54 protein-coding genes and 2 pseudogenes (2 of these 56 cut by a window edge) are annotated in these 55834 nt (G+C 64.7%); 15 read left to right on the forward strand and 41 right to left on the reverse strand.

The window, feature by feature from the left end; translation table 11 throughout:
- Positions 1–308, forward strand: partial view of an FAD-dependent oxidoreductase gene (locus ALTAJ2_RS13845; RefSeq protein WP_007109393.1) — the 3' end only. 1261 nt of this gene lie to the left of the window's left edge; only the last 308 of its 1569 coding nucleotides appear in the window; its start codon lies off the left edge, out of view; it ends in the stop codon at positions 306–308.
- 33 nt (positions 309–341) lie between these two features.
- Here ALTAJ2_RS13845 and ALTAJ2_RS13850 read toward each other — a convergent pair whose 3' ends face one another.
- From ALTAJ2_RS13850 to grpE, 5 genes are all read right to left on the reverse strand, one after another.
- Entirely contained in the window at positions 342–1085 is a 744-nt protein-coding gene (locus tag ALTAJ2_RS13850) for a hypothetical protein (RefSeq protein ID WP_007109394.1), read from the reverse strand.
- An 82-nt stretch (positions 1086–1167) separates the two neighbouring features.
- Positions 1168–1761 (reverse strand): DJ-1/PfpI family protein, encoded by a 594-nt coding sequence (locus ALTAJ2_RS13855; protein WP_007109395.1) that lies wholly within the window; start codon positions 1759–1761, stop codon positions 1168–1170.
- Between the two features lie 119 nt (positions 1762–1880).
- The gene (gene dnaJ, locus ALTAJ2_RS13860; RefSeq protein ID WP_007109396.1) at positions 1881–3053 is read right to left on the reverse strand and encodes a molecular chaperone DnaJ; all 1173 of its coding nucleotides are present in this window, start codon (positions 3051–3053) and stop codon (positions 1881–1883) included.
- An 816-nt stretch (positions 3054–3869) separates the two neighbouring features.
- Positions 3870–5798 (reverse strand): molecular chaperone DnaK, encoded by a 1929-nt coding sequence (dnaK, locus tag ALTAJ2_RS13870; RefSeq protein ID WP_050031474.1) that lies wholly within the window; start codon positions 5796–5798, stop codon positions 3870–3872.
- 171 nt (positions 5799–5969) lie between these two features.
- The gene (grpE, locus tag ALTAJ2_RS13875; RefSeq protein ID WP_050031475.1) at positions 5970–7043 is read right to left on the reverse strand and encodes a nucleotide exchange factor GrpE; all 1074 of its coding nucleotides are present in this window, start codon (positions 7041–7043) and stop codon (positions 5970–5972) included.
- 178 nt (positions 7044–7221) lie between these two features.
- On the opposite strand from grpE, the gene ALTAJ2_RS13880 reads away from it, so the two are divergent.
- Positions 7222–7596, forward strand: a complete 375-nt coding sequence (locus ALTAJ2_RS13880) for a CBS domain-containing protein (RefSeq protein ID WP_049900376.1) — start codon at positions 7222–7224, stop codon at positions 7594–7596.
- Positions 7597–7692: 96 nt separating this feature from the next.
- Positions 7693–9129, forward strand: a complete 1437-nt coding sequence (locus tag ALTAJ2_RS13885; RefSeq protein WP_007109402.1) for a DEAD/DEAH box helicase family protein — start codon at positions 7693–7695, stop codon at positions 9127–9129.
- A gap of 200 nt (positions 9130–9329) precedes the next feature.
- Here ALTAJ2_RS13885 and ALTAJ2_RS19465 read toward each other — a convergent pair whose 3' ends face one another.
- Positions 9330–9491: a hypothetical protein gene (locus tag ALTAJ2_RS19465; protein ID WP_160163691.1), complete on the reverse strand. Its 162-nt coding sequence runs from the start codon at positions 9489–9491 to the stop codon at positions 9330–9332.
- A gap of 280 nt (positions 9492–9771) precedes the next feature.
- Here ALTAJ2_RS19465 and ALTAJ2_RS13895 point away from each other — a divergent pair, with 280 nt between their 5' ends.
- From ALTAJ2_RS13895 to ALTAJ2_RS13905, 3 genes are all read left to right on the forward strand, one after another.
- Complete coding sequence (locus tag ALTAJ2_RS13895; protein WP_007109404.1) at positions 9772–10332, forward strand: uracil-DNA glycosylase; 561 nt, start codon at positions 9772–9774, stop codon at positions 10330–10332.
- A gap of 116 nt (positions 10333–10448) precedes the next feature.
- Positions 10449–10736: a DUF3006 family protein gene (locus tag ALTAJ2_RS13900; RefSeq protein ID WP_007109405.1), complete on the forward strand. Its 288-nt coding sequence runs from the start codon at positions 10449–10451 to the stop codon at positions 10734–10736.
- Positions 10737–11018: 282 nt separating this feature from the next.
- Entirely contained in the window at positions 11019–11519 is a 501-nt protein-coding gene (locus ALTAJ2_RS13905) for a gamma carbonic anhydrase family protein (protein WP_007109406.1), read from the forward strand.
- An 18-nt stretch (positions 11520–11537) separates the two neighbouring features.
- Here the strand turns inward: ALTAJ2_RS13905 and ALTAJ2_RS13910 are convergent, their stop codons facing one another.
- The 15 genes and pseudogenes from ALTAJ2_RS13910 to ALTAJ2_RS13970 all read right to left on the reverse strand — a co-directional run bounded on the left by ALTAJ2_RS13910 (position 11538) and on the right by ALTAJ2_RS13970 (position 26314).
- Positions 11538–12581 (reverse strand): amidohydrolase family protein, encoded by a 1044-nt coding sequence (locus ALTAJ2_RS13910; RefSeq protein WP_007109407.1) that lies wholly within the window; start codon positions 12579–12581, stop codon positions 11538–11540.
- A 167-nt stretch (positions 12582–12748) separates the two neighbouring features.
- The gene (locus tag ALTAJ2_RS13915) at positions 12749–13981 is read right to left on the reverse strand and encodes an HD domain-containing protein (protein WP_007109408.1); all 1233 of its coding nucleotides are present in this window, start codon (positions 13979–13981) and stop codon (positions 12749–12751) included.
- Positions 13982–14069: 88 nt separating this feature from the next.
- A pseudogene (locus tag ALTAJ2_RS13920) lies at positions 14070–15192 on the reverse strand (Gfo/Idh/MocA family protein).
- 153 nt (positions 15193–15345) lie between these two features.
- Positions 15346–15963 (reverse strand): nitroreductase family protein, encoded by a 618-nt coding sequence (locus tag ALTAJ2_RS13925; protein WP_007109410.1) that lies wholly within the window; start codon positions 15961–15963, stop codon positions 15346–15348.
- A 196-nt stretch (positions 15964–16159) separates the two neighbouring features.
- A complete protein-coding gene (locus ALTAJ2_RS13930; protein ID WP_007109411.1) occupies positions 16160–17233 on the reverse strand; it encodes a methionine synthase in 1074 nt (357 codons plus the stop codon).
- Entirely contained in the window at positions 17230–18234 is a 1005-nt protein-coding gene (locus ALTAJ2_RS13935) for a hypothetical protein (protein WP_007109412.1), read from the reverse strand. Before ALTAJ2_RS13935 ends, ALTAJ2_RS13930 begins: the two co-directional genes overlap by 4 nt.
- A gap of 145 nt (positions 18235–18379) precedes the next feature.
- Positions 18380–19075: pseudogene (locus ALTAJ2_RS20130) on the reverse strand (IS6 family transposase).
- Positions 19076–19369: 294 nt separating this feature from the next.
- Positions 19370–20383 carry a hypothetical protein gene (locus ALTAJ2_RS19230; RefSeq protein WP_144240253.1) on the reverse strand — a complete coding sequence of 338 codons (1014 nt, stop codon included), beginning with the start codon at positions 20381–20383 and terminating at the stop codon, positions 19370–19372.
- A 190-nt stretch (positions 20384–20573) separates the two neighbouring features.
- Entirely contained in the window at positions 20574–21143 is a 570-nt protein-coding gene (locus ALTAJ2_RS13940; protein WP_007109414.1) for a HemK2/MTQ2 family protein methyltransferase, read from the reverse strand.
- A complete protein-coding gene (locus tag ALTAJ2_RS13945; RefSeq protein WP_007109415.1) occupies positions 21140–22300 on the reverse strand; it encodes a mechanosensitive ion channel family protein in 1161 nt (386 codons plus the stop codon). Before ALTAJ2_RS13945 ends, ALTAJ2_RS13940 begins: the two co-directional genes overlap by 4 nt.
- 106 nt (positions 22301–22406) lie before the next feature.
- Positions 22407–23246, reverse strand: a complete 840-nt coding sequence (locus tag ALTAJ2_RS13950; protein WP_007109416.1) for a 16S ribosomal RNA methyltransferase A — start codon at positions 23244–23246, stop codon at positions 22407–22409.
- A gap of 168 nt (positions 23247–23414) precedes the next feature.
- Positions 23415–24011, reverse strand: coding sequence for a DUF655 domain-containing protein (locus tag ALTAJ2_RS13955; protein ID WP_007109417.1), 597 nt, complete (start codon positions 24009–24011; stop codon positions 23415–23417).
- Positions 24012–24130: 119 nt separating this feature from the next.
- On the reverse strand, positions 24131–24487 hold the full coding sequence (locus ALTAJ2_RS13960; protein ID WP_007109418.1) for an RNA polymerase Rpb4 family protein: 357 nt from the start codon (positions 24485–24487) through the stop codon (positions 24131–24133).
- A 7-nt stretch (positions 24488–24494) separates the two neighbouring features.
- Positions 24495–24803 (reverse strand): 50S ribosomal protein L21e, encoded by a 309-nt coding sequence (locus tag ALTAJ2_RS13965; protein ID WP_007109419.1) that lies wholly within the window; start codon positions 24801–24803, stop codon positions 24495–24497.
- 149 nt (positions 24804–24952) lie between these two features.
- Positions 24953–26314, reverse strand: a complete 1362-nt coding sequence (locus ALTAJ2_RS13970; RefSeq protein ID WP_007109420.1) for an MBL fold metallo-hydrolase — start codon at positions 26312–26314, stop codon at positions 24953–24955.
- Positions 26315–26477: 163 nt separating this feature from the next.
- Here ALTAJ2_RS13970 and ALTAJ2_RS13975 point away from each other — a divergent pair, with 163 nt between their 5' ends.
- Together ALTAJ2_RS13975 and ALTAJ2_RS13980 are read left to right on the forward strand one after the other, a co-directional pair.
- On the forward strand, positions 26478–27644 hold the full coding sequence (locus tag ALTAJ2_RS13975) for a cystathionine gamma-synthase (RefSeq protein WP_007109421.1): 1167 nt from the start codon (positions 26478–26480) through the stop codon (positions 27642–27644).
- Between the two features lie 107 nt (positions 27645–27751).
- Complete coding sequence (locus tag ALTAJ2_RS13980; RefSeq protein ID WP_007109422.1) at positions 27752–29494, forward strand: sensor histidine kinase; 1743 nt, start codon at positions 27752–27754, stop codon at positions 29492–29494.
- Positions 29495–29541: 47 nt separating this feature from the next.
- Here ALTAJ2_RS13980 and ALTAJ2_RS13985 read toward each other — a convergent pair whose 3' ends face one another.
- Positions 29542–30681 (reverse strand): RNA ligase, encoded by a 1140-nt coding sequence (locus ALTAJ2_RS13985; protein ID WP_007109423.1) that lies wholly within the window; start codon positions 30679–30681, stop codon positions 29542–29544.
- Between the two features lie 134 nt (positions 30682–30815).
- On the opposite strand from ALTAJ2_RS13985, the gene ALTAJ2_RS13990 reads away from it, so the two are divergent.
- Positions 30816–31502, forward strand: coding sequence for an RNA ligase partner protein (locus tag ALTAJ2_RS13990; protein ID WP_007109424.1), 687 nt, complete (start codon positions 30816–30818; stop codon positions 31500–31502).
- Positions 31503–31816: 314 nt separating this feature from the next.
- Here ALTAJ2_RS13990 and ALTAJ2_RS19235 read toward each other — a convergent pair whose 3' ends face one another.
- The 8 genes from ALTAJ2_RS19235 to ALTAJ2_RS14025 all read right to left on the reverse strand — a co-directional run bounded on the left by ALTAJ2_RS19235 (position 31817) and on the right by ALTAJ2_RS14025 (position 37607).
- The gene (locus ALTAJ2_RS19235; RefSeq protein WP_144240254.1) at positions 31817–32263 is read right to left on the reverse strand and encodes a hypothetical protein; all 447 of its coding nucleotides are present in this window, start codon (positions 32261–32263) and stop codon (positions 31817–31819) included.
- Positions 32264–32559: 296 nt separating this feature from the next.
- A complete protein-coding gene (gene sod, locus ALTAJ2_RS13995; protein ID WP_007109425.1) occupies positions 32560–33162 on the reverse strand; it encodes a superoxide dismutase in 603 nt (200 codons plus the stop codon).
- 207 nt (positions 33163–33369) lie between these two features.
- Entirely contained in the window at positions 33370–33777 is a 408-nt protein-coding gene (locus ALTAJ2_RS14000; RefSeq protein ID WP_007109426.1) for a DUF7344 domain-containing protein, read from the reverse strand.
- A gap of 513 nt (positions 33778–34290) precedes the next feature.
- On the reverse strand, positions 34291–34755 hold the full coding sequence (gene ndk / locus ALTAJ2_RS14005; protein WP_006184656.1) for a nucleoside-diphosphate kinase: 465 nt from the start codon (positions 34753–34755) through the stop codon (positions 34291–34293).
- Positions 34752–35087 (reverse strand): 50S ribosomal protein L24e, encoded by a 336-nt coding sequence (locus tag ALTAJ2_RS14010; RefSeq protein WP_007109427.1) that lies wholly within the window; start codon positions 35085–35087, stop codon positions 34752–34754. Before ALTAJ2_RS14010 ends, ndk begins: the two co-directional genes overlap by 4 nt.
- Complete coding sequence (locus ALTAJ2_RS14015) at positions 35087–35311, reverse strand: 30S ribosomal protein S28e (protein WP_006184658.1); 225 nt, start codon at positions 35309–35311, stop codon at positions 35087–35089. The genes ALTAJ2_RS14010 and ALTAJ2_RS14015 overlap by 1 nt, the downstream gene beginning before the upstream one ends.
- 11 nt (positions 35312–35322) lie before the next feature.
- Entirely contained in the window at positions 35323–35685 is a 363-nt protein-coding gene (gene rpl7ae, locus ALTAJ2_RS14020) for a 50S ribosomal protein L7Ae (RefSeq protein ID WP_006184659.1), read from the reverse strand.
- Between the two features lie 323 nt (positions 35686–36008).
- On the reverse strand, positions 36009–37607 hold the full coding sequence (locus ALTAJ2_RS14025; RefSeq protein WP_007109428.1) for an oleate hydratase: 1599 nt from the start codon (positions 37605–37607) through the stop codon (positions 36009–36011).
- Positions 37608–37912: 305 nt separating this feature from the next.
- Between ALTAJ2_RS14025 and tmcA the strand changes: the two genes are divergently transcribed.
- Positions 37913–40201, forward strand: a complete 2289-nt coding sequence (gene tmcA, locus ALTAJ2_RS14030; RefSeq protein ID WP_050031476.1) for a tRNA(Met) cytidine acetyltransferase TmcA — start codon at positions 37913–37915, stop codon at positions 40199–40201.
- 86 nt (positions 40202–40287) lie between these two features.
- Here the strand turns inward: tmcA and ALTAJ2_RS14035 are convergent, their stop codons facing one another.
- Entirely contained in the window at positions 40288–41028 is a 741-nt protein-coding gene (locus ALTAJ2_RS14035) for an SDR family NAD(P)-dependent oxidoreductase (RefSeq protein WP_007109430.1), read from the reverse strand.
- Positions 41029–41104: 76 nt separating this feature from the next.
- Between ALTAJ2_RS14035 and ALTAJ2_RS14040 the strand changes: the two genes are divergently transcribed.
- Entirely contained in the window at positions 41105–41590 is a 486-nt protein-coding gene (locus ALTAJ2_RS14040) for a DUF456 domain-containing protein (RefSeq protein ID WP_007109431.1), read from the forward strand.
- A 43-nt stretch (positions 41591–41633) separates the two neighbouring features.
- Positions 41634–41798, forward strand: a complete 165-nt coding sequence (locus tag ALTAJ2_RS19800; RefSeq protein WP_007109432.1) for a hypothetical protein — start codon at positions 41634–41636, stop codon at positions 41796–41798.
- Positions 41799–41818: 20 nt separating this feature from the next.
- Here the strand turns inward: ALTAJ2_RS19800 and ALTAJ2_RS14045 are convergent, their stop codons facing one another.
- The 4 genes from ALTAJ2_RS14045 to ALTAJ2_RS14060 form a co-directional block, all read right to left on the reverse strand.
- Complete coding sequence (locus tag ALTAJ2_RS14045; RefSeq protein WP_239647737.1) at positions 41819–42814, reverse strand: lysylphosphatidylglycerol synthase transmembrane domain-containing protein; 996 nt, start codon at positions 42812–42814, stop codon at positions 41819–41821.
- A 258-nt stretch (positions 42815–43072) separates the two neighbouring features.
- Complete coding sequence (locus ALTAJ2_RS14050; protein ID WP_007109434.1) at positions 43073–44812, reverse strand: glutamate--tRNA ligase; 1740 nt, start codon at positions 44810–44812, stop codon at positions 43073–43075.
- Positions 44813–45021: 209 nt separating this feature from the next.
- Positions 45022–46074 carry a geranylfarnesyl diphosphate synthase gene (gene idsA3, locus ALTAJ2_RS14055; protein WP_007109435.1) on the reverse strand — a complete coding sequence of 351 codons (1053 nt, stop codon included), beginning with the start codon at positions 46072–46074 and terminating at the stop codon, positions 45022–45024.
- A 1-nt stretch (position 46075) separates the two neighbouring features.
- The gene (locus ALTAJ2_RS14060) at positions 46076–47428 is read right to left on the reverse strand and encodes a ribonuclease J (protein ID WP_007109436.1); all 1353 of its coding nucleotides are present in this window, start codon (positions 47426–47428) and stop codon (positions 46076–46078) included.
- Positions 47429–47794: 366 nt separating this feature from the next.
- Here ALTAJ2_RS14060 and trkA point away from each other — a divergent pair, with 366 nt between their 5' ends.
- The gene (trkA, locus tag ALTAJ2_RS14065; protein ID WP_007109437.1) at positions 47795–49126 is read left to right on the forward strand and encodes a Trk system potassium transporter TrkA; all 1332 of its coding nucleotides are present in this window, start codon (positions 47795–47797) and stop codon (positions 49124–49126) included.
- A 55-nt stretch (positions 49127–49181) separates the two neighbouring features.
- On the opposite strand, the gene ALTAJ2_RS14070 is transcribed toward trkA, so the two are convergent.
- The 4 genes from ALTAJ2_RS14070 to ALTAJ2_RS14085 all read right to left on the reverse strand — a co-directional run bounded on the left by ALTAJ2_RS14070 (position 49182) and on the right by ALTAJ2_RS14085 (position 52117).
- Entirely contained in the window at positions 49182–49385 is a 204-nt protein-coding gene (locus ALTAJ2_RS14070) for a hypothetical protein (RefSeq protein ID WP_007109438.1), read from the reverse strand.
- Entirely contained in the window at positions 49382–50932 is a 1551-nt protein-coding gene (locus ALTAJ2_RS14075; protein WP_007109439.1) for a TrkH family potassium uptake protein, read from the reverse strand. The genes ALTAJ2_RS14070 and ALTAJ2_RS14075 overlap by 4 nt, the downstream gene beginning before the upstream one ends.
- A 112-nt stretch (positions 50933–51044) precedes the next feature.
- Positions 51045–51731, reverse strand: coding sequence for a potassium channel family protein (locus tag ALTAJ2_RS14080; protein ID WP_007109440.1), 687 nt, complete (start codon positions 51729–51731; stop codon positions 51045–51047).
- Positions 51732–51871: 140 nt separating this feature from the next.
- Complete coding sequence (locus ALTAJ2_RS14085) at positions 51872–52117, reverse strand: hypothetical protein (protein ID WP_007109441.1); 246 nt, start codon at positions 52115–52117, stop codon at positions 51872–51874.
- A 215-nt stretch (positions 52118–52332) separates the two neighbouring features.
- Here ALTAJ2_RS14085 and ALTAJ2_RS14090 point away from each other — a divergent pair, with 215 nt between their 5' ends.
- Entirely contained in the window at positions 52333–53877 is a 1545-nt protein-coding gene (locus ALTAJ2_RS14090; protein WP_007109442.1) for a TrkH family potassium uptake protein, read from the forward strand.
- 42 nt (positions 53878–53919) lie between these two features.
- On the opposite strand, the gene ALTAJ2_RS14095 is transcribed toward ALTAJ2_RS14090, so the two are convergent.
- Both ALTAJ2_RS14095 and mvk read right to left on the reverse strand, forming a co-directional pair.
- The gene (locus tag ALTAJ2_RS14095; RefSeq protein ID WP_007109443.1) at positions 53920–54660 is read right to left on the reverse strand and encodes an isopentenyl phosphate kinase; all 741 of its coding nucleotides are present in this window, start codon (positions 54658–54660) and stop codon (positions 53920–53922) included.
- On the reverse strand, positions 54657–55643 hold the full coding sequence (gene mvk, locus ALTAJ2_RS14100; RefSeq protein WP_007109444.1) for a mevalonate kinase: 987 nt from the start codon (positions 55641–55643) through the stop codon (positions 54657–54659). The genes ALTAJ2_RS14095 and mvk overlap by 4 nt, the downstream gene beginning before the upstream one ends.
- Before the next feature lie 117 nt (positions 55644–55760).
- On the opposite strand from mvk, the gene ALTAJ2_RS14105 reads away from it, so the two are divergent.
- A protein-coding gene (locus tag ALTAJ2_RS14105) for a thiamine-phosphate synthase family protein (protein WP_007109445.1) crosses the window boundary here: on the forward strand, positions 55761–55834 show its start. It continues 853 nt past the right edge of the window; 74 of the gene's 927 nt are visible here — the first part of the coding sequence; its start codon is at positions 55761–55763; its stop codon lies off the right edge, out of view.

A 55834-nucleotide genomic window follows, 5' to 3' on the forward strand; every position in this document is an offset into this window, starting at 1 on the left:
GGGGCAGCTTCGTCGGCGACCGGATCAAGTCCCTTCTTGCGTCGCTCGAGGCGCGCGGGTCGGGCGGCATCCCCGATACCGGAGAGGCTCGCGTCGTTCGGCGAACGGATCAGCCGCTCGGGATCTATCGGGACGAGGAGGAGACGGTTCACGCCGTCTCGGCGACCTGTCCGCACATGGGCTGTCTCGTCCGGTGGAACGACGCCGAAGCGACCTGGGACTGTCCCTGTCACGGCTCGCGGTTCACCCACGAGGGCGAGGTTCTGTCGGGACCCGCCGTCGAGGGGCTGCTGTACCGAGAGCTCTGATCGGGTCCGACGATCGGCGGGACTCGCCCGCCGTCAGGGGAGCGACACCGCGTCGAGGTCGATCCGGTTCGGCTCGGGGACCGACTCGGCGGATGCGCTCGAGACGGCGTAGCTCGCCCGCTCGCTCGCGGTATCGTCGCCCGGAAGGACGATCACGGCCTTGGCTAACAGCGGCGCGATCACGCCCGCCGCGATCGTCCGGGGATCGGACAGGGGCGTGCGAACGACGACACGGTCGTCGGCTTCGAGACCGGTTTCCGTGACGACCTCGCGTGCGGCCTCGAGCAGTCCCTCGTGCGTAACCGGCCGCTCGCCGTCGGTCAGGATGACCGTTTCGGCATCGATCGACAACGGCGGGAACGAGGGGTTCTCGCTCCAGAGGCCCGCGTCGAAGTGATGGATGTCCGGCGCGTCGGGCTTGTCACCGTAGCCGACTCGTTGCGCGCCGCGGGGTAACTCGTAGTCCGTGAACCGGTCGACGGGTGCGACGAGAGTCCGGAAGTCGTCCTCGTCGGTGAGATCCGCCGGCGGGTCGAATCGGGTCGTTCCCTCGAGTAGCGTCGTCCCGAAAAAGGCCAGCAGTGCGAGGGGGCCGTCGCCGACGACCCCGACGGTGACGCCGTTGCGAACGCCCGCGTGCCGCAGGAAGTTGCCGGCTTTCCACGAGGTCGTACATATCCAGTGGTAGTCGTACTCCCGCCCCGTCGCGTCGACGAGCGCGATCCGATCGTCGCGGAGTTCGCGGGTCAGCAGACCGTCGACCGTCCCAGCGTTCATACTGAACACTCCGTCCCGGGGCCGAAAAAGCACGCCGACTCGCCGTGACGGGCTGCGCTTATGCGTCCCTCATACGACGGGCTCAGTCGTCCGCGGCCACCGGCTCGGCGTGATCGATATCGGTCCCGAGACACTCGAGGAACGTAGCGAGCCACTCGGGATGGTCGGGCCACGCCTGTCCGGTCACGAGGTTCCCGTCGCGCGTAACGCCCTCCGCCCAGTCACCGCCGGCCGTTCGGACGTCCGTCTCGAGCGCCGGATAGCCGGTACAGGTTCGGCCGTCCAGGACGTCCGCGGCGGCGAGGAGTTGGACGCCGTGACACAGGCACGCGACGGGTTTGTCTTCCGCGAAGAAGTGCCGAACGTGCTCGAGAACTGCGTCGTAGGTGCGGAGGTACTCGGGTGCGCGGCCGCCCGGAACGACCAGCGCGTCGTACTCGGCCGGATCGACGGCGTCGAAGTCGTGGGTCAGTTCGAACTGGTGCCCGGGCTTTTCGGTGTATGTCTGGTCGCCCTCGAAGTCGTGGATCGCCGTCGGGCAGGTCTCACCGGCTTCCTTCTCCGGACACACGGCGTGAACGTCGTGTCCCACCATCTCGAGGGCCTGATACGGAACCATGACTTCGTAGTCCTCGACGTAGTCGCCGGCGAGGAGCAGGAGTTGTTGTGCTGGCATTGTAATCCATGCGGTGGTTCGATCGCAACGCCCATAACGTGTGGTGAACGGTACCGTGACACTCAGGTCGCCGGAGCAAACCCGTTCGGTTCGGCAGGGCGGCGGGGACGAAACGCGACTCAGAACGCCCGCTTGATCTTCTCGAAGAAGCCTTCGGTCACTTCGATCTCGTCGCCGCCGGCTTCCGCGAAGGCCTCGAGCGCCTCGCGCTGGTCCTCGTTCAAGCTCTCCGGAGTGACGACTTGGACCTGCACGTAGAGGTCACCCTGCCCGCGACCGCGGAGACGCGGCATGCCCTTTCCTTCGAGGCGGAAGGTCTCGCCGCTCTGGGTCCCCGCTGGGATCTCGAACTCGGCAGCACCCTCGAGCGTCGGGACTTCGACGGTGTCGCCGAAGGTCGCCTGCGGGAACGAGATCGGCAGCCGGTACTGGAGGTCGTCGCCCTCGCGTTCGAACTCGTCGTGTTCGCGGATCGAGACGTCGATCAGCAGGTCGCCGTGGGGACCGTTCTCTGGGCTGGGCGCGCCCTCGCCTTCCATTCGAAGGGTCTGGCCCTCCTGAATGCCCGCCGGGACTTCGACGGTCAGCGTCGCCTCGGTGCGGACGTAGCCCTCGCCGCGACACTCGCCGCAGGTCTCGGAGTACAGCGTCCCCTCGCCCTCACAGCGGGGACAGGCCGTCGTCTGTTGGACCCGACCGAGCGGCGTCTGCTGGACCTGCGTCACCTGCCCGCGACCCTGACATTGCGGACAGGTTTCGGCGTCGGCCTCCGGCGGATGACCCTCGCCCGCACAGCTCCCACACTCCTCTGGTCGTTCGACGGTGAACTGCTTTTCAGCCCCCTCGTAGGCCTCCTCGAGATCGATCTCGAGTTCGGTCCGCAGGTCCCGTCCTTTGCGCGGCTGCCGGCGGCCGCGTCCGCCGCCACCGCCACCGCCGAAGACCTGTTCGAAGAGGTCGCCGAGACCGCCACCGCCACCCATACCGCCACCGCCCATGCCGCCGAACGGGCCGCCACCCATGCCGCCGGCACCGCCGCCCTCGCTGGCGTCGAAGCCGTGTTTTTCGGCCTGTTCGTAGCGGTCGTGGCCCATCCGGTCGTAGGCCTCGCGCTTCTCCTCGTCGGTTAGGACCTGCTTTGCCTTCTGGATCTTCTTGAATTTCTCCTCGGCATCGGGGTCGTCGCTGACGTCCGGGTGATACTCGGTGGCCTTCGACCGATACGCCTGTTTGATCTCCTCGGCAGACGCGTCGGGGCTCACGCCGAGAACGTCGTAGAAGTCCTCGCTCATTCGTTGTGCAACCGATACTCGGTTGAGCCACTTGAAACGAACGTTCCATGGAGCATGCGACCCAGTGCGCTCGTGTCCTATCAGGAGCGACCCCAACCACCGCTGCAGTTCACTGCCGTCCGGTTGCAACAGTGGCGAGGACTCGTTCGCCGTGACACGATCCCTCAGATCGAACTTGTAAAGAGGGACTCGTCGTAGTCATCCGTCACATCAACGGCCGCCCGTGATACGAGATGTTTGACAATCTCGATTCGGACGCGTACCGGTCGCCATACCGGACTGCCCTGTTCTAACGTCGGGAACGAAAGACCGCAGCGGCTGAACGCGATCAGGACGGTGACCGATACAATGACTCTCAAACGAAAACGGGGGTTAGCCGTCGATCCATACATACCAGATGACTGTTGCGAAGACGGCGGCGAATACGAACGAGGTCCCGATCGCGTCCGCTACGGATCGGCCTGTGTAAATTCCAGTTATGAACGACGCGGAAAAAGTAACGGAAAAATAGACTATCGTCTTTCTGACTCGAATCGAATCGAACCCGTCGTTTGGCTGCTGATCCGACATCGGTAGTTGGCTCACTGGTGGATTCGTTGGTGGTTCTACACGTCGTGTGGCAATCAATCATGCGGTCGAAAACGAGAGCCGATTAGCAGTACCCTCTTTCTTTCCGAGGGTTGTCGTGGGTATGGCCGCCCATTCGAGAGGCTGGCTCGACGAACGCAAATCAACAGCGGGCCAACGCGACTCGGCGGCCGGATTACAGTCAGCACTCGTCCGCCGGTTTCGAAACTACAAGTGAGAAGTAGCTCGTTACTCCTCGTCGTCCTCGTCGAAGTCGACGTCCTCGAAGTCGGCGTCGACGAACTCCTCGTCCTCGCCGCCGGCAGCGCCGGCGTCGGGACCGGGGTTCGGACCGCCGCCCATGCCGCCGGGGCCTGCACCGGCACCGGCCGCACCGCCAGCACCCGCAGCACCGCCGGCAGCGCCGGCACCGGCCTCCTGCTGGTAGATCTGCTTGCCGATCTCCTGCAGTTCCTCGCTCAGGGCCTCGGTCGCGGACTCGATGTCGTCGGCGTCGGCATCGTCGTCGTCGATCGTCTCCTCCAAGTCCTCGATCGCGGCCTCGATATCGGCACGGAGGTCGTCGTCGACCTGCTCGTCGTTCTCCTCGAGCAGCGTTTCCGCGCGCTGGATCGTCGCCTCGGCGGCGTTACGCGCTTCGATGCGCTCGCGCTTTTGCTGGTCTTCCTCGGCGTGTTTCTCGGCCTCTTCCTGCATTTTCTCGATCTGCTCGTCGGAGAGACCGGCACCGCCCTCGATGGTGATCTCCTCGGTGGTGCCGCTGCCTTTGTCCTCCGCCGAGACGTTGACGATGCCGTTTTCGTCGATCGAGAAGGACACCTCGATCTGTGGCGTACCGGCGGGGGCCGGCGGGATGCCGGTCAGGTGGAACTCGCCGAGCAGTTCGTTCTCTTCGGCCAGTTCGCGCTCGCCCTGGAAGACACGGACCTGTACCGTGGTCTGGTTGTCCGCTGCGGTGGTGAACACCTTCGACTCCTCGGTCGGAATCGTCGTGTTCTTCTCGATAAGTCGTTCGAAGAGCCCTCCTTTGACCTCGATCCCGAGCGAAAGCGGCGTGACGTCGAGCAGGACGATGTCGTCGACCTCGCCGCCCAGGACGCCGCCCTGAATCGCCGCGCCCAGCGCGACGGCCTCGTCGGGATTGACGTTCTTCTGGGGCTCTTCGCCGATGAGTTCCTCGACCTTCTCGGAGACCTGCGGCATTCGGGTCGAGCCACCGACCAGGAGGACCTCGTCGATGTCGTCCTTGCTGTAGTCGGCGTCCTCGAGTGCCTGCTCGGTCGGCTCGACCGTGCGGTCGATGAGGTCGCTGGTGAGCGATTCGAACTTCGCGCGGGTCAGCGACTCCTCCAGGTGGATCGGGCCGTCGTCGGTCGCCGTGATGAACGGCAGGTTGATCTCGGTCTCCTTGCGCGAGGAGAGTTCGATCTTGGCCTCCTCGGCGGCGTCTTTCAGCCGCTGGAGTGCCTGCCGGTCCTCGTGGAGGTCGATCCCGTGTTCGGCCTCGAACTGGTCGGCGAGGTAGTCGATGATTGCCTCGTCCCAGTCGTCGCCGCCGAGATCGTTGTCACCGTTGGTCGCGACGACCTCGTAGACGCCGCCGCCGAGATCGAGAATCGAGACGTCGAAGGTGCCGCCGCCGAGGTCGTAGACGAGCACGGTCTGGTCGGAATCGTCGTCGAGGCCGTAGGCCATCGACGCGGCGGTCGGCTCGTTGATGATGCGCTCGACCTCGAAGCCGGCGATCTCGCCGGCGTCTTTGGTCGCCTGGCGCTGTCGGTCGGAGAAGTACGCCGGGACCGTGATGACGGCTTTCTCGACCTCGTCGCCGAGATAGTCCTCGGCGTCGCGTTTGATCTTCTGGAGGATCATCGCCGAGATCTCCTCGGGCGTATACTCCTCGCCCTCGATCTCGACGGTGTAGTCCTCCTCGCCGATGTGGCGCTTGATCGACGCGATCGTCTTTTCGGGGTTCTGGATCGCCTGGTTCTTCGCCGGTTTCCCAACGAGTCGCTCGTCGTCGGTAAAGGCGACGACGGAGGGCGTCGTCCGTTCGCCTTCGGCGTTGACGATGATCTCCGGATCGCCGCCTTCCATCACCGCGAACGCACTGTTCGTCGTCCCCAGGTCGATTCCGAGAATTTTGTTGCTCGCCATCGTGGACGGGTATTGTGCGCACTTTGTTTTAAAGGTTACTAGCTGAACGACGAAGCCGAATAAAATACGACTCTGCCGGCGTACAGCCTCGCTCGCGACAGTTGGCTCGCAGTAAAAATCAGCGTCGATCCGGCGTTCGCTCGAGCGGTCGGTACTCGACGAACCCGGGCGTTACTCGTCCGCTTCGTCGGCGGAAGCGTCCGTCCCGTCGGCGGTGACTTCGCCGCCGAGTTCGATTGCGTCGTCCTCGGCGTCCGTCGAATCGCCCTCGGCCGTCGCGTCGTCGTCCTCGCCGTCCCCGTCGGTCGACTCGGCGGCGTTCTCGGCGGCTTCGTCACTGTCGCCGTCGGCGAGGTCGCCGTTCGAGACGGTCACCTGGGCGTTCTGAATGACCTTGCCGCCCATCTCGTAGCCGGGCGTGTAGACGTCGGCGACGGTTCCCTCGGGCTGGTCGCTGTCGACCTGCATCATGACCTCGTGGCGCTGTGGGTCGGTCTCGGTCCCGGGGTCGGGATCGATCTCGGAGACGTTCTCGTCCTCGAGAATCCGATCGAACTCGCGCAGCGTCATCTCGACGCCGTCCCGGAGGCTCTCGGCGTCGCCGCTATCTTCCTCGAGAGCGCGCTTGAGGTTGTCGCGGACGCCGATGAGTCGCTCGACGAGGTCCTCGGTGGCGCGATCTTTGATCTGTTGTTGGCGCTTTTTCGCGCGTTTCTTGTAGTTCTGGAAATCCGCCTGCTTGCGCTTGAGCCGGCTTTCGAGGTCCTCGATCTCCTCGCTGTACTCCTCGAGTCGCTCGTCGCGCTCGTCGACGGCCTGCTCGTACTCATCCAGTTCGTCCTGAAGGTCGCCGATGGTTTCGGCCTGTGACTCGATGCGCTCCGTGAGGTCCTCGAGTTCCTCGCGCTGGTGTTTGACGGTCCCGTTGAGATCACGGGCCTCCTCGACGATGGAGCCGACCTTGCGGGCGAGTTCGTCGTCGTACTCCGTGACCCGATCGAGCACGTGCTGGATGTCCTCGCTCGTTTCGGGCGCGTCGTCGGCGTCGCCGCTCGTCTCGGTATCCTGTTCCGCGTCGGCGTCCGCGCCCGTGGCTGCCGATTCCGCGTCGGCCGCCTCGGGAGTCGGTTCCGATTCCCCATCCGTCGACGCCGCGGGGCCCACGTCGGTCGTCTCGCCGTCGTCGGTGTTCTCCGCGGACGGGACACCCTGGGCTGACGTGTCCGTGCCCTCGTCTTCGCTCATATGCCAGTCAACGAACAGCGGTAATAAAAGGGTTGAGGTAGCCGGATCACGGTGGCCGAGCGGGACCACGGCGTTGCCGTGCAGGGGTGATGACCGTGCTCACCGGTTCGACGGCCGGTACCGATGGGGCCGCTGCGTCGACGGAAAGCATCATAACAATTGTGTCCGTTCTAGAAGTATGAGTCAAGATAACAGGGAAACCGTCGCGGACGTAATGTCAACGCCGCTGGAGACGATTTCGGGAGATGCGACGGTCATGGAGGCCACGAAACGGATGCGCGAGACGGAGATCAACGCGTTGGTCGTTCGAACCTCGCCGCGGGCGATCATCAGCAGTACGGACGTCCTCGACGCCGTCGCTGCCGGCCGAGACGTTTCGGAGTTGACCGTGTCCGACGTGATGACGACCGACGTCGAGACCGCCACCCCGGACCTCTACATGGAAGAGGTCGCCGCGATGATGACCACCTACGGTATCAAACACCTCCCGGTCGTCGACGACGACTACGTCGGGATGGTCTCCTCGACCGACGTCACCGCCCATCTCTCGTAAGGTCGACCCCGGAGGTAGTTCGCGGTCCTCGAGCGCGCTGCTCTCGAGACTACCGACACCGGACAGTATTTGTATGCCCTGCCCCGACTGTGGCCCGTGACGAGGGCAGCGAGCGGCACCGAGACCGCGATCGAACTCCGGTACGAGGACGGGACGATCCGAATCGACGGCCTCAGTGAGTCGTCGGTCCCGCCGTCGACGCTCCGACCGTCGGTCCCCGCTCTCGAGGCCGACTCCCGAACGAACGGTTGGCGGGTTCCCGCCGGCAGCTACGCCGATTTGCGGGCCGCCATCGCGGAGACCGACCTCGCGGTCGACGATCGCGTCCTCGACCTCGCGTCCGTTCCGGCGCTCCGGTCGGCGTACGAACTCCGCGACTATCAGGCGACGGCGCTCGAGACCTGGCTTGCGACCGACCGCTGGGCCGACGGCCCCGCTCTCGAGTCCGTCGGGCGAGCGCCCGCCGGGGTCCTCGAACTCCCGACCGGCAGCGGGAAGACGGTCATCGCGCTGCAGGCGATCGAGCGGCTCTCGGTCCCGACGCTCGTCGTCGTCCCGACGATCGACCTCCTCGAGCAGTGGGAGCGCGAACTCGACCGCGAGTTCGACGTTCCGATCGGGCGCTTCGGCGGCGGGGAGCAGCGCCTCGAGCCGATCACCGTCTCGACGTACGATTCGGCGTATCTCAAGGCGGATTCTGTCGGCGACCGATTCGGTTGCGTCGTCTTCGACGAGGTCCACCACCTCGGCGGCGAGGGGTATCGCGAGATCGCCCGGCTGCTCGCCGCGCCGGCGCGCCTCGGGCTGACCGCGACGTTCGAGCGGCCCGACGGGGCCCACGAGGTCATCGAGGAGATCGTCGGCCCGCTGGTCCATCGGGTCGACGTGGACGAACTCGCGGGGGACCACCTCGCGAACTACGACGTCAAGCGGCTCGCGGTCTCGCTCACCCCCGAAGAACGTGCGGAGTACGACCGCACGCAGGGAATTTTCACGGAGTACCTCGCGAAGTCGGGCATCGACATGCGGAGCGGTTCGGACTATCAGGAACTCGTCAAGCGATCCGGCACCGATCCCGAGGCTCGCGAGGCGCTGCTCGCCCGCCAGCGCGCGCGGGAACTCATGCTCGGCAGCGAGAACAAACTCGAGGCGCTGGCGGGGATTCTCGACGACCACCGCGGCGAGCGGACGATCGTCTTTACCGCCCACAACGACCTCGCGTACGACGTCAGCGAGCGGTTTCTGATCCCGACGATCACCCACCAGACCGGTGCCGCGGAGCGCCGGGAGATCCTGGAGCGCTTTCGCGAGGGGACCTATACCCGGATCGCGACCTCGAACGTGCTCGACGAGGGCGTCGACGTGCCCGATGCAACCGTCGCCGTCGTGCTCTCCGGCAGCGGCAGCGAGCGCGAGTTCACGCAGCGACTCGGGCGAATCCTGCGGCCGACCGCCGACGGCGGACGCGCGCTGCTCTACGAGGTCGTCAGCGAGGAGACAGGGGAGGTACGCGTCGCCGATAGACGGCGGTAACGATCCCCTCACCGGCTTCCGGGAGCCGGTCGGCCGACGGTTCGGTCGGCATCGATCGGTCCCCGTCGATGCGGGCGGTCGTCCCGCGGCCGACTGCAGCGCTGCTCGGGTTGCTGGACACCGATCGCACTCGAGACGGCGTCGCTGGCGGCGACGGGAGCGAAACGCGATCGGGTATCCGCGGTCGTCCGTCCGGAGTCTCAGTCCGAGACCGGCTGCACCTCGGCTTGATCGGAGCGGGAGGCGACGTAGCGGGCGACTTCGATGTGGGTATGGGTTTCGACGAGGTGATCCTCGAGCGTCCGGTCGAGTTCGAGCACGTCGCGGCAGATCGGACACTCGACCGGCGGTTTGAATACCATCTGTTCGTCACTCTCCGCCCGGTCGAGGGAAATCGATACAGCATGCATATGCCCGCGGATCCGTAATCGCGGCCGGTCGGGACGGACTCGAGCACCGCCGCGGTCGACGCGTCGTGGACGTCCTGCTGCCGGACTGTCGGTTAGTACCGTACGCCGGCCGGGCCGATGGACATCACTGAGACGGCGCGAAACGTCAACCGCCAGGACAGCGGTGGTTCGGCCGGGACGGTGGGAGACGCAGCGCAAAGGCGTTTCCTCGAGCGGGTCGTACTCCGGCGGGATGACTGAGGACCCGCCGACCGACTGGCAGTTCGAGACGGTGTTTGCAGACGCGCTCGAGGCGGTTCCGGACGAGCAGTTCGACCGCGACCGATTCGTTCCGGGCGTCGGGCCGCTGTCGGCGGCCGTCACGCTCGTCGGCGAGGCACCGGGGAAGCAGGAGGTCACGCAGGGCGAGCCCTTCGTCGGACGGGCGGGGCAGCAACTGGACCGCGCGCTCGAGGCGATCGGCTCCGACCGACGGGATCTGTACGTGACCAACCTGGTGAAGGTGCGACCGCCGGAGAACCGCGACCCCCGCGCCGACGAGATCGAGGCCTGGCGGCCGGTGCTCGAAGCCGAACTCGAGCGCGTCGATCCGGCCGTGCTCGTCCCGCTGGGGAGTTTCGCGACGGGCGAACTCCTCGAGACCGACGCGACGATCACCGACCTGCACGGGCGGGCGTTCGAGCGTGAGGGGCGGACCGTCGTGCCGGCGTTCCACCCGGCCGCGGCGCTGTACGATCGCAGCAAGGTCGACGCCGTCGAGTCGGATCTCGAGACCGCTCTCGAGGCAGTATAGTGTCCCGGCGTTCGGTCCACCGGCGGTGGGCGCTTTCGTCCCTGCCTCAACTCCGCGCCGGGTCGCTCGTTGCGTCCATTGATGACGTTCCCGCACGTACTGTCCCCCGATGACCGATGCGTAAGTCCCATATCGCGGTTCTCGACCGTCTCGTCGACGGGGAGACGGCCGTCCTCCTGCTCGAGGCCGAGGGAGACGTAGTCGGCGAGCGAACCGTCGCCGTCGAGACGCTGCCCGAAACCGGCCGCCACGAGGGTGCCGTCTTCGAGGTGATCGTCGCGGAGGACGCGCTGCTCGAGGCCACGTACCGGGCGGATATCGAACGCGAGCGTCGGGAGTCGACGCGGGAGCGGTTCGATCGGCTGTCGGAACGGCTGTCGGACGCCGATCGCGGCGAGGAGTAGCACCGCTCGGCCGGAAGCGGAATCGAACGGGAGGGGAGGCCGAACCGGGATGGTTCGGGGGGATGACAGGCGGCGACTACGTCCGTGTGGACCGCAGTGTGCCGCCAGTGCCATCTTTCACGGGGAGTGCATTAGCAATGGTGCCAAACTGTATCGGTGGGTGACTCGTTCGTCTCCGTCCGGTTCGATCCCTTCTTCCCTCGACCGCGGTACGGACCGGCTGGACGCGATCGGGATGGTCCAATGGATAGCTTCAAGACGGTTCTCGAGCCAGGAACGGCTATGCTACGATCGTTCGACGGGACGGAACCGCAGGTAGCCGACTCCGCGTACGTCGACGACGCCGCGGTCGTCATCGGCGATGTCGTCATCGAGGCGGACGCCAGCGTCTGGCCGAACACGACGCTGCGCGGCGATCACGGGACGATCGTCGTCGGCGAGGGGGCCAACGTTCAGGACAACGCCGTCCTCCACGAGGCGACCGAACTCGCACCCTACTCGACGGTGGGCCACAGCGCCATCGTCCACGACGCCACCGTCGCCGAACGCGCACTGGTCGGGATGAACGCGGTCGTCCTCGACGGCGCGCACATCGGCGAGGGGGCCGTCGTCGCCGCCGGCAGCGTCGTCACCGAAGGCACCGAGATCCCGGCATCGACGCTCGTCGCCGGGACGCCCGCAGAACCGAAAACGGAGATCGAAGATGCCCACCTGCAGGCGACGGCCGACCGGTACGTCGACCTCTCGACGGAGCACGCTGAGACGTCCGAACGGCTCGACTGACGCCGGTCGAAGCCGACGTTAGCGCGTGCGCTCGTCGTCGCCCACACCGGAGACGACCTCGCGAACGTCGTCGACGCCCGCCCGGCGAACCACGGCCCGGGCCGGATCGCGCGCGCCGGCGAGGTTGTCCGAGTCGCCGTCGAGGACCAGCAAACGGGCCTCCCGCCCGGGTTCGACCAGCCCGTACTCGAGACCGGCGATCTCGGCCCCGTTGATCGTCGCCATCCGGAGGATCTCGGCAGCCGGCAGTGTGGAGAGCTTCGCGAGGAACTCCATCTCGCGGAACATCGACGGCGAGTTGAGCATCACGTTGTCCGTCCCCAGCGCGAGCGTCGTCCGCTCGTGTAAGTCCTCGTAGGGCGACAGCCCCACGTCGGTCACGAGGTTCGAGCGCGGGCAGACGACGATCGGTATCTCGCTGTCCGCGATCCGCTCCAGGTGAACCCGTTCGGGGTGAACCATGTGTACCAGGAAGTCAGGATCGAGGTCCAGCGCCGGGTTGATGTCGCTCTCGTCGACCTCCCCAGCGTGGATGCCGAACGGTTTGCCCGCCTCGCGCGTCGCCGTCCGCTCCCGATCGAAGCTGTCGTCGTTGGCCCCGCTCGCGCCGAACCCGTCGCCCGCGTGCATCGCGTCGATCGACCCGCGTGCGAACGACAGCGCGTCGATCGCGAGGTCGCTCGCGGCGTCCTCGAGCGTTCGGACCCCCTCGACGCCGCCCTCGCGGAAGTCCAGACAGGCCGCCGTCCCGGCCCGTTGCATGAACTGCAGCGACCGTCGCATCGCGGCGGCGAGGTCGTCCTGCGAGGCGTCCCGCAGGAGCCGATGTTTCAGACCGTCGGGCGGCGCGACCAGTTCCTCGAGCGAGAGCCCGCCGCCGGCCTCCTTGGCGATCGAGTCGCCGATGTGGGTGTGGGCGTTGACGAACGCCGGCAGAATGATGTCGTCGCTCTCGACCGGCGTCTCCTCGACCGCCTCGATGCGGCCGTCGTCGTCGATCACGACCCGCCCCTCGACGGGCTCGAACTCGCGGCCGCGAAGGATCGTTCCCGTTCGTTCCATACGCGTCAGTTCTCGGTCAGTGCCTTCAACGGTTCGGGGTGGGATCGGGAGACGGCTCGCAACTGCAGTCATCGCGTCGGTCCTCCATCGAAGAAGCAGGGGCGAGCCTGCATCGGCTCCCCGGCCGTCCCGTCGGAGACGGCGGCCGTCACAGCCGTCGGGCACCGCTACTCGACGAACTGATCCAGGGTCGCGTCCATCCCGTTCCGGGCCTCGCTGACCAGCGCCCCGTCGATGTCCAACCCGAGTACGTCCACCGCCGCCCGCCCGACTCGGTCGCGCAGATCGCTCGGCGAGTAGACGCCGAGTCGCCACTGGGAGAACTGGGCCGCCCGCAGCGCCTCCACGAGCGGCGACTGCTGGCCGAGTTGTCGGATCTCGCCGTTGACCATCACGCGGGTCGTCGATTCGGTCATCGACGGGCGACTCGGCACGTCGAGGATGACGTGTGCCGGATCGACCCCCGCCCGATCGCCGATCTCGCGCTCGAACTCGCGGATCGTTCCGTGCTCCGACTCGATAATCCCCCCGGGGACGTCGTTCATCTCGGCCCACACCGCCCGCTTGAACAGCTCCCGCTGGTCCAATCGCCGGGAGAACTCGCTCGTCGCCGCACACGATCGCAGGGCCGCGATCAGATCGTGATCGTCCATCCGCTGGAGGGTCTCGGCGTCGATGTCCGGCTCGGACGCCTCGAGCAGTCGTTCGGTCGCCCGGCGGAGCATCGCCTTGCTGATCCGGGCGACGCTGTGGCTGTAGACGGTCGGGTTCATCAGCGCCCGCGCGACCAGCAGGCTCTCGGCGGTCTGGACGTTGCCCTCGTCGAGGACGAGTTCGCCGTCGGCGAAGGTCAGTTCCCGGACCAGCCGGCCGTGATCGATCGTTCCGTAGGGAACGCCGGTGTGGTGGGCGTCGCGCACCAGATAGTCCATCCGATCGACATCGAGTTCGCCCGAGACGAGTTGGCCGAACCGGCCCTCACCGGCGACCAGTCCCGCGACCGCCTCGGGTTCGAGGTCGTGCTCCCGAAGCACGTCCCCGACGGCCCCGTCGGCGAGCAGGTCGTCGACGTCGTCGTGGTAGCGCCCCGTTCGACGGTAGGTCAGCGACTCGAGGTTGTGGCTGAACGGGCCGTGACCGACGTCGTGAAGCAGGGCGGCGGCGTGAATTCGGCGGGCTCGTCGCCCCTCGATCCCGAGTCGCTCGAGGGCTTCGCAGGCGAGATGATAGACGCCGAGGCTGTGTTCGAAGCGAGTGTGGTTGGCCGAGGGGTAGACCAGGGAGACGGTGCCGAGTTGGCTGATGTGTCGCAACCGCTGTACCGCTGGCGTATCCAGCAGATCACGGGCGACGCCGTCGACCTGAATGTGATCGTGGACGCTGTCCTTGATGATCTTCATTGGTTTCTGTTGGGCCCGTTCGTACAAAAACTGTCGTCCCCGGGTGTCGATCCCGTCGACTGCGTTGCCGTCGTCTCCGACGGACCGATTACGGCGACACCCACTCCCCGCGGTCGTCGCTGCGTTCGATCGCGTCGAGTACCTGCTGGGCGGCGAGCCCGTCGTCGAAGTTCGGCTCGAACTCGTGTCCGTTTGCGACCGCGCTGAGGAACTCGTAGTTCTCGTGGACGAAGGTGTGTTCCCAGCCCAGCACGTGGCCCGGCGGCCACCAGTGGTCGACGTAAGGGTCGCTCTCGTCAGTGACCAGGATCGTCTCGTAGCCGCGGTCGCCCTCGCGGAGCACCTCGAGTTCGTTCAGGCGCTCGAGGGAGAACCGCAGACTTCCGTTCGAGCCGTGGATCTCGATCGTGTGGTCGTTCTTGTGACCCGTCGCGAACCGCGAGGCCTCGATCGTCCCCATCGCGCCGTTTTCGAACTCGAGGTGCGCGGCGTAGGCGTCATCGACCGTAACCGGTCTCGTTTCGTCGTCGCCCTCGACCGGCCGTTCGTCGACGAACGTCTTCAGGTGCCCGCTGACCCGTTCGATCCCGCCGGCGAGGTCGTCCGAACCGACGAGAAAGCGGAGCAGATCGACCGTGTGCGCCCCGAGATCGCCAAGCGCACCCGACCCCGCGAGTTCCGCGTCGTTGCGCCACGACCACGGGGCCTCGGGGTCGACCAGCCAGTCCTGCAGGTAACGGCCGCGGACGTGGCGGATCTCGCCGAGGTCGCCGTCCTCGAGCAACGCCTTGGCGTACTGGATCGCGGGCACGAACCGGTAATTGAACGCACAGCCGGCGGGTACGTCGTCGCCCGCCGTGCGCGCCGCCTCGGCCATCGCGTCCGCCTCCTCGAGCGTCGGCGCGAGCGGCTTCTCGCAGAAGACCGGCGTTCCGGCCTCGAGCGCGGCGACCGACGGCTCGCGGTGGACGTGATTGGGACCGAGATTGTAGAAGACGTCCACGTCGTCGATGACCTCGACCCAGTCCGTCGAGATCGACGCGAACCCGAGACGGTCGGCGGCCTCGGTAAGCGCGTCCTCGTCGCGACCGACGAGGACGCTGCGTTCGATCTCGGGCGCGTCCGGGAAGAACATCGGCAGTCGCGCCATCGCGTTCGCTGTGTGCCTTGCCCATGAACCGATAGCCGAGCACGCCGACCTCGAGCGTCATGGGCGGTCGTTCATCGCCCTCGCAGTTAGCGCTTTGCCGTGTATCGACGGCACCGAGCCGTCGGTCGAGTCGACCACGTGCGCCCAGCGGCCCCTCATTGACGATCGCCGCAGCCGCACGCTCGGAGTGAGGACCAACGCGAGCGGGCGTAGCTTACTCGAAGCCGCCGCGGTGGAGCGTTTCGGCGAGCGGCTTGCGGTCGCTCGGTTGCTCGCGTTCCTGTAACTCCTCCGGGAGCGTTTCGGGGGGTGCGCGCTCGCCGATCGCGACCATCGCCTCGACCGCGTACTCGTCGGGGACGTCGAGCACGTCGGCCGCCTGCTCGTAATCGAACCCGGCCATCCCGTGGACGGCCAGCCCGCGGCGTGCACCCTCGAGCGCGAGGTTCTCCCAGGCCGCACCGGTATCGAAGGAGTGGACGGGGGCCGGTTCGCCGTTGTGGTCGAAGGTCGTCTTCGAGACGATGACCGCGAGGACGGCAGCGTCGCTCGCCCACGTTCGGTTGTTTTCCGAAAGGAGATCGAGGAACGTCTCCCACTCGTCGTCCTCGCGGGTCGCGTAGACGAACCGCCAGTGCTGGTTGTTGAACGCGGAGGGTGCCCAGCGGGCGGCCTCGAACAGCGGGAGGTACTCCGCCTCGTCGAGCGGGTCGCCGGTCATCGCGCGCGGCGACCAGCGGTTGACGAACAGCGGATCGATATCGTGGTCGGGGTCGCGGTGTTCGGCAACTTCGTCACTGAGTTCGCGTCCAGTCTCGAGGGTGTCTTGCATCGACCGTTTATTTGTGCGCCATCTATGTATATATTATCGGACGAACGGGTTACCAGGTAACACTCGTGTCCGGTTCCTGGCGTTTGAGTTACCAGTGTCGCCGCCGACACGGTGTGTGGTCCCTCGAGAGGGCAGCGGCCTCGGCGACGGTCCCGGCCGACGAGCGCCCCGACCGAACGCAGTGAGGGGACGCCGGTCAGTCGTCGGCCGGCGTCGGCGCACCGCGCTCGACGTCGATCTCGCCCGCGTCGAGGTCTGCCTCGACGTTGCGGGCCGCCTCGACCATGTTCGCCATCTTTCCGTAGGCGACCTCGCGGGGCAGCAGTTTCACGCCGCAGTCCGGCGAGACGACGAGTTGTTCCGGCGGCACGACCTCCAGCCCCTTTTTGATGTTCGCCTCGATCTGCTCGACGGATTCGACTTCCGCGACGTGGGCGTCACAGACGCCGAGCGCGAGGTCCTTGGTGAACGCGGGGTCCTTAAAGACGTCCAGCTGGTCGTAGTCGCCGTTGGCGAGTTCGAGGTCGAACTCGTCGACGGGGAACTCGAGGATCTCGGGGTAGATCCGGGAGTAGTCACCGTAACAGACGTGGAGGCCGATGCGGACTTCCTCGGGGATGTCGACGACGATGTGCTCGAGCGCTTCGCCGACGATGGCGTGGTCGTCGGGCGTGGTCGCGAGCGCGGGCTCGTCGATCTGGATGTATCGCGCGCCGGCGTCGACGAGTTTCTCGATCTCCTCGTTGACGAGGTCGGCCAGTTCGAGGGTGAGTTCGTCGTCGTCCTCGTAGGCCTCGTTGAACGACCAGTTCGCGAGGGTGTACGGCCCCGTGATCGGGACTTTGACCGGACGGTCGCTCGCGTCGGCGGTGAACTCGTACTCGTCGACTAGCCACGACTCGTCGTACTCGACCTCGCTGACGACGCTTGGCTTGTCGAAGTAGTTGTGGCCCCAAACCTTCACGGGGCCGTTGAACTCGTAGCCCTCGATGCGGTGGGCGAAGAATTCGACCATCTCGTTGCGCCGCATCTCGCCGTCGACGACGACGTCCAAGCCGGCGCGCTCGTGTTCGTCCGTAATCAGGCGGGCCGCGTCGTCTTTCGCTTCCTGCCAGTTGTCCTCGTCGAAGTCGCTGTCCGCGTCCTCGTACAGGTCCTTCGCCCGATTGAGCCACTTGGGCTTGGGGTAGGAGCCGACGACGGTCGTCAGCAGGAAGTGGTCGTTGTCGTGATCGGCCGGTCGGAACTGGTCTTTGTTCTCGTTGGTCATGCTGCGGTCACCTCCGCGAGGTCCGCGGCTTCGGCAAGGGCCTCGAGTTTTGCGACGTACTTGCCGTACGGCAGGTAGAACGTCTCGGTGTTCGTCGTCAGATACACCGTCTCGAACTCGGTGACGCCGAGTTGGCCCTCGACCCACTCGGTTCGGTCGCGGATCGCCTCGGGGTCCTCGACGAGCGTGTTCTGGCCGTCCGCGAGGCCGAGCGCGACGTCGTCGGTCGTGCCGTACTCCTGGATGTTGTAGAGGTTGTCGTCCTGGTTCGCGACGAAGTCGAAGCCGACCGCGTCGATATCGGCATCGAGCAGGTGTGCGTAGACCTTCTCTTCGAGTGCGCCCCAGTAGGGCTGGACCACGACATCGGCGTCGGTCGCGCTCGCGACCCGATCGATCGCCTCGCTTGCACGCGCGTCTTCCCCGTCGGCGGGCGGGTTCTCGACCAGCGAGGGCTCGAGCAGGACCAGCGTCTCGTGAGCCGGGAAGGCGTCGACTTCGCCCTCGAGAAACGCCGCGATCGCCGCGAGGAAGTCGCCGTCGTCGCCGTAGTGCTCGTCAGTCGCGAGATCGGAAAGCGAGTACGGGCCGGGGAGGACGGCCTGCAGATCGTCACTGCCGGTTCGGTCCACCGTCGCCTCGAGTTCCGATGCGACGTCACCGGTCGGCTCGAGGTCGTCGGTGACGACCGGCTCCCGATAGAAGTTGTTGTTGTCGTAGTAGCGAACGATGCCGCGGGTTTCGACGGCGTCGGCGACGGCCAGCGGGTGGGCGAGCATGTCGTCCCAACGCAGTTGGCCTTCCACGATGCGGTCGAGGCCGGCATCCTGCTGGACGCCGATCACGTCTTTACGGGCGTCCTCGTAGGCCGCAGTAATCCCGTCGCTCTCATCACCGCTGATGAGATCGTGTTTCTGATGGCCCTTGAGATCGGAGAGGTCGTCTTTCGCCCAGTCCGGGAGCGGATACAGCCCCGGCGTGGTCGAAACGTACTCAGTCATCGTAGACCCGGATAGGCTATACCGACGCTTAATATTTTCTATCCAATTTAATGTCCTACAGTAATTCGAATGATATCCTGACAGGGAGGCAAGCGTGTTGAAAACATCAGCAATATGTATTTTGGCACTGTTTAGTTGGTCGTGTTTAGTTTGTAGCATTCTGCCAGACGGCGAAGGCTTGAAGCCACGATTCTGCGGTTGATGGTTTAGCCTGGCTGAAACAGTTTGAGAACGAAAAGGTACGGCGTTTTATCTCTCTAAAGAGACGTTCGACAGCATTCCGATTTCCGTGTTTTTCGTATCGAAATCGGAGTCCGTGTCGACGGAGTGCTGTCTAGAGATGCTGTGCGCCATCAACGAGAAACACTGTGTTGTCGAGACCGTGTTTCTCGGTCAATCGATGGAGGAACGCAGCGGCAGGATCGGTACCTCATCGTCCGACCACTCCAACATCAAGAATTAGTCGTGAGTCTAAGTCTATTGCAGCGTACACCCCAAGACCAGTCGCCGTTAATCTTGATAGCAGTCTCGTCAACCGCGACCCTTGACGGCTTCGCCGTCCTCAGAACGCTAAGCGTTCTGATGGGCCGCACGAGAGCAACGCTCTCGTGGATGTCGGCGAGTCGTAACTGCTGTCAGCTAACCTATGTACCCAATCCCAGACCGCTCCATGTGATCCCTCAATGCCTAATTCAGCGAGAGTTGTTGTTGTCTCCCGAAGAGAATAACCGGTCTGATAGAGGCGGACGGCGAACGCCCTGACGGGCGTCGCCGTTCGCTCATTCTCCCAAGATTCTTCTAAATCTGCTGTATAGCTCTCGTTGAGCAGGTCTGTGAGCATTTTGCCCAAGAAACTCAATGACCTGCTCACTTCTCAAACGGGCTCAACTAGACAGTGCCAGATATAATTATACATTTTAAAGTCTACCCTTCATCCTCAGTATTATCTATCTGTTCTTGGCGATGTACCCTTAATGCTGATTTCACTGCCAAATACACAGCCATATATATCAGACTGAATAATATGATCATGGTTATCACAAGATCTATTATCGAAATACTGGATATCATATATGAATTGTATGTGTATTACCACATGAAAATATTTTCGTTGGATGATCTACCGTCTGGGATCTTATGTAGTGGATAAATCAATCACAGAACCAAATTTTTCATATGACCTATTAGTACAACCATGAATAGGGACAATAGCATCACAATACATTACTTCAAGATCAACGTCTAAAGTGACATATTGGGAATCGCCCGGTAGATCATCCCATTCTGCTACAGAACCAGTTGTATGTTTGCTAGCCTCAACGGATGCATCACTACTCTGTGACATAGCATAATCCCATGCAGCCTTATCGCTAGTTGAATTATCTGTCATCTCAGTATCAGGACCACTCATAGGTACTGAGAGGCCTGCCCCAGCATACGTCAGCGTGATAGAACCACCACTTTTCCCCTCTCCTTCTTCTGCACTCCGGTCCGTTATTGTGGGACTTGGTACTCCTGAGTCATTATTGTCCCAACGATGTGCTAAGTCTAATTCGTGTCCATATCCACCTAAACTGGTGTTACATTCCTCACTAGCACCAGGATAGGTAAGTGCTCTAGTCATAACCCCTCTATTATCATTATCCAAGCCAGTCTGTGTAAAACCTTCATAAACAGTCGTCATAGTTCCGTCTGGGCAACTACCAGAGTCATGGGTGTTTCGTACTGTTCTCACCCATTCTTCATCATAGTCAACAAGTGACGCCTGAGTTTGCGCTTGGGTTTGGAGAGATGCTTGATCTTGAGTAGTTTCCAAGTTTTTCATCGCTCGATTATGTCTTTCTTGAATGATCTCCTTTTCATCTACTTCGCTAGATGCTGTCTGAACCTCAGAATTTGCTTTATCATCCGGCACTGTTCCGAAATAGATTCTTGGTACGCCATCTTCGGCAATCGTATGAGAATATGATACGATACTTTCCCCTTCACGTGGGTTGATTGTTGCTACATCTGTCTGTTTAGAAGACTGCTGCACAGCAGCCTTCAAGCAGTCCTCCTGCTCATCCTTGATCTCGTTTGGATCTATCGGAGAGTCAATCGTGCCTGTTAATAATGCGTCTTCTGAGTCGATACGTTCTTCAGCAGCCACATTACCAATCAGTGGTGCTGCAATAGTAGTTGCGCCAAGTGATTTTAAGACTGTCCTTCTATTTACGATTGTTTCTCCATTGAATCTTATCTATTATACATATTGTTTTATATAACTAGTTGCCAGAATGATGGTGGTGGTTATTAGAATATTAATAGAGATAGGATCTTATCGTGTCCGTGCCAAACTGTCAATGTAACTCGAGCACCGTCAGCGTCTCGAAGGGGAACGACTCGTCGGCGACGGCCACGGCGCTGAACCCGTGGTCGCCGGCCTCTTCGACCACCCCGTCGACCCCCGTCAGACTACTGACGAGCAGGTAGACGACGCCGTCGGGTGCGAGCACGCGGCCGACACGCTCGAGGAAGGGATCGATGACGGCCCGACCGTCCTCGCCCCCCGAGAGCGCGTGCTCCATCCAGTCGTCCCACTCGTTTTCGGGATCGGTCGGCAGATAGGGCGGGTTGAAGGCGACCGCGTCGAACGTCCCGTCTCGAAACGGCGAGACGAGATCCGCCCGGACCGTCTCGACGCCCTCGGTGCGAGCCTGGCGGACGGCGTGTGGGTTCAGATCCGACGCGACGACTCGAGCGTCCGTCCCGTCGGCGATCCGTGCGGCGACATAGCCCGAACCGGTGCCCACCTCGAGCACCGTCTCGTTCCCCGCGAGGCGCTCGCAGGCTGCCTCGGCCAGCAGCTGGGAGTCCTCGGCGGGCTGGTAGACGTCCGGTTCGGCGTCGCGTCGCTCCTCGAGCGTCATTCGTTCTCCTCCAGTGTCGTCATACGGTGTTCTCGTGCTGTCTCGTCGCGTCCGTCGGCTGTCGGTTTCTCGTCTGCGATCCGGAACCCACCAGTCTCGGCTCGCCCGGAGAGTTCGCGCTGCGGGAACGGGATCTTGATGTCTTCGCCCTCGAAGGCCCGCTTGATCGCATCGATCGCGGCGGTCCGAGCCATCCAGTAGCGTCTGGCGCTCGGTTTGTCGATCCAGAACCGCACGCCGAGCACCACCGCGGAGTCACCGAAGGACTTGCCGACCACCTGCGGCGACGGCGCGGACAGCACCTCGTCGATGTCGGCGACCGCGTCCTCGGCGAGGTCGGCGGCCCGTTCCACGTCCGTCCCGTAGTCGACGCCGACCTCGACTTCGAGTCGCAGGCGACCCCGTTTCGAGCGATTGGTCACCATACTCGAGGCGATCACGTCGTTGGGGATCATGATGTACTCGCCGTCGAACGACCGGACGCGGGTATTGACGATCGAGATGTCGGTGACGATCCCCTCGTCGTCTTCGATCTCGATCCAGTCGCCGATCTCGAAGGGGCGAGCGAACATCAACACGAACCCCGCGAGCACGGTGCCGAGCGTCTGTCTGGCGGCCATCCCGAGGACGATCCCGAGGAAGCCGGCACCGACGAGCAGGCTCCCGAGGTCCTCGATCCAGATGCCTAAGATCACGACGAGCGAGACCGACCAGATGAGCACCTGCGAGAGGCGGTTGGTGACCTGCCGCTGGTGCTCGGTGACGGCCGCCGTCGAGTCCATTACCTCCTCGATCACCCGGCGGACGAACCGCGTCACGATGACCGTCAATACGAGCAAAATGAACGAAAAGACGGCGCGCGGAACGGCGTCTCCGCCCGGGTCGAGTTCCGTATAGAGCCGTTGAATCTCGTCGGCACGACCCCACACGCCCGTGACGACGGCGGTACTGACCGCACACGCGCTGATGAGCAGCGCCATCGCGACGACGTCGGCGTACAGCGGCCGCGCTCGCTCGGCCACCCACGCGTGAATCCGCTGATAGGCGAGCAACACGGCGACGACGAGGCCGACCGCTCCGACCGACACCGCGATTTTGAGGGTCGTCGTCGGAAACAGGTCCGACAACCAGTCGAACCCCGTCACTAATCCGAGCATACGTTCGTCTCTCGAGTCCGTCGGCCGCGCAGCTTTGTGTATCCGTTGGTTGGTTCGTTCCGTTCATCGACCCAGTGAACGGTCTCCCCCGGAGTCGCAAGGGGGCTTACTCGTCTCCGGGTTCACCGACGTCTCTCGCGAGTTGCGCCAGCGCGGCGAACTCGGCGGGAGCCATCGCCCCGGCCCGCTTTCCCAACACGTCCTCGTCGGCCGCATCGACGACCGCCTCCGGCTCCGCGAGCCCGGAAATGTGGGCCGTGTTCCGGATGGCGTTGCGGATCGTCTTCCGTCGCTGGGTAAACAGCGCCTTGACGAACCGCAGGAAGAACGCCTCGTTTTCGACCGCGTAGTCGGGGTCGCGCGGAACCGCTCGGACCACCGCGCTCCGAACCGCCGGCGGCGGCGAGAACGCCTCCTTCGGGATCGACTCGACGAGTTCGACGTCCGCGTAGTGCTGACTCGAGACCGAGAGCCGGCCGTACTCCGAGGTACCGGGGTCGGCCACCATCCGCTCGGCGAACTCCTGTTGGAACATCAAGACGAGCGGCTGCCTCTCGGGGAAGAGTCGAAAGGCGATCTCGCTCGAGACGCCGTAGGGGAGGTTCGACACCGATGCGGTAAAGTCGGGCAGGTCGATCTCGAGGGCGTCGCCCTCGATGACGGTCAGCTCCCCGGCGTCGATCTCCTCGGCGAACTCCTCGCGCAGAAAGGCGGCGAGTTCGCGGTCCCGCTCGACGACGGTGACCTCGTCGCCCACCGCGAGCAGTCGATCCGTCAGCGCGCCCGTTCCGCCGCCGATCTCGAGGAGGTGGCTCGTGTCGGCGTCGGTTTCGTCGAGATAGGTCGGCAGGCGGTCCAGCACGCGGTCGTCGACGAGGAAGTGCTGATCGCGGTTTGGATCGCCGCGGACGCCGGCCCGGGCGATCAGTCCGTCTGGATCTCTCATTGCCGACGCTTCGGCTGGGGCCGGTGTAAACGCACCGTCTCACACGTCCCGTTCCGTCGGCGCACCCGTTCCCGGCGGCTGTTCGAGTCGCCTGCGGACGCCACGCTAACGGGTTTTCGTCGGGTACGCGCTCGTACCCGTTGCCGCTCCGCGGTGCGTTGGGTCGCGTTACTGATTCTGCTCCTGCTCGCGTCGACCCACGAACGTCTGATACTTCAGGTCGTCATCGCGAAGCTCCTCGAGAATGCGGTCGACGAGGATCTCGTCGGGATCGTGCAGTCCCGAGACGCGCTCGGACAGGTCGTCGAAGCTCTCGAAGGGCTTTCGCTTTCGCTCGTCTAAGATGCCGTTGCGGAGCTTCTTCCCGATCCCCGGCAGCAGGTTCAGCTGGTGGAGTCGCAGCGTGATCGGCTGGGCGTCGTTGTAGAAGTCGACGAACCGCTCCTCGTTCTCCTCGACGAGGTCGGCGACGACGTACTCGAGTTCCGATTGGGCGCCCGACGAGAGGTCGTCGTACTCGACGCGGTGGCACTCGGTGACGACCCCCCGCTCGGCGGGCGGTTCGACGACGACTTCGCTACCGATCGTGAGCCGCTCGTCCTCGTCGAACGCGACCTGATAGAGCTGGAAGTCCTCGATCCCGACAGCGTAGCCTGCCGGTGACTTCGCGTACTGCGGTCGGCCGTCGTCCGACAGCCCGTGTGCCAGATAGTCCAACACGACCGCGCGCCGAACGTCCGTCTCGTCGCCATCGGCTTCGCTCATTGGTTTACGCTACGGCGACGGCGTACTTAAAGAGTCGGCTCGCTTTCAGACGACCGAACATCGAAGGGTTCCGTCGCGTCCGCCCTCGAACCGTCGACCGATTTCGACTGGCGGTCGTCTCAGGCGTACTTGGCGACGACGTTGAGAATCTCGTCGAGTTCGTCCCCCGACAGCGAGTACCGCTGCTGTGCGTACACCGATCGGAGCTCGTCCCGATCCCGCGGCAGCAGATTGGCGATCTTGTAGGCCGTCGGCTCGTCGACCTTTTCGATGTCCTGCAGGTCGTCGACGAGCGCCTGGGCCTCCTCGGGCTCGAGGACGGCGAATCGGTTCGCGTGTTCGATCGCTCGCGCGAGCTCGTAGCGAAGCTCGCGATCCTCGTCCATCGCGCGTTCGGCTTCGATGTCGGCGAGCAGCTCCTTCGTTTCCGAGACCGTCAGGAACTCCTCGTCGACGATCTCTTTGAAGATCGTCATCCTGCGGTTAGATCCGGCTCTTTTCCTGGTTCTGTGCGCGCATGTGGGCGGCGGTCACGAGCAGCGTTTTCTCCTTCCCGCCGTCGACGATCTCGACCTTGAAGGCGTCGCCCTGTTTCCCGACGACCTCACCGGTGCGACCGTCGAATCGCGGGTGGAAGCGACCGTTCGGGGTGCTTGGGTCGATCTTCAGGTGGACTTTCTCCCCCTCCTCGTACTCCTGAATCGCACGCTGTGGCGGCGAGGTACCGCGGTCTCGAGGATCGTTCGCGAGCTTTCTCCGGGTTCCCTGACGAGGGCCATTAGATTTCGGCATAGTCGTACGACCGCTTTGTCCGGTGACGGTTATAAAACACACGTATTCCACCCACCGGTTTCCGCCGGGGGTTGGGCGTACTCCGCCCGCACGATATCGGGTGTGGTAGATCGGGGTACCGCCCCCCGAACGTGCGGGTTCCGGCCCGCTCACGCGTGGAGGAAACTCATCGCGTAGAACAGCGACCGCTCGTAGACGTCCGGTTCGATCGAGAATCCCAGATGCGAGCCGATGTAGGCGTTGTTGAAGTGGCCGTACCGCGGCCCTTTCAGGATTCGCAGCGTCAGCCGGGGGTCCATCTCCATCCGGACTCGTCGCCGATCGGTTCGCTCCGGGAGCCCCTCGACGATCTCGTGGTCGCCGCCGTCGGCCGTAAACCGCAGGTACTGGTCGTCGACCAGCGAGAGGACGACCTCGGTCTCCGACTCGAATCCGATCCCGCGGCGCTTCGCGTCGAAGTTCTCGTAGGCCGCGGGCACGTACTCCCGGAACTCCGCCAGCGTCGGCATCGGGTCCGACTCGTAGGTGAACTCTCGGTCCGCCAGTTCGGTATCGATATACTCCCGGCGCGCGTCGGGATCGACGGGCTCGTAGGGGGCGGATTGCTCGCCGGCGGCGACATCGAACCAGTCGCCGCTGTTGAGGAGCACACACTCCGCGTCGTCGCTGACCCGGTCCTCGTCCGCGAAGTAGTCCCGCGCCTGCGTTCGCGTCGACCGCGCGACGTACTCGTTCAGGTCCGCGAGGTCGCCCGCGAGCGTGTAACTCCCCGCGAAGGGCATGTAGTAGTCGGGCTCGAGCAGCTCGAGGAAGCCGACGGCGTTGTCCAGAGACTGGAGTCGGCGTTCCTCGCGTTCCGCGAGCAGTTTCTCGTGGGAGTAGTCGATCCGGCCCTGCGGATAGCCGCCGGCGAAGGTGTACTGCAGCATCGCGAGATCGATCTCGCCGTACTGCTCTTTCACGCGGTCGGCGGCGTGTCGGGACATCGGCCAGCGACAGTCGTTCAGATTGAGGACGGTGTACTCGCCGTCGTCGAAGACCGCCATGGAGTCGATCTGCGTCGAGCCGTCGATACCCTGTGTGCTCGCGTCCTCGGCCATCCACGGACAGGCGAAGTGGTTCCCACAGACCTCGGGATCGCAGTCGTCCGACGCGAGTACGTTCACGTACAGGTCCCCGCCGAGGTGAACCCGCTCGTCGTGTGGGAGTTCGCGGACGTCGAACCCGGCCGCTTCGACGTTGTGTTTGAGGAAGTCCCAGTTGTAGTCGTGTATCAGAACCGGGATGTCGGAGTCGAGGCGCTCGAGCGTCTCCCGGTGGCAGTGATCCGGATGAATGTGCGAGATGTAGATGTAATCGACGTGGTTGAGGTCTTCGGGCTCGAGTTCGACTGGGGGGTAGTGTGCCCAGGCACCGTAGAACGCGCCGTCGACGATCCAGGGGTCACAGAGGACTGCCGTGTCTTCCGATTCGACGAGAACGGTTGACGACTTGATGTGCCGAACGCGCATATGGCGTGAAATGACAATCGAATAGATATACGCTCGCAGGAGCTACACAGTATGAGAACGAATCCGCCGCCGAGAACGAGCGGGGTCGAACCGCGGTCGCGGGACCGTCGATCCCTCGGCCGAGAGAGCAAGAGTAACCCCGCTCGATTTCGTTGGGGTCGGTATGGACGACGACTCCGACCGACGAATCGAGACCAGATCGATCCACGCCGGCCAGACCCCGGACGACGAAACCGGCGCGCTGATGACCCCGATCCACGCCAACTCGACCTACAAACAGGACGCCCCCGGAGAACATCGTGGCTACGAGTACTCCCGGACCGGCAACCCGACCCGAACGGACCTCGAGGCGAACCTCGCGAGCCTGGAACACGCCGAGTACGGCCGGGCCTTCGCCAGCGGGATGGCCGCGATCAACACCGTCCTCAATCTGCTCGAGGCCGGCGATCACGTCGTCACCGGTACCGACGTCTACGGCGGCACCCACCGCATCTTCACGCAGGTCTACGAGGACTACGACGTCGAGTTCTCGTTCGTCGACATGACCGACCTCGACGAGATCGACGCGGCGTTTCGCGAGGAGACGGCACTGCTCTGGCTCGAGACGCCGACGAACCCGCTCATGTCGATCGTCGATATCGCGGGCGCGGCCGAAATCGCCCACGACAACGACGCGCTCTGTGCGATCGACAACACGTTCGCGACGCCGTACCTCCAGCGACCGCTCGACCTCGGGGCGGACATCGTCTCCCACTCGCTGACCAAGTACCTCGGGGGCCACTCGGACGTGGTCGGCGGCGCGCTCCTGACCAACGACGAGGAGTTAGACGAGCGGTTCGGCTTCTACCAGAACTCGGTCGGTGCGACGCCCGGCCCGTTCGAGTCCTTCCTCGTCCTCCGGGGCACCAAGACTCTGCCCGTCCGCATGGACCGCCACTGCGAGAACGCCCGCGCGATCGCCGAGTGGCTCGACGATCACCCCGATGTCGAGCGGGTCTATTATCCTGGCCTCGAGTCCCACCCCGGCCACGAGATCGCCGCCGAACAGATGGACGACTTCGGCGGCATGCTGAGTTTCGAACTCGACGCGACCCTCGAGGAAGCGAGCGAGGTCGTCTCGAACACCGAGGTGTTCACGCTCGCCGAGAGCCTCGGCGGGGTCGAGAGCCTGATCGAACAGCCCGCGCCGATGACCCACGCCGCGATTCCCCGCGAGGAGCGCATCGAGGCTGGCCTCACTGACGGTCTGATCCGTGCGAGCGTCGGTATCGAGCACGTCGACGACCTGATCGCCGACCTCGAAGGCGCGATCGACGACGCTCTGGCGTAACCGACGCGAACGAGGCCGGCATCTTCGGGGTCCCGACGACCGCAGTCCAGCCGCGTGGCCGTCCAAACGGCCAGTGAACTTTATGTGGTTGCTCCTCGAGTTTATCCATGGTCCTCGGGACGGGAGTCGACCTCATTCAGGCAATCTACGCGATCGTCGCCGTCAATAGCCTCGTGCTCGCCGGCGTCCTCTACCGACACCGCGAGCGGATCGGTGCGGTCCCGTTGCTCGTGAACGTCCTGGCGACGGGGCTGTGGGCCGCGTCGCTGTTGGCCAGAACGACCGTCGACCCGGGGAGTGCCCTCGCCCACGCACTGTTAGTAACCCTCTTTCTGGGCGTCGGGCTGTATCTGCTGACGCTGCTCGTGTTCACGCTCGAGTATACCGGACGGGAAAAATATATCCGACCGTCGACGATCGCGATCCTCTCGATCGAGCCGATACTGGTGCTCGGCTTCGTCGCTGTGAATCCCGGACAGCGGTTCTTCGAGGTAGTCGACGGAACCGTCGAGTGGGGGATCGTGTTCTGGGGTCATATGGTCTACGCCTACGCGATTCTGACCGTCGCCACGGTGTTGATCGCCGGACTCCTCTATCGCTCACAGTCCCTCTACCGGGGCCAGACCGCCATGCTGGTCGTCGGGACGGTCGCGGCCTGGGCCGCGAACGCCCTCTACGTCTTCGGCCCCGTCGACGTCGAAATCTCGCCGGTCGGGTTCCTCGTGACCGGAGCCCTGTACGCGGTCGCGATCACGCGCTACCGACTGACCGACATCGTCCCGATCGCTCGCGACCGCGTGCTCGCGAACGTTTCGGACGCCGTCTTCGTCGTCGACGAGCAGGATCGGTTGATCGATCTGAACCCCGTCGGTCGGGACCTGCTCGCGGACATCGATTCGTCCCCGATCGGAGCGGACATCGACACGCTGCTGGCAGGTCGGCCCGAACTCAGGGAGGGCTACCGGGGCCTGACCGCGACGCCGACGCCGGGTGACCGCGAGTTCGAACTCAGTGACGGCCACTATCACTTCCGGACGACGCCGATCGAGGACGACCGGGGTCGTCACGTCGGCTGGCTCTTCATGATCCGGGACATCACCGACCGCAAGCGCCGGGAAGCACAACTCGAGCGACAGAACGAGCGCCTCGAGCAGTTCGCCGACCTGGTCTCCCACGACCTTCGCAATCCCTTGAACGTCGCGAACGGCTACCTCGACCTCGCTCGGGAAGCCGACGACGACGCGGCGTATCTGGAGGAAATCGAGCAGTCCCACGACCGGATGGAAACGATCATCGAGGACGTCCTCACGCTCGCTCGCGAGGGAGCAGACGTGACCGACCCGGAGCCGGTCGCGCTGGCTGGCATCGCCGGCCGGGCGTGGAGCGGCGTCGAGACCGGCGCGGCATCGATCGCGATCGACGCCGACGTCACGATTCTCGCCGATCCCGAGCGGACCACCCGACTGCTCGAGAACCTGTTTCGCAATGCGATCGAGCACGGAAGCGAGCGTGAAGACGGTGCCGACCTCGAAATCACAGTGGGAACGCTCGCCGATACGCCCGGCGGCTCGGTCACGGGGTTTTACGTCGCGGACGACGGTGTCGGGATTCCAGCCTCAAAGCGCGAGCACGTCTTCGAGGGCGGCTACACGACCGACGAGGACGGAACGGGGTTCGGGCTCGCGATCGTCACCGAAATCGCGACGGCCCACGAGTGGACCGCGTCCGTCACCGACAGCGAGACCGGCGGTGCCAGGTTCGAGTTCCGCGGCGTCGAGACGACCGCGGACGCGTCGGCCTCGAGCGACGGTTCGGAACCCGACCTCGAAGCCGACTCGTCAGGGCCCTAACCCGGTCGCGGACTCGCTGGGTTGCTCACGAGGTGGACACGGTCCCGTCACTCGTCTCGGGTGCCTCCCTCCAGGTAGTACTGAATCCGGTCCCGGCTCGACTCGGCCACTTTCACGAACTCGACGACGCGCTCGCCGTCCTCGCGGCGGTCGGACCGACGGTCGATCGTCAGCGACTGGTCGTCCAGATGCTCGAACAGCGCGTCGAGCGCGTCGGGATCGCCCCTGACGGTGTGGCGTTCCCCGACCGGATCGCCGTCTCGAACGTCCCGAATGGTCGAGACCATCGGGAGGAGGATCGACTCGCCGAGGTCTCGCGCGCGCTCTCGGAGGCGGTCGTCGGAGTCGCCCGACTCGACGGCCTGAAACGCGTCACGAACGATCCGGGAGAAGACGAAGTCCCGACCGTGTTCGAAGGGCAGCGAGAACGCGTAGGCGAGTTCCGCGTGGTGCTGGGATTCCGTCGTGTACTTGACCATCGACTCGCCGTCCGCGGATTTGACGACGACGCCCTCCCGTCCCGCCGCATCGAGTTCGTCGATGGCGTCTCGAACCGTCTCCACGGCGGCGGACGGCTCCGAGCGGCCGAACCACCGCGGCTGGCCGACGCCGTACTCCGCACAGAGGGTCCGTCGGTCGGCCACGGGAACGGGATCGCCGGACTCGCGGTCCCGAACGTCGAACACCCGGAACTCGTGGGAGTCGATGCCCTCGTAGTCGTGGGTCGTGTAGGGCGTCTCCGGCCCGATCAGTTCGGTACAGAGGACCTTGGTCGGATGCTCGGCGAAGAACGCAGCCAGCGGGAGCCGATCGCGCGCCCGTGCCGTCGTATACGGACAGACGTAGCCGCTTCTGGTGAACGCGAGGGGGGCATCACCGTCGCCTCCGGCGACCGCGATGCGGACGTTGAACCCGTCCAATTTCTCCTCGATGGCGACGCTATCGGTCCCTTCGAAGAACGAGGGAAGACCGGGATCGAGCACGAGGACCCGCGGAACGCTTGGATAGCCGCGGACGACGGCATCGCTCTCCTCGACGATGACCGTTCCGCGCTCGACGCCGTGGCGGGCGGCGGTCAGCACGTGGTGGGTCCGGCCGCCCACCGACCGCTGCTCGAAGTGTTCGAAGAGGTCGGCGGGCTCGTCGGTGGTGGCCCCGAGCCGCTCGAGGGAGTCCTCGCGGTCCATGCGTCGTTCGACCACGTTCCCGGTAAAAAACACCGGGCCGGGTGTCGGTCGCTCGCGGAGACGATCGGGCCGGCCGGCCGAGAACCGGCCGTGCCGGGACGAGGCCTATGTAGCGCCTCGTGTAACGTCCGCCCATGCCCGGGGAACTGCCGCGCCAACAGTTCGTCCTCGACACGTCGCTGTTCATCACCGAGGAAATCAGGCGGGACGACGACTCGCTCGAGGACGCCGTCGTCCGGCTGCTCGACCGCATCGCGACCGCTCGGCTCGAACTCAACATCTCCTGTTACGTGCCGCCGTCGATCCACGACGAACTCGCGACGATGTTACGCGAACGCGCCGTCGACGAGGCGGTGTTCTCGCGACTCGACACGTGGGTCGTCCGCAAGAGCCCGGACCGGTACGGCGTCACGATCCCGGCGGACATCGTCTACGACTTCATCGACGAGATGAGCGATCGGGTCGACCGCGGTCTCCGCGTCTCGGAGGAGGCGATCCGCGAGGTCGAACAACTCGATCCCGAGGCGCTCGCCAGCGGGTCGAACGACGACGGCCGCGAGGAGTACATGACCGACGCCGATCGCATCCTCTCGGATATGCGCGACAAGTACCGCCGCGCGCTCCGCCAGGGCGTCCTCGACTCCCGCGAGGATTTCGACCTCCTGATCCTCGCTCGTGAACTCGACGCCGGCGTCGTCACTGAAGACCGAGGGATCATCTCCTGGGCCGACGAGTTCGGCCTGCGCTACGTTCGGGGCGGGCAGTTCCCGACGCTGCTCGAGGAGTACCTGCGCGCGGCCGGCGTCGAGGACGGGGCGTGAGTTACACCTCCGCTCGTGGGCGTCTCGAGTCGCGCCGCCCGATCGACGAACCCGCGTTGCGCGGCGGATGCGGGCCGTTGTGGTCGGCTGCAATACTCGTCGTCCCCTCCCCGTCTTGATTGCCGCGGAGTCGCTGCTGTCCCGATTCCCGGCCGTCGCGTCGACGCTGCCGTCCGCAGCGACCATGCTCGGGTCGAAATGAAGACAAAGGGAACAGGAACCTCAAGTCACCGTAACACGAAGCCAGATCGGCAATGCAGGCTGGTTCGATCTCTGTCAGGGTAGCAGGGACGCAGATCGAGTCGATATATCGGTCACTCACGAGTGACTGGCTCAGATGTCGCTTCGCTTGGAAAGACGCGGCGTATCGTATATTTTAATCCGATGATGAGAGAGAGCGCTACTCCGAACGCATACGAGATGAGGTGAGCAACCACCAGTCCATCACCTGCTGGCGGGTTGACAAACCAATATATGCAAAAACTTACAACAAACAATGTTACTCCAGCGATTACGCCGATAACGAATGAGCTAATGCTCGTATCGTTCACCAGTGTCCCAAGCAGTACCGTAATTCCGAGTGCCAAGGGTGCAAAGAAGAACGCAGACCAAAATACCAGTTCAAGGAATAGATCTATATTTGGGAAGATATTTCTGAAGTCCCCGAAAATACCTAACAGAACACTGGTCCCTAGTATATAGAGTGCAAACACTAGCTCGCCGATTCGGGTTCTTTTGGTAGTAATAACGTTCTGTGCCATCTATTATTCCCATCTATCTCCTAATATTTGAAGATCGGCATGGGTCGGTAGTAGATTATTAGCAGTAGTAACGAACGCGGAAAGCGTTAATTCTGCCTACTCTGTCGTGAGGCTTTGTACTCGCCGCTCAGCGAAGTTGACACATGAGCATAAATATCAGCATTGGCGAACTCAATGAAGTAGCCATGAGTGTTTATATCGATCACTATACGGGTAACTCGGAGGTGCAACCGACAGTCGCCGTGGCCGTGGCAATAAAAAGACGCGATCAACTGGCTCGTCGCTTCGCCGGCGAGTTACTCGAAGTGGTCGAGGCAGGTCTGGTACTCCTCTTCGGCCTTCTCCCAGTTGACGACGTCGAAGAAGGCGTCGATGAAGTCTCCGCGGTCCGGACCGTAGTCGTAGTAGTAGGAGTGCTCCCAGACGTCCAGCGCGAGCACTGGATGTGCGCCCCAGAGCGCGCCCTGGTCGTGCTTGTCGACCGCGACGTTGCGAAGTTGCTTCGCAACCGGATCGTACACCAGCAGTGCCCAGCCACCGGCGGCACCGGCAGCGGCCTCGAACTCGCCTTTCCAGCCCTCGTAGGATCCGAAGTCCTCCTCGATGCGGTCGGCGAGGTCGCCGTCCGGCTCGCCGCCGCCGTTGGGGGACATGTTCTCCCAGAACAGCGTGTGGAGATAGTGACCACAGCCGTTGTGAGTAACGTTTTTGAGGGCACCGGGCGTCGAGCCGAAGTCGCCCTCCTCGCGGTTCTCCGCGAGGGTCTCCTCGGCGGCGTTGAGGCCGTTGACGTAGCCCTGGTGGTGCGTATCGTGATGCCAGGTCAGTACCTGTTCGGACAGTGCCGGTTCGAGCGCGTCGTAATCGTACGGGAGTGGTGGAAGTTCGTGATCAGTCATAGTATGCACCTCACGTTCCGTATCGGTATCTCGCCTGTTAAGTTTTGAGGAGTGAGACGATATCACACCTCATAAAGGCGCGGCCGTCCTGTCTCGTGATTTCCCGACACTTCGGTGAACGAACTACGGACTGCGTATTAAACCTTTCAGCAACGTCCTTCCGAGCGTCTTCCGTCGCGCAAGCGGGCGTGACAGTCCCGTCCCGACTCACTCGAACTCCTTGTGGTGGGCGTGCTCGAGCCACTCCTCCAACGACGGTTGGTTCCAGTACCGCACCGTCTCGCTTCGTCGATCGTGTTCGAGGACTCCCGCGTCCTCGAGTTTCGGCAGGTGGACGTGCTGGAGTTCCAGTTGCACTCCCGTTCGTCGATCCATCGAATCGGAGTCGGCCGTCGAACCCGTGGGCGACTCCCCGTCGGCGTCGTCACACGCCGTCGCCTCCTCGAGGGAAATGACGTTTTCGGTAAGGTTTTCGATCGTTGCGACGCCGTCCGGCCGGTCGTTGAGATCGTAGAGGACGTATCGCCGCCGACTGTTCGACAGCAGGTCGAAAACGAGGTCCAGCGACGGCGGTACGTCCGCTGTCAGTGCGGTCGCCCCCTCCTGTTCACGCATCCACGAACCACCTACCGTGTGTTACCATTCGAAACCACCAAGAGTGGTTTCAATAGCCGACACATTAGGCCTTACGTCTCCCTAGAAAAATACCTGTGTTATATCCACAGGTAAACACTGAGATTATAACCATCAAGTCGTTCCGCTCTCGTCTTCGAACGACCGGTGCTGAAAACCGTTGCGGCGGAAATACCGCGTTCGTTCCGGAACGACAACGCGTCCGATCGCGTGTCAGGCCGCCCGGAAGGGGCTGCCGAGTCGAGTTGTCGAGCCGTCGTTCCATCCGGCCGCCACACTGAGGCGGCTCGGAACGCCGGCATTCGACCGGCCGTTCGCAGACGGCGACTGCGGCTCCGAACGCGAGACGAACGCAGGCACCCGATCGAGAGATCGACTGTCCGTTCTGTCGGCACTCTCGAGCGAGTCCGTCGGAGAAGGTTCGATGAACCGACTCGGCCTCGTCGTCCCGCGGGCCGGTTGCCCACAAGCGGGGAGGCCGCTACTGCGGCGGCGTTACTCGTAGAGCCACTCGGCGTCGTGCTGCTCGTAGTCGATCAGCTCGTCGTCGTCGAAGTGGATCGCGATCTCGCGTTCGTTCGCTCCCTCGTCCTCGTGGTCGGCCGCGTGAACGACGTTCCGGCCGAGATCGAGCGCGTAGTCGCCCCGGATCGTTCCGGGGGCGGCCTCGAGCGGGTCAGTCTCGCCGATCATCTGTCGGACCTGACGGGTCGCGTCCTGGCCCTCCCAGACCATCGGGACGACCGGTCCCGAGGTGATGAAGTCCACGAGGTCGTCGTAAAACGGCTTGTCCTCGTGTTCGCCGTAGTGTTCCTCCGCCCGTTCCCGAGGCATGTTCTCGACTTTGATACCGACGAGCTTGAGCCCGCGGTCCTCGAGTCGAGAGACGACTTCGCCTACGAGGCCGCGGGCGAAGGCGTCGGGCTTGACCATCACGAAAGTGCGTTCGTGATCGCTCATGCCTCTTCAGCCTCGGTTTCGGCGTCTTCGGTTTCGTCGGTCTCCTCGACCGTCTCGTCACCGGCGGGCGCGTCCTCCTCGTCGTCGGCCGCGTCGGCCTCCGTTTCGAGGTCCTCCTCGTCGTCGGCAGGCGTGTCCGCCTGAGCGGGACCCTTGCCGCGACGACCCTCCTCGGTCCACTCGAGATCGCGCGGTTCGCGCCCGAGCTTGTAGTTCTTCTCCGCTTTGGAGTCGACGAAGTGGAGCACGGTGCCGTCGTTTTTGACGTACATGATGCCCGTGCCGGGTTCGATCTCTTCGCCCGTGTAGTCGCAGGTTCGTTTCTCGACCATTATTGTCCTCCGATGGAGTCGGCCTCGCGAGCGGTCTCGCGAAGCTGGAGTACGTCCCCTTCGCGGACCGGCCCGAGGCAGTTACGGGTGATGATGCGTCCCTGGTTCTCGCCCTCCTTGATCCGGCATTTGACCTGCATGGCTTCGCCGTGCATGCCGGTCTTGCCGACGACCTCGATGACCTCGGCGGGCGTCGAGCCGCTTTCTTCCTCTTCAGCACTCATCTCTGATCACCTCAGTCGAGATCCTCGACCTTGTCGGCGATGTCCTCGACGTCGTCTGCTGCCTCACCGGCGTCGACGACCGCCGCAGCGGCCGAGCCGACCTCGAGGCCGGCGGCGTGGCCGACGTCGTCCTGGGTCTCGATGAAAACAACGGGAATGCCTTTCTCCTCGGCGAGTTCGGGGAGATGCATGACGATCTCCTCCGGGGAGACGTCCTCGGCGACGTAGACGAGCTCGGCGTTGCCGCGCTCGATCGCCTTCGTGGTTTCGTTCGTTCCTTTCTTTACTCGTCCGGTGTCTCGTGCGACCTCGAGCGCCTCAAGCGCGTCGTCGGCGAGGTCGGCTGGGATGTCGGTGGTTACGTAAACTGACATTGGTTGTTCACCTCTCCTACACGTGGGCTCGCGCTCCCCTGCCGTCCGGGCACTGGGTACCCGTGCCGGGCCGATCCCGGCGGAAGTCCTGTGAAGCTAGGAGCATCATCAACCCCGCGTAGGGTGTACACTCGAATAGCGCTGCCCCCCTTAAAAGCGTGTTCAAACGGATGGCGAAGTGAGACACTTCCGCACGGGCCGGATCGTTCCGGATCTACGTACTGTTCGGATCGGTGTCAGTATTCGGCGGTCGTATTCGATCGGCCCGACCGAAACGGGTTCCACACCGACGACGCTGCCGAGGAGCAACCGGGCTCGAAAGCTTATCTGAACGCGGCTTTCGCGGCTTCGACGAGGACCTCGGGTTCGTACTGATGGGTACTCACCGGCGGGACATCCCGGTCCACGTCCAGCAGGTCGTAGACGGCAGTCATCGCGGACCGCACCGAATACTCGACGGTGAACACCACGTCCCGGGGCTGCTCGGCGAACTGTCCGATAAACGCCAAGTTGTTCGATCCCGGTGGGACGACGTCCGGCCGGTCGCCGGCGGTCCGCGGCATGAAGTGGCTCGTGATAAACGGCATGTTGCAGGGGATACAGTTCGCGTCCTCGAGAACGGACGGGAGTTCGTCGAGGTAACCGAGGTGGTAACAGAGTTCCTCGAGGATCTCCTCGCCGGTACAGTCTTCCATCTTTTTCTCGACGTGATTCCCCTCCTCTTCGGGGAACAGCCCGTATCCCCAGAAGACCTTCACGTCGTCGGGCTGGTCCGCGAAGTGGGGCTGGGCGGCGACGACGATGGACATCAACCAGTTCGACTCGGTGAAGGTGATCAACCCGTTTCCGGGCGCTTCGCCGGTGACCTCGACGATGTGCTCGAGGAGGTCGGGCTCGTGGAGCGTGACGGTGTACGACGGCCACTTCGTCTCCGGAACGTTGTCGGCGAACGCCGACGGTGTCCCGAACTCGGGGTTGTCCTCGACGATGTTCTTCCACAGTTCGAAGGACGCCCCCGTCGTGTTCAGTTCGGGCGCTTCGGTCATCGATCCGAGATCCGAGCCGTCGGTCATCGACCCGTTGGTCACGAAGACGAGGTCGGTCGGATCGACGTCGATCGTCTCGGTGGACCCGTCCGACTCGTAGTGGATCGTTTCGACGGTCTTTCCCTCGCGGCCGGGTACGATATCCATGTCCGTCACTTCACAGCCGCTCCGGAACTCGACGCCGTGGTCTTCCAGCCACCGCCGAATGGGTCGGACCATCGAGTCGTACTGGTTGTACTTGGTCCGGTGGATCCCCTCCATGGTGTTCAGCCGGGGAAACTCGTGCATGAAACGGTGCATGTACCGACGCATCTCCGCGACGCTGTGCCAGGGCTGGAAGGCGAACGTCGTGGCCCAGATGTACCAGAACGGCGTCTCGAAGAACGAGTCCGAAAACCACTCTTCGATCCGCGTGTCACCCAGTTGTGCCTCGGGTGTCAACGCCAGTTGGAGTAACGAGAGTCGATGGTCCATTTCGAACCCGTACGACGAAACGTCGAGCACCTCCTGCTCGTCGCCCAGCAACCGTGCGACGGCGTACGTCTGGTGTGTCTCGTTGAACTCGTCCATCACGTCCTTGACCGACCGTTCCCGGTCCTCGAGCGACGGGATCGACTCCAACAGATCCCACGTACATTCGTAGGTCGGATAGTTGAACATCCGGCCGCCGCGAATGACGTACCCCTCCTCCGGCGAGCCGGCCCCGTCGAGCGCCCCGCCCATCACGTCCAGTTTCTCCAGCACGTGGACGTTCTCGCCCGGCAGTTCGCTGTCGCGAACGAGGAACGCGGCCCCGGCGAGGGAGGCGATCCCGCCGCCGACGAAGTATGCCTCCCGGTCGGAGCCGTCCCGCCGTCGGGTCCCGTCGTTACTCATGCGACTCGTCCTCCGTGCTCTCGCCCGTCGTTTCGGTGTGTCGGTGTGGCCAGTACGCTTTCGTGTTGGTGTCCATCGCGAATCACATTAAGACAGTTGACACGAGCGGTATTGAATACGGTCCGTGATTCTCACGGACCTGAAATCATAAATCGATTATATATTTTCGGAGTCGACCGTCCTAATCGGCAGCGCCTCTCTGCAGCGTTTCACCGGCTCGGTAGCCGCACGACGGCCGTCGCCGGTCCCGGCGGCGGGGTCCGCGCATGCGAGATTAATTATATGCGAGCACACAAAGCGGCCCTATGAACGCGGATGCGGATGTCGTTTCACTCGCACGGGCACTCCACGCGGAAGCCGAGCGTGCCAACGAGCGACGGATGCTGGTTCTTGCGGGCAGCCGGAACCGCGGCTACGATCGTCTCGAGTCGATCCTCGATGCCCTCCCGGTCCCGATCACCGGCACGACGCTCGTCGGACCCGAGGATCGACTCCGGTGTGAACAGCGCCGACAGGTCGACGCGAGCGACCTCCTCGGGACCACGCGGGACGTCATCGCTGTCGACGGTCACGACGAACTCCAGCCGAACGCGCTCGGCAAAGTCACCGGCGCGGTCGACGGCGGTGGCCTCCTCGTCTTGCTGACGCCGCCGCTCGAGGCGTGGCCGGAGCGCCGCGGTGCGTTCGCCGACTCGCTGGCCGTCCCCCCATTCGACCTGGACGACGTTACGGGGCGATTCAAACGCCGCCTCGTCCGGACGCTGCGGGCCCATCGTGGCATCGCGATCGTCGACCTCGAACGGGACCGATGCGAGGCCGACGGACTCACCGACCCGGCCCCGCGGCTGGCGACGGAGCCCCCGACTCCGCCCTCGGACCACCGGTTTCCGACCGCCGCCTACGAGGCGTGTCTCACGGCCGATCAGGTCGACGCCGTCGCCGCCTTCGAGTCGCTTCGCGGGACCGAGCGGGCCGTCGTGCTCGAGGCCGATCGCGGCCGCGGGAAGTCGAGCGCCGCCGGGCTGGCCGCGGGAGCGGTCGCCCTCGACGGCGAGGACGTGCTGGTAACCGCTCCCGCCGCCCGGAACGTCGCGGAACTGTTCGATCGCGCGGGAGCGCTCTGTGAGCGACTCGGGGGTGACGCCGCGACCGTCGATTCCCGTCAGATCGAGACGGCCGCCGGCGGTTCGATCGAATTCCGCGAGCCGACCGCGGCCGTCGACACCCTCGAGTCGGCCGACATCGTCATCGTCGACGAGGCCGCGGCATTGCCAGTCGCGACGCTCGAGTCGCTGCTCGCGGCCGACCGGATCGCCTTCGCGACGACAATCCACGGCTACGAGGGCGCGGGGCGGGGCTTCTCGGTCCGATTCCGGGACCGACTCGCAGAGAGCGATCACGCGGTCACCGACTGTACGCTGGTCGAGCCGATCCGGTACGCGGCGGGCGACCCCGTAGAGGTGTGGGCCTTCCGCGCACTGTTGCTCGACGCCCGGCCGCCGGTCGACCAGCTCGTGACCGACGCCACGCCCGAGACGGTCGAGTACCGGCGACTCGAGCCCGACGCGCTGCTCGCGGACGAGCGACTGCTCCGAGAGGCGTTCGGCCTGCTCGTCCTCGCCCACTACCGGACCGAACCGAACGACCTCGCGCGCCTGCTCGATGCACCCAACCTCACTGCCCGCGCGTTACTCCACGACGGCCACGTCGTTAGCGTCGCCTTGCTCGCTCGCGAGGGGGGCCTGCCCGCGGACACTCGCGCGATGATGTACGAGGGCGGCCGCGTCCGCGGCAACATGCTCCCGGACGTGCTGACGAGCCAGTTGCGCGACGAGGCGGCGAGCGAACTCGTCGGCCGTCGCGTCGTCCGGATCGCAACCCACCACGCGGCCCGCTCGCGGGGCTTCGGCTCGCACCTGCTCGAGCGCATCCGCACGGAGTTCGCCGCCGGGAGCGGTGACGACGACGACGCCGCCGGCGTCGACTGGCTGGGAACCGGCTTCGGCGCGACGCCCGGCCTCCTCGAGTTCTGGCGCGAGAACGACTACCGGACGGTCCACGTCTCGACGACGCGCAACGACGCCAGCGGCGAGTACTCCGCGCTCATGCTCGCGCCGACAAGCGACGAGGGCCGGGCGCTTCACGACCGGCACGCCGACTGGTTCGTCCGCCGGGTCGCCGCGCTCAGTTCGGACGCGCTCGACGACCTCGCGCCCGACGTCGCTCGAGCGCTCCTCCGAAGCGTCGACGCCGACGCCGGCCCGCCGCTCTCGATAACGGCCCACGAGTGGCGGGTCGTCGCGGGTGCCGCCTACGGCCCGGGACTGTTCGACGTCGATCCCGGGCCGTTCAGGGACCTCGTCGTCCGCTACCTCGTCGACGATCCCGACACCGTCTCCCTGACGGACCGCGAGGAGCGGTTGCTGGTCCTGCGTGCCCTCCAGGGCCACGGCTGGGAGACGGTCGCGGACCGCCTCGGGTACCACTCCACGGGACAGTGTATGCGGGCGCTCGGCGACGCGTTCTGTCCGCTGGTCGACCACTACGGACCCGACGCGGCGCTCGAGGTGCGAGCGCGATTCGTCGACGAGTAATCGCCCGTGGCCGTCCGAACCGGAACGCGGCAGGCAGTGGCGCACGCCGATTGCGGTGTGCCGCTGGCTCCATCTCGAGCGCCGGCTCAGAACAGCCGTCGGAGCAGCCACTCCGGAGCGAGAGCCACGAGCCACGCGATGGCCCGCCATCGCCGCGTCACGTAGGCGTGAGCCCGCTTGTGACGGATCGCTCGAGCGATCTGCTCGGCTGCCGTCTCGGGCGAACACTCCCAGAAGCCGCCAAGCGAGAGCTTAGTGTCGACGAACCCCGGCTCGATGGTCGTGATCGTCACGTCGGTGTCCCGATCACCCACTCGATAGCGAAGTCCCTCGAGATACCTCGAGACGTAGGCCTTGGAGGCGTTGTACGCCGGCGCGTCGCCGTTACCGACGTGGGCCGCGACCGACGAAATCCCCACGAGATGGCCGTCGGTCCCGCTTGCGGTCCCCGACTCGCGCTCGAAGTAGGTCATCGCCGCCGTTGCGAGGGCGGTAAAACCGCCCACGTTGACGGCGACCGTCTGCCGTTCGGGCTCCCACTCGAGGTCCGGATTGACTGTCGCGACCCCGGCGCTGATAACGACGAGGTCGACCGACGGCATCGCCTCGGCCAGTTCGAAAAAGCGGTCTCGAGCCTCCGCGGAGTCGGTGACATCCATCGCCGCGACGTACGATTTGGTCGGCAGGTCCGCGCCGACCTCCTGCAGTCGCTCCATCCGCCGTGCCGTCAGGCCGATCTCGTAGCCGTCCGCCGCGAGTCGCCGGGCCAGCGCTTCCCCGATGCCCGACGACGCGCCGACGATGATCGCACCGCGAGCGTTTGCCATAGCCACACGTTCGGAGGGAGCCACCTAATGCTACTGAAGGCGGTAGGCCTTTGCCGCGGTCAGTCGTGCCCCCGATATGGTCGATGCCGTTCTCGTCGTCGCCATCGCGTTGCTCGTGGGGGCAATCGTCGGCGCAGCCGTCCCGATGGTGCCAAGCGGCCTGCTCTCGCTGGCTGGCCTCGTCGTCTACTGGGTGGGAGCCGGAGCCGCGGAACTGAGCGCGCTCACCTTCGCCGTCCTCGTCTTCATCGCCGTCGTCACCGCCCTCGTAGAGTTCTTCGGCGGCTCGATCGCTGCCCGGGCCGGCGGCGCGTCCTGGCTGACCACCGCCGTCGCCGCCGTCGTCGGTCTCCTCTTGATGGTCGTCACCGGCCCGCTGGGGCTGCTCGCCGGCCTCTTCGGGACCGTTTTCGCCCTCGAGTTCGTCCGAAAGGGGGAACTCGAGGGCAGCGCGCGCTCGGCGGTCTACACGACCGTCGGGACCCTGGCGTCGACGGCGGTCCAGGTCCTGCTGACGGCGTCGATCCTGCTCGGGTTCGTCGTCGCCGTTTTCCTGCTCTGAGCACCGGAAAGACTGAATCCGCGAGCGGCGTTTACGCGACCGAATGGAGTGTTCCGAGTCCGACTGCGAGCGTCCAGCCGCGGTCGAGTTACATGTACCCTGGGACGAGAACCGGCTCGTCTGTGCCGCCCACGCCCGCGTGCTGGGTCAACGGGACGGTATCGTCGCGGACCCGCTTCCCGACCGGAGCGAGGACTTGCTCGAGTGAGATCGCGTCGCCGGGCGCGGCTACTGGCGGCGGACGACGGCCAGCGCCGCGAGTCCGCCGACGACGACCGCGAACCAGTAGGTAGTCAGCCGATAGAGGAGCGCGACCGCGTAGGCGTTCGCCGAGGACAGGCCGACCAGGGCGACGAGGAGCGCGGTCAGCGCGACTTCGATGCTTCCGAGCCCGCCCGGCGAGGGAACGTATCCGGCGAGCATGCTCGCCGAGACGGCAAACGAGACGACGACGGGGTCGACGGTCAGCCCGAGCGCGCGCCCGGCGAGGAACAGCGGGAGGACGAACAGCGTCCAGCCGAGCACGGAGAACGCGAACGCCCACCCGAGCGCTCGAGGGTCGGCGGCGAGCCGATCGAACGCCGCCCGCAGCTCTGCCAGCCGCTCTCGAACGCCGTCGACCGTCAGCCTGGGGACCAGTCGGCCGATCGGTGCCACCAGTTTCGTCAGCGACCGTTCGACGGTCGCCCGGAACCGAATCGCGACCGTCGCGACCGCCAGTACGCCCGCGGCCGCGACGACCAGCCCGCCGGCGACCGGCGCGAGCGCGGTCGGGAGTTCGGATCGCCAGACGAGGACGCCCAGGCTGAGAAGCGCCATCCCGACCGACGCGATCAGGTTCAGCAGATCCGCGGTGACGACGCTCGCGAGGCTTTCCTCGTAGCTCGCCGCCGTTTCGCGGGAGAGCACGTACGCGATGAACGGCTCGCCGCCCGCCTGTCCCATCGGCGTGACGTAGTTGGCAAACGTCGCCGCCGCGTAGGTCACGAGCAGCGTCCGATACGACTCGTCGACGCCGGTAACGCCGAGAATGACCTGCCAACTGCGCGTCCAGAGACAGAGACACAGACACATCGAGCAACAGGCCGCGAGGAGCCACCCAGGACTGGCCGTCGCGAGCGCACCTCGCACTTCGTCGACGCCGACGCCCGCGGCGATGACTGCCAGCAGCACGCCCGCGACGGCGAATCCGGCGGCGATCCGTCCCACTTGCGACCGGGACACGCCGCTCGGGGTCTCCTCGGTCGCCGTCACGGGTCGCGGGCGGTCGCGCCCTGTGGTCGGTTCGATCGGCGGGGCCGGGCGACCTCGAGACCGCGCCGCGTTGCTGCGATCGAACGCCCCGTACATCCGTCGGCGATGCCGTCGCTGGTCGAACTCTCGCAGCCGACTATCGGCGGCCGTGACATGTTCTACTACCCGTGACTGAGGGCGGCAGTACGGTTCTTTCGGTGCGCGTCCGGCGGCGGCGCGGGCGGGACGTCAGGGGTGTGCGTAGTACGCGACCGTCTCCGCGTCCTCGCCGTCTCCCTGCCGGTCGATCCGCGCGAACCCGACCCGCTCGAACTGGACCATGTCGTCGGCCACGAGGTCGCCGACGCCGGGTTCGGCGTGCCCCGTCACGTCGCCGTCCATCGTTCGCATCCGGACCGGGACGCTCCCGTCGGCGGGCACCCAGTGGACGACGTCGACGCCGCCCTCCCGGACCACGTCGATGTCGTCGGCGGTGTACCGGAGGACGCCGTCGTCGAACCGGAAACAGCCGAACCCTTTCAGCCAGATGCGCTGTTCCCCGTTCCCGTCCGCGTCGGGAATGTCCCCGGCCTCGAGCATGACGGAGTCACCGACGGGAATCTCGCGAACCCCGCGGTCCTCGTGGTTAGGGTGCAGCGGCGGGGTCGCTTCGGCGGGCGGGTCCCCGGCGAGGGGGACCTGATTGCCGTCGCGGACGAAAAAGCGGCGGTCGGTCTCCTCGTCGATCAGCTCCCGGTTGTTCGCGTAGATCGAACTCATCGCGAGGTCGACGTCGGTGGTCGAGGTGCCGAGGCCGGTCATCGCCTCGACGATCGCCTCGCCACGGATGCCCCGCCGGCGCAGGCTCTTGAGCGTCGGCGCTCGCGGGTCGTCCCAGTCGTCGAGTTTCCCCTCGTCGATCAGTTCCGAAATGGTCGACGTGCTCATCTTCACGTCGTAGTCGTCGAGCTGAACGTGGCCCCAGTGGACCACTTCGGGGTACTCCCAGTCGAAGTAGTCGTAGACGAACCGTTGGCGCTTCGCGGAGTCCTGGAGATCGATCCCGCGGATGATGTGGGTGATTCCGATCAGGTGGTCGTCGACCCCCGACTGGAAGTCGAGCATCGGCCAGCAGCGGTACTCGCTTGCCTCCTCGCGGGGGTGTGGCGTGTCGATCATCCGGAAGGCGACCCAGTCGCGCAGCGCCGGGTTCTTGTGTTCGATGTCGGTCTTGACCCGCAGCACCATCTCGCCGCTACTGTACTCCCCAGCGATCATGGCCTCGAACTCCTCCGTAACGGTCTCTCCGTCTTTGTCACGGTGCGGGCAGGGCTCGCCCGAATTCTTCAGCTCCGAGAACGCCTCGCCCGAACACGAGCAGGTGTAGGCCCCGCCCATCTCGATCAGGTCGCGGGCGTGGTCGTAGTACGTCTCGAGCCGGTCACTTGCCTTGTAGGTCGCGTCGGGTTCGAAGCCGAGGTAGTCGAGATCGTCGAGGATCGCGTCGTAGGCCTCGATATCCGGCCGTTTGGTCTCCGGATCGGTGTCGTCGAACCGGACGCAGAACCACCCATCGTAGCGCTCGCGATAGGTGCCGATGACGGCGGGCATCCGAGCGTGGCCGACGTGCCACGGGCCGTTCGGATTCGGGGCACACCGCATTCGGATCTCGTCGTACTCGTCGGCGTTAGGCAGGTCCGGCAGATCGTGTTCGTCTTCCTCCTCTTCGGCCTCGATCTCGGCGAGTTCCTCGGGTGCGAGGTCCTCGAGACGGGCCCGTTTCTCCTCGTAGTCGAGGTCGTTGACGCGACCCACGACGCCGCCGACGATGCCGGGGACGGCGTCGGAGTGCTCGCGGAAGGCCGGATTGTCGCCCATCAGCGGCCCCATCACGGCACCGACCGCGGCGTCGCTCTCGTGTTTGACGGCGTTCAACAGCGCGTGCTTCTCGGCTTCGCGCTCGACGCGCTCGCGTAACTCGTCTTCCATTACCGAGCGGTATTCGCGCCCGGCCCAAAACCCTCGCGATTCGGGGTGTCCTTCCGTTCCGCGTTCGCAGTCGAACACCCTCGTTTCGGCCCACTTGCCGAGCATCGCCGTCGGGTCGTACCAGCGAGACGCTACGCGTCACACGCGTCGCGACGGGCAGTCGAAAAACGGTGCGGTCAGCCTGTCGACCGGCCCGACTGCGCCGGTTCTCAGTAGCCGCGCTGAATCAGGTAATCCGCGAGTTCACAGAGCAATTCGCGAGCCTCGTTGTCCGGGACGACCTCGAGGCGGTTTTTCCCCTGTTCGACGAGGTCGCGGGCCGTCTCGTTGGCGTAGGAGATCGATCCCGCCGCCTCGAGTTCGGCGACCGCGTCGTCGATCTCGGCCTCGGTGACCGCATCGACGTCGTCGGTATCGACCAGGCCGTCGACGTCGACGCCCTGTTCGCGGGCGTGCACCGTGATCAGCGTCTGCTTGTTCTCGACCAGGTCGCTGCCGCGCTGTTTGCCGAGTTGCTCGCTTGGCACCGTCAGATCGAGGACGTCGTCCTGGATCTGGAACGCGCGGCCGATGTCGAGCCCGTAGCCGTAGAGCGCGTCGATCGTCTCGTCGTCTGCTCCCAGCAGGATTGCGGGGAGACACGCCGAGGCGGCGTAGAGCACGGCCGTCTTCTGCTCGACCATCTCCAGGTACTCGTCGGGCGAGACGTCGATGCGTTCCTCGAAGGTGACATCGAGCGACTGTCCCTCGCAGATCTTCGTACAGGTCGTCGCGAGGACGTCTAGCGCCTCGACGATGCGATCCGGTTCGGCGCCCGTCTCGAGCATGATCTCGAAGGCCTTCGAGTAGAGCGTGTCACCGGCCAGAATCGCCGTCTCGAGGTCGTACTCCTCGTGGACGGCGGGGACGCCGCGCCGGAGGTCGTCGTCGTCCATGATGTCGTCGTGAATCAGGGTAAACGACTGGATGACCTCGACGCTGACGGCGGCCGCCATCACGTCGATCGGCCCGCTGTCGTCGAGCGCGGGGAACGAACGGTATGTCGCCGACAGCGGCTCGACGTCGGCCAGCGCCTCCGCCGTCGTCAGGAGGACCGCCGGCCGCAGTCGCTTGCCGCCCGCGTCCAGCAGGTATCGGGACGCCTCGTAGAGTCGTTCGGGTCGCTTGATCGGCAACTCCTCCGGAATCGCGTCGTTGACCAGCTCGCGGCGCTTCCGGACCGCCTCGAGCACCGCCTCTTCGCGTGCCTCGGGGCTCGTCATATCAGTCGACTAGCTGGATGAGGTTCCCGTTGCGCGTGACGTGGAGGTCTCGGCCCATCTTGTACCCCTCGCTCTCACAGAGGTTGACGTAGCTCGAGTACCCGCTCATGTCCTGGTGGGCCGGGATGATGTGCTGGGGTTGCAGCGCATCGAGCATCTCGTAGTGGCCCTCCTGGTTGAGGTGCCCCGAGACGTGGATATCGTCGTAGACGCGCGCGCCCTGCATGCCGAGCAACTTCTCGGCCTGGTAGCGCTGCCCCTCGTTGGTCGGCTCCGGAATGACCCGTGCGGAGAAGACGACCTTGTCGCCGTCGTCCAGTTCGTACGGCGTCTCGCCGCGGGCCATCCGGGTGAGCATCGCACGGGGTTCGCCCTGGTGGCCGGTGACGATCGGCAGGTAGTTCTCCTTGCCCTCGTTCATGATCCGCTTGAACGTGCGGTCGACGGACTTGCGGTGGCCGAACATCCCCAGATCCGAGGGGAAGTCGACGAAGTCCAGTCGCTCCGCGGTTCCGGAGTACTTCTCCATCGACCGCCCCAGCAGGACCGGCTGGCGGCCGATATCGTCGGCGAACTCGACGAGCGACTTGACACGAGCGATGTGGCTCGAGAAGGTGGTGGCGACGATGCCGCCGTCGTAGTCCTCGATGCTGTAGAGGACGTCACGGAGGTGTTCACGGGCGACCGTCTCGGAGGGCGTACGCCCCTTCTTGTTCGCGTTGGTACAGTCTTCGATGTAACAGAGGACGCCGTTGCCCTCGCGACCGATCTCGCGGAACCGCTCCATGTCGATCGGGTCGCCGATGACGGGCGTGTGGTCCATCCGTTTGTCGAGCCCGTAGACGACCGCGCCTTCGGGGGTGTGGAGAACGGGGTTGATCGCGTCGATGATCGAGTGCGTGACGTTGACGAACTCGAGGTCGACCGTTCCGGAGTCGCCGATCGACATCGTCTCGCCGGCCTCCATCTTGACGAGGTCGTTCTCGACGCCGAACTTCTGTTCGCCCTCGATCTGCTGTTTGACGAGTTCGATCGTAAACGGCGTCGCGACGACCGGCGCGTCGTAGCGGTGTGCCAACTTCGAGATGGCACCGATGTGGTCCAGGTGGCCGTGGGTCGGCACGATGGCCTTTACGTCGCCCTCGAGGTCGCTCATGACCCGGTCGTCCGGGATTGCGCCCATGTCGATCAGATCGAGGCTGTGCATCCGCTCGGTTTCGACGTTGTCGTGGATCAGGACCTGCGAGAGGTTCAGACCCATGTCGAAGATGACGACGTCGTCGCCGGCACGAACGGCAGTCATCTGCCGTCCGACTTCTTCGTAGCCGCCAATGGTTGCGATTTCGATTTCCATGATTCGTAGCACTGAAAGCCGCTGAATGGACTCTCATCGAAACGGTCCGCGGACGCCTAGTCGTACGGCCCCGGCGTCTTGCAGCGCGTCGGCCATCCCGCTATGCGCTCGGTGCGACGGCGGTTCCGTCTTCGATAGCTCGCGACCATCGCAAGCCCCGAACGCACTTGCCCGCGGGTTTCGCTAGTGTCCTGTACACGCCCGGGTGTTAAAAACGCAGTGGGTTGGATCGTCGGCCGAGACACCGGCCGTCTCGGCGGTTTCCAGCCGTTCTGACGCCGATCGCCGAGCCCTCTCGGACACCGCAATTCATTTGCCGGTCGCCTCGAAACGGGTGTCAGTAACGATGCTTTCGGAGGGACCGTCGTGTACGTAATCATCGTCGGTGCTGGCGAGGTCGGCCGTTCGATCGCCGCGAACCTCGAGGGGGCCCACGACGTGGTCGTCGTCGACCGCGACGCCGACGTGGTCGAGGAGCTCACCTACTCGCTGGATATCCTCACGATTCGCGGCGACGGAACCGATCTCGACACCTTGCGGGAAGCCAACCTCGAGCAGGCGGATCTGGTGATCGCCTGTACGGACAACGACGAGACCAACGCGGTCGTCTGTGGTGCGGCGAAGGCCGCCACGAACGCGTTCACCGTCGCACGGGTCCGCCGCCGGACGCTGCTCGAGACGTGGCAGGAATCGCAGGGTGCGTTCGGCGTCGACTTCATGGTCTGTACCGATCTGCTGACCGCGCGAACGATCTTCCGGATCTCCGGACTGCCGAGCGCACACGACGTCGATACGTTCGCGAGCGGGCTCATCCGCATGGCCGAGTTCGATATTCCGGCGGCCAGCCCGATCGCGGACCGAACCGTCAGGGAGGCCGACTGTTACGATTCGCTCACTTTCGCCGCGATCTTCCGGGACGACGAAATGGTCGTCACCCGGGGCGACACTGTCATTCGGGGCGGCGACCGGGTCGTCGTCATCGGGAGCCCGGACTCGATCAACGACTTCGCCGACGAGGTCGCGACGATGCCCGAGGAGGCCGAGGAGGTCGTCATCGTCGGTGCCAGCGAGATCGGGTACCAGACCGCCCGCGAGTTCGAGGATCACGGCTTTCGCCCGCGTTTGATCGAGCGCGACCCCGACCGGGCCCGCGAGGTCGCCGAAGCGCTGCCGAACACGATGGTCATGGAGAGCGACGCGACCAACGCCGAGTTCCTCGCCCGCGAACACGTCGGCGAGGCCGACGTCGTGATCGCCGCCCTCGACAGCGACGAGAAGAACCTGCTCGTGTCCCTGCTCGCCGAGCGGATCGGCGTCGACCGCACCGTCGCGATCATCGAAACGCCCGAGTACGCCGACCTCTTCGAGACCGTCGGCGTCGACGTCGCCGTCAACCCCCGCGAGGAGACCGCCGAGGAGATCATCCGCTTTACCCGGACCGACCACACCGAGAAAGTGGCGATGCTCGAGCACGACCGCGCGGAGGTCATCGAAATCGAAGTCGGTCCGGACAGTGTCCTCGTCGGGCGGGAGATCGCCGACGCGACCGACGACTTGCCGCCGGGCGTCGTCATCGGTGCGATCTCGCGAGCGGGCGACCACATCACGCCCCGCGGCTCGACGGTCGTCCAGCCCGATGACCACGTGATCGTCTTCGTCGATGCGGCCGTCCTCGACGACGTCATCGAACTCATTTAGAACGGCCGGTCCCTGCTGTCGTGTCGGACCGCGTCTCGAACCGTCCCGAACCTACTCAGTTACTGATGCCGCGATAGACGACGTACGCGACGAAAAACAGGACGTACGCGATCGCGATGCCGGTCGTCAACAACGACCGGCCGACGATTGCGATCCCGACGATGAGAACCGGCCCGATGAGCAAGAGCGAATCGAAGACCCGGTCGTTGGCACCTGATTCGAACACCTCTTCGACGATCGGGAGGTCGCTGAGCTTCATTGGTAGAGCCCCCCGCGGCGGAAGACCGCCCGCAACGTGACCAACACCGGAATGATCTCGAGGCGGCCGATCCACATGTTGAACAGGAACATGAGTTTGCCGAGCGTCGGCAGCGATTCGGGGCCGGTGATCCCCGCGGAGAGGCCGACGTTGCCCTGTGCGCTCGCGACCTCGAAGATGACGTTCTCGAGCGTGTATTCGCCCTGCGGGAGGATCACGAGGAGGATGAAGATCCCGATCGCGAGGAAGGTCGCCCACAGCATCGCGATGATCGCCGCTTCCTCGAACTCCTGACGGATCTCCCGTTCGTTGAGACGGCGACCGTTGATGTTCAGCCGCCGGACGGCCGTCTCGGGGTAGAAGACGTCCGAGATGCGATGCCGAACGCCTTTCAGGAGCGTCAGCGCCCGAATCAGTTTGATTCCGCCGACCGTCGAACCGGCCGCGCCGCCGATGACCATGCCGAAGGTAACGGTGAGTTGGGCCTGGGCAGACCACCGCCCGAGCGCGACGTTGGTTGCGTCGACAGCGGTCTGGAAGCCGGCACAGGTCGCCGCCGAGACGAACTGGAACGAACTGTATCGGAACGCGGTAAACAGCGAGTCGTACGTGTCGCCGGCGTATACGAGCGCAGTCAGCACGAGCGTGCCGAGGCTCATGTAGATGAACACCCACCGGGTCTGGAGGTCCGCATAGAGGTTCCGCAGATCGCCCTGCAGGATGAGGTAGTGGACCGGGAACGCGATGCTACCCAACAGCATGATCGGCAAGAGCGCGAAGTCGATGGCGGCGCTGTCGTAGGTGGCGATCGAGTGATCTTTGATCGAGAACCCGCCGGTCGACAGGCCAGTCATCGCGTGGTTGATCGCGTCCCACAGCGGCATGCCGACGATCCAGAGGAGCAGGATCGAGACGAACGTAAAGAGGATGAAGATCCACCAGATGGTCTGGACCGTCGAGACGATGCTCGGGTGGATGCGCTCCGAGCGGGCCTCGCTCTCGTAGAGCGTCAGCGAACCGCTCCCGGGACGGGCGAGAATCGCCGTCGTGAGGACGATTACGCCTACACCGCCGATCCACTCGATGAACGAGCGCCACCACTGGAGGGTCCGCGGCAGGACTTCCTCGTTGTCCGTCATCGTCAGCCCGGTGCCGGTAAAGCCGCTCATGCTCTCGAACAGCGCGTTGATCGGATGCGTAAACGCTGCGAGTGTCGGCGTTTGCGACGGCTCGCCGAGGATCGGTGGCGCGAGTTCGGCCGACCACGCGATGAAAAAGAACGGCAGCGCGCCGAAAATCGCGACGCAGAACCATCCCAGCGCGGCGATGATCATCCCGTGGAGTTTGCCGGGCTTGGTCGCCCCCCGGAACCGCGAGGTCAGGAGAGACCCGATCGCAAGCGGTAACAACCCGGAGACGAGCAGTGACGGAATCGCGTAGTACTCCCCCCAGATGAGCGGGATGAGGATGGACACGAACAGGAGCCCGGCCAGCGCCTGAAACATGCGCCCCAGGTCCCGCCCGATCGTTTTCGTCGCCTCGTTCATCCGTCACCCTCCGTCCGACTCGCGTCCGGGGCCGTTCCGACCGCCCGATTCCGTGCTCGAGACGGGAGACTCGGCGGCGACCCTCGGAGCCGCGCTCCGCGTCGTCCGATCATCATTGAATCCGATCTTCCGAGTGGCCGAACACGTCCGTGAGCTTGGGTTCCGCTCCGAACGCCGAATAGACGGTGAGGAGGTCGTCGGCCTTGATCGTCGTGTTCCCACGCGGCGTGATCGGTGGGTCCTCCCCTTCGCGCTCGATCGCGACGATGAGGACGTCCTCGGGGAGGAGTCCTTCGTCCGCGGCCTCGATGAGCGATTTCCCGTCGATCGGTGCGCCTTCGGTGACTACGATTTCGAACACCTCCGCCGTCTCCCCGATCCGCATGTAGTCGACGATCGCGGGACGAGCGACCGCTCGATAGAGGTATTCGGCGATGAGCTCCTGCGGGTTTTCCATCGTGTTGACGCCGATCTGGCGAAACACGTTCATGTGCTCCGGATCGTGAACCACCGATACGATATTGGGGACCCCGTGTTCCTGGGCGAGCAGACAGACCATGATGTTGGTCGCGTCACGGTCGGTCGTACTGATCATCGCATCGGCGTTCTCGATCCCGGCGTCCAGCAGCGCATCGTGAGCCGTCGCATCGTCGTTGAGTACCAGACAGTCGTATTCACCGGCTACTCGGTCCGCCCGCTCGGGATCGTTCTCGATGACGACGACTTCGTTTCCCGATCGGGTTGCGATATCGATCAGCGGCATCCCGATATCGCCCGCACCGACGATGACGATATACATTGCGTCGGTGTTGATACGTGACCATTGAAAATATATCGCTTTAGTGACCCTGATCGAGCCCTCTCGACTCGAGCAGTCACCGGCGGGAGAGCCCTCCTTCGAGCGATCGTGACGGACGACCGAGCCGCGCTACCGTGACGTCACTTCCAGGGTCGGTTCCGTTGCTGGTGCCGCGTCGCTCGCTCTTTGGACTCCCCCAGGATTCGTTCGGTCGCCCACCCGGCCCACAGGAAGACGACCGTCATGAAGACGGCCGTCTCGAGCCGGACGATCGACCCGTACCGGACGGCGAGGACGAGGGCCATGATCGCCACCGCGGCGGCGACGACGCCGAAGACGTCGTAAAACGAATGCGGGTGGCGAACGCTTGGTAATCGAACGCTCATAGTGTGTTCTACGCACGGTTCGTATATAGATCCTCGTCTCGGGGACGGGGACCGACGGGTGCGACGCGAACCTGGTCGGACCCGCGTCACGTTTCCAGCCGTTCCGAACCCGAGTCCCCGTCGCGATGGAGGCTCGCTTACGATGGATTAATACGACCTACTCCAAATGCCGTTAATACCGTGACCAGACGCAACCCTTTCAGCGGGGTGTTTCTATGAGGATCCGCGCCGATTGGCGCGCCAGTGTCGCGCTCGTCGGAACCGTACTCAAGTACCTCTCCATCCCCCTCGTGATTCCCCTCGTCGTGGCGCTCATCTATACCGAACCCGTGTTCCCGTTTCTCGCGACGATCGCGCTCACGATCGCCGTCGGCCACGGCCTCGAGCAGCTGCGCCCGGATCCGGACTTGCAGGTCCGGGAGGCCATGCTCTTCGTCGCGATATCGTGGTTGGCCGTCGCGATGATCGGTGCGGTTCCCTACGTGATCGCGGGTTGGGGAACCGAATCGACGCTCGCACATCCCGTCAACGCCCTGTTCGAGTCGATGTCCGGCTTTACGACGACCGGGGCGACGGTCCTCGGAAGCATCTCGCTCGAGGATCACTCCCACGCGATCATGATGTGGCGACAGCTCACCCAGTGGCTCGGCGGGATGGGGATCATCGTATTGATGGTCGCGATCCTCCCCGAACTGGCGGTCAGCGGGGCACAACTCGTCGAGTCGGAAGCGCCGGGACCGCAGTTACAGAAACTCACGCCACGCATCGCCGAGACGGCGCGTATCCTCTGGCTCGTTTACTTCGCTTTTACCGTCGTCTACATTGCTATCCTCTACGGATTCCATCTGGCGGGGATGGCCGACAACATGACCCTCTACAACGCCATCGCCCACGGGTTCACGACGCTCCCGACGGGCGGGTTCTCGCCGGAGGCCGACAGCGTCGCGGCGTTCTCCGCGATCGTCCAGTGGACCGCCATTCCGTTCATGATCATCGCCGGGACCAACTTCGCCCTGTTCTGGCACGTCTTCAGCGGCGACGGCCATCGCTTCGTTCGGAACTCCGAGTTCCGAGCTTATATCAGCGCAATTGCCGGTTTAACCGTCTTGCTCGCAGGCATCCTCTATACGGGTGCTGCACCGCCACTCGGGGACCTCGGCGGCGTGACGGCGGGTGTGTTCGAGAACTCGTTGCGACAGAGCGCCTTCCAGATCGTATCACTGTTGACCTCGACCGGCTACGCGACCAGCGATTTCGCCGACTGGAGTTCGACGGGCCAGATCGTGCTCCTCTTTGCGATGCTCGTCGGCGGCTGTGCCGGCTCGACCGGTGGTGGTGTCAAGGTCGTCCGATGGCTGATCGTGTTCAAGGTGTTGCGTCGGGAGCTGTTTACGGCCTCCCATCCCGAGGTCGTCCGACCGATTCGACTCGGCGGCAATATCGTCGACGAAGACGCGATTCGTGGCGTTCTCGGGTTCTCGTTCATGTACCTGGTCATCTTCGCCCTCGCGACGCTGGTTATCGCACTGGACGTTAGCCGTGTCGCCGCCATCGAGGAGTTCACTGCACTCGAGGCCTTCAGTGCCAGTCTCGCGACCATCGGGAACATCGGCCCCGGATTCGGGTTCCTCGGGCCCTTCGGCAATTACAACGACTTCCCGATCCCGTCGAAACTCCTGATGGTCTTCCTGATGTGGATCGGCCGCCTCGAGATCATTCCCGTCCTCGTCATGTTCACCGGCGGCTTCTGGACCCGCTGAAAACGCCTCGCCGTTTCTTCGCCCGCCTCTCCGCTTCCGCGCTCAGTCGATCGTCGTCCCCGGGTTCTCGCCGTCGAGGAACGACGCGAGCGACTCGCAATCGAAGACCGACGCCGCGGCCTCGAGATCGAGCAGCGTCCGCACCTTGCCGGCCATCCCGCCGGTCACGTCGGTCGCCTCGCTGGCTCCGAGCACGTCGGCGACCGTCTCGAAGTCGTCGATCCGGTCGATGACCGTGTCCTCGCCGTCCAGTACGCCGGGCACCGTCGAGCAGAGCCCGACCCGATCGGCTTCGAGGGCGCGGGCGAGCGCCGCGACGAGTTCGTCGCCGCTGACGACGGTCGCGCCCGCGCCGGCATGGGCGATCACGTCGCCGTGGAGAACGGGGACGAACCCCTCCGCGAGCATCGTTTCGACCTGTCCGGTCGGCAGCTCGAGGGTTCCGTCGCCGTCGCGGTGGGCCGTCGAGAAGGGGTGGACCGGCACCGCCTGCACGTCGCGCTCGAGCAGTCGCCCCAGAACGAACCGGTTCAACGTCGTCATCGCGCCGTGGATGTCGAGCGCCGCGTTCGCGTCGTGCGTTCCTTCGGTCGTGGTGACGCCGTGTTCGCTGGCGTTGTGGTGGCCGAAACTCCCGCCGCCGTGGACGACGACGAGGTCCGCGCCGCCGTCCGCTCGTGCCGCCGCGATCGCGTCGGCCGCGCGCTCGAGGGCGTCCCCGTCGAGGGTCTCCGCGCGATCCTTTTCGGTGATGACGCTGCCGCCGAGTTTCAGCACGATCATTCGAGCCGTTTCACCCCGGTTTCGGCGAGTTCCGCGCGGAAGGCGTCTTCACAGCCCGGGGTAAAGGAGAGGGCCGTCTCGGTCTCCGGCGTCGGGTCCAACGCGGCGATACAGCCGCCCCCGCCGGCCCCGATGAGCTTCGCGCCGTACGCGCCCGCGTCGCGGGCCGCCCAGACCATCGTATCCAGGGAGCGCGAGGAGACGCCCAGCGCCGAAAGCAGGCCGTGATTGAAGTTCATCAGTCGGCCGAGTTCCTCGAGATCGCCGTCGGCAAGCGCCGCCTCGCCGTTGCGCACGACGTCGCCGATCGCCTCGATGGTGTCGGCAGCGAACCCGTACTCGTCGCGCAGGGATCGGACCCCTGCCACCAGTTGCCCGGTGTCGCCCGCACCGCCGTCGAACCCGATCACGATCGGCAGGTCCGGTGCCGCGAGCGAGCGACAGTCGTCGCCCTCGACGCGGACTGCGCCGCCGGTCGCCGAACAGAACGTGTCCGCACGCGAGGCCTGCCCGTTCTGGACCTGGTACTCCGTTTGATAGGCTCGCTCGGCGAGTTCGTCGGTCTCGAGGGTGATGCCGAGTTCGCGGGTGGCGGCGTCGATAGCCGCCACGACGACCGCGGCCGACGACCCGAGTCCCGCGCCCAGAGGGATGTCGCTCTCGATGGTCACGTCGAACCCGACCTCGTCGTTCCCGGTGACGTCCCGAACCTGCTCGATCGCGCCGTCGACGTACCCCATCGCGGCATCGAGCAGCGATTCCGAGACATCGATGTCCGGCCCTTCGTCGGCCGTCCCGTCGTACTCGACGGTAAAGCCGTCCAGACTGAGATCTTCGGCGTTGACCCGGAGTTTCCCGTCGTCGCGTCGCTGTACGCCGACCCGCGCCCGTTGCTCGATCGCACACAGGACGGTCGGCTCGCCGTAGACCACCGCGTGCTCCCCGAGTAGATACACCTTGCCGGGAGCGCTCGAAAGTGTCATGCCCGGCCGTTCGTCCGACGATGGTTAATAGCTATCTTTGTCGCCGTCCGGTGGTCATCGGGCGGCCGCGGTCGGATCGGAGGCGGACTTATATCCCTGCAGTCGAACGTCGGTCGTATGTCGCTGGTCTTGCCGAGCGAACTCGTCGTCGATCGGTTCCTGCCGACGGTCCGGGCGATGCTGGCCACACG

This window comes from Natrinema altunense (assembly GCF_000731985.1).
Classification (GTDB): domain Archaea; phylum Halobacteriota; class Halobacteria; order Halobacteriales; family Natrialbaceae; genus Natrinema; species Natrinema altunense.

Bases quoted from the DNA above. Each gene is read 5' to 3' on its own strand.
- ALTAJ2_RS13975 (WP_007109421.1), top strand. From the start codon at position 26,478: ATGGACGACGACTCCGACCGACGAATCGAGACCAGATCGATCCACGCC.
- ALTAJ2_RS14095 (WP_007109443.1), bottom strand. From the start codon at position 54,660: ATGATCGTGCTGAAACTCGGCGGCAGCGTCATCACCGAAAAGGATCGC.
- rpl7ae (WP_006184659.1), bottom strand. From the start codon at position 35,685: ATGTCAGTTTACGTAACCACCGACATCCCAGCCGACCTCGCCGACGAC.
- ALTAJ2_RS14010 (WP_007109427.1), bottom strand. From the start codon at position 35,087: ATGGTCGAGAAACGAACCTGCGACTACACGGGCGAAGAGATCGAACCC.
- ALTAJ2_RS14050 (WP_007109434.1), bottom strand. From the start codon at position 44,812: ATGGAAGACGAGTTACGCGAGCGCGTCGAGCGCGAAGCCGAGAAGCAC.
- ALTAJ2_RS14090 (WP_007109442.1), top strand. From the start codon at position 52,333: ATGAGGATCCGCGCCGATTGGCGCGCCAGTGTCGCGCTCGTCGGAACC.
- ALTAJ2_RS14035 (WP_007109430.1), bottom strand. From the start codon at position 41,028: ATGGCAAACGCTCGCGGTGCGATCATCGTCGGCGCGTCGTCGGGCATC.
- ALTAJ2_RS13985 (WP_007109423.1), bottom strand. From the start codon at position 30,681: ATGGACCGCGAGGACTCCCTCGAGCGGCTCGGGGCCACCACCGACGAG.
- ALTAJ2_RS13930 (WP_007109411.1), bottom strand. From the start codon at position 17,233: ATGACCAACGAGAACAAAGACCAGTTCCGACCGGCCGATCACGACAAC.
- ALTAJ2_RS13910 (WP_007109407.1), bottom strand. From the start codon at position 12,581: ATGGAACGAACGGGAACGATCCTTCGCGGCCGCGAGTTCGAGCCCGTC.
- ALTAJ2_RS13935 (WP_007109412.1), bottom strand. From the start codon at position 18,234: ATGACTGAGTACGTTTCGACCACGCCGGGGCTGTATCCGCTCCCGGAC.
- ALTAJ2_RS14060 (WP_007109436.1), bottom strand. From the start codon at position 47,428: ATGGAAATCGAAATCGCAACCATTGGCGGCTACGAAGAAGTCGGACGG.
- ALTAJ2_RS13960 (WP_007109418.1), bottom strand. From the start codon at position 24,487: ATGACGATCTTCAAAGAGATCGTCGACGAGGAGTTCCTGACGGTCTCG.
- ALTAJ2_RS13855 (WP_007109395.1), bottom strand. From the start codon at position 1,761: ATGCCAGCACAACAACTCCTGCTCCTCGCCGGCGACTACGTCGAGGAC.
- ALTAJ2_RS14000 (WP_007109426.1), bottom strand. From the start codon at position 33,777: ATGCGTGAACAGGAGGGGGCGACCGCACTGACAGCGGACGTACCGCCG.
- ALTAJ2_RS13880 (WP_049900376.1), top strand. From the start codon at position 7,222: ATGAGTCAAGATAACAGGGAAACCGTCGCGGACGTAATGTCAACGCCG.
- ALTAJ2_RS13905 (WP_007109406.1), top strand. From the start codon at position 11,019: ATGCTACGATCGTTCGACGGGACGGAACCGCAGGTAGCCGACTCCGCG.
- idsA3 (WP_007109435.1), bottom strand. From the start codon at position 46,074: ATGACGAGCCCCGAGGCACGCGAAGAGGCGGTGCTCGAGGCGGTCCGG.
- ALTAJ2_RS19465 (WP_160163691.1), bottom strand. From the start codon at position 9,491: ATGGTATTCAAACCGCCGGTCGAGTGTCCGATCTGCCGCGACGTGCTC.
- ALTAJ2_RS13950 (WP_007109416.1), bottom strand. From the start codon at position 23,246: ATGAGAGATCCAGACGGACTGATCGCCCGGGCCGGCGTCCGCGGCGAT.
- ALTAJ2_RS14085 (WP_007109441.1), bottom strand. From the start codon at position 52,117: ATGAGCGTTCGATTACCAAGCGTTCGCCACCCGCATTCGTTTTACGAC.
- mvk (WP_007109444.1), bottom strand. From the start codon at position 55,643: ATGACACTTTCGAGCGCTCCCGGCAAGGTGTATCTACTCGGGGAGCAC.
- ALTAJ2_RS14070 (WP_007109438.1), bottom strand. From the start codon at position 49,385: ATGAAGCTCAGCGACCTCCCGATCGTCGAAGAGGTGTTCGAATCAGGT.
- ALTAJ2_RS14015 (WP_006184658.1), bottom strand. From the start codon at position 35,311: ATGAGTGCTGAAGAGGAAGAAAGCGGCTCGACGCCCGCCGAGGTCATC.
- ALTAJ2_RS14025 (WP_007109428.1), bottom strand. From the start codon at position 37,607: ATGAGTAACGACGGGACCCGACGGCGGGACGGCTCCGACCGGGAGGCA.
- ALTAJ2_RS14040 (WP_007109431.1), top strand. From the start codon at position 41,105: ATGGTCGATGCCGTTCTCGTCGTCGCCATCGCGTTGCTCGTGGGGGCA.
- ALTAJ2_RS13895 (WP_007109404.1), top strand. From the start codon at position 9,772: ATGACTGAGGACCCGCCGACCGACTGGCAGTTCGAGACGGTGTTTGCA.
- ALTAJ2_RS13965 (WP_007109419.1), bottom strand. From the start codon at position 24,803: ATGCCGAAATCTAATGGCCCTCGTCAGGGAACCCGGAGAAAGCTCGCG.
- ndk (WP_006184656.1), bottom strand. From the start codon at position 34,755: ATGAGCGATCACGAACGCACTTTCGTGATGGTCAAGCCCGACGCCTTC.
- dnaJ (WP_007109396.1), bottom strand. From the start codon at position 3,053: ATGAGCGAGGACTTCTACGACGTTCTCGGCGTGAGCCCCGACGCGTCT.
- ALTAJ2_RS13925 (WP_007109410.1), bottom strand. From the start codon at position 15,963: ATGCAAGACACCCTCGAGACTGGACGCGAACTCAGTGACGAAGTTGCC.
- sod (WP_007109425.1), bottom strand. From the start codon at position 33,162: ATGACTGATCACGAACTTCCACCACTCCCGTACGATTACGACGCGCTC.
- tmcA (WP_050031476.1), top strand. From the start codon at position 37,913: ATGAACGCGGATGCGGATGTCGTTTCACTCGCACGGGCACTCCACGCG.
- dnaK (WP_050031474.1), bottom strand. From the start codon at position 5,798: ATGGCGAGCAACAAAATTCTCGGAATCGACCTGGGGACGACGAACAGT.
- ALTAJ2_RS19800 (WP_007109432.1), top strand. From the start codon at position 41,634: ATGGAGTGTTCCGAGTCCGACTGCGAGCGTCCAGCCGCGGTCGAGTTA.
- ALTAJ2_RS13955 (WP_007109417.1), bottom strand. From the start codon at position 24,011: ATGAGCGAAGCCGATGGCGACGAGACGGACGTTCGGCGCGCGGTCGTG.
- ALTAJ2_RS13850 (WP_007109394.1), bottom strand. From the start codon at position 1,085: ATGAACGCTGGGACGGTCGACGGTCTGCTGACCCGCGAACTCCGCGAC.
- ALTAJ2_RS13940 (WP_007109414.1), bottom strand. From the start codon at position 21,143: ATGACGCTCGAGGAGCGACGCGACGCCGAACCGGACGTCTACCAGCCC.
- ALTAJ2_RS19235 (WP_144240254.1), bottom strand. From the start codon at position 32,263: ATGGCACAGAACGTTATTACTACCAAAAGAACCCGAATCGGCGAGCTA.
- ALTAJ2_RS13980 (WP_007109422.1), top strand. From the start codon at position 27,752: ATGGTCCTCGGGACGGGAGTCGACCTCATTCAGGCAATCTACGCGATC.
- ALTAJ2_RS13990 (WP_007109424.1), top strand. From the start codon at position 30,816: ATGCCCGGGGAACTGCCGCGCCAACAGTTCGTCCTCGACACGTCGCTG.
- ALTAJ2_RS13900 (WP_007109405.1), top strand. From the start codon at position 10,449: ATGCGTAAGTCCCATATCGCGGTTCTCGACCGTCTCGTCGACGGGGAG.
- ALTAJ2_RS13945 (WP_007109415.1), bottom strand. From the start codon at position 22,300: ATGCTCGGATTAGTGACGGGGTTCGACTGGTTGTCGGACCTGTTTCCG.
- ALTAJ2_RS14075 (WP_007109439.1), bottom strand. From the start codon at position 50,932: ATGAACGAGGCGACGAAAACGATCGGGCGGGACCTGGGGCGCATGTTT.
- grpE (WP_050031475.1), bottom strand. From the start codon at position 7,043: ATGAGCGAAGACGAGGGCACGGACACGTCAGCCCAGGGTGTCCCGTCC.
- ALTAJ2_RS14080 (WP_007109440.1), bottom strand. From the start codon at position 51,731: ATGTATATCGTCATCGTCGGTGCGGGCGATATCGGGATGCCGCTGATC.
- ALTAJ2_RS13915 (WP_007109408.1), bottom strand. From the start codon at position 13,981: ATGAAGATCATCAAGGACAGCGTCCACGATCACATTCAGGTCGACGGC.
- ALTAJ2_RS13970 (WP_007109420.1), bottom strand. From the start codon at position 26,314: ATGCGCGTTCGGCACATCAAGTCGTCAACCGTTCTCGTCGAATCGGAA.